Origin of the sequence: Klebsiella sp. (assembly GCF_027492335.1) — a bacterium.
Taxonomy (GTDB): Bacteria; Pseudomonadota; Gammaproteobacteria; order Enterobacterales; family Enterobacteriaceae; genus Klebsiella; species Klebsiella huaxiensis.
This window is the reverse complement of record NZ_JAPUEW010000034.1, coordinates 1-57671: the sequence shown is the minus strand read 5'-3', so window position 1 is coordinate 57671 and position 57671 is coordinate 1. Positions and strand designations below refer to the sequence as shown.

Annotated in this window: 53 protein-coding genes, 1 tRNA gene and 1 pseudogene (1 of these 55 running past the window's edge); 18 read left to right on the top strand and 37 right to left on the bottom strand. The window is 54.3% G+C overall.

The features are described 5' to 3' along the window. The 5 genes in view from lsrC to lsrG are tightly spaced (at most 11 nt apart) and all read left to right on the top strand, a layout consistent with a single transcriptional unit that may run on beyond the window. Positions 1-836: the 3' portion of an autoinducer 2 ABC transporter permease LsrC gene (gene lsrC / locus QVF11_RS10205; RefSeq protein ID WP_112213644.1), read on the top strand. Its footprint begins 199 nt before the window's first position; only the last 836 of its 1035 coding nucleotides appear in the window; its start codon lies beyond the left edge, outside the window; the stop codon is at positions 834-836. After that, a complete protein-coding gene (lsrD, locus tag QVF11_RS10200; RefSeq protein WP_142514339.1) occupies positions 837-1829 on the top strand; it encodes an autoinducer 2 ABC transporter permease LsrD in 993 nt (330 codons plus the stop codon). A 1-nt stretch (position 1830) separates the two neighbouring features. Further along, positions 1831-2832 (top strand): autoinducer 2 ABC transporter substrate-binding protein LsrB, encoded by a 1002-nt coding sequence (lsrB, locus tag QVF11_RS10195; protein WP_112213646.1) that lies wholly within the window; start codon positions 1831-1833, stop codon positions 2830-2832. 11 nt (positions 2833-2843) lie between these two features. Further along, positions 2844-3731 (top strand): 3-hydroxy-5-phosphonooxypentane-2,4-dione thiolase, encoded by an 888-nt coding sequence (gene lsrF / locus QVF11_RS10190; RefSeq protein WP_112213647.1) that lies wholly within the window; start codon positions 2844-2846, stop codon positions 3729-3731. Then, the gene (lsrG, locus tag QVF11_RS10185; protein WP_112213648.1) at positions 3728-4024 is read left to right on the top strand and encodes a (4S)-4-hydroxy-5-phosphonooxypentane-2,3-dione isomerase; all 297 of its coding nucleotides are present in this window, start codon (positions 3728-3730) and stop codon (positions 4022-4024) included. The genes lsrF and lsrG overlap by 4 nt, the downstream gene beginning before the upstream one ends. A 36-nt stretch (positions 4025-4060) precedes the next feature. Here the strand turns inward: lsrG and ygjK are convergent, their stop codons facing one another. The 7 genes from ygjK to ebgR form a co-directional block, all read right to left on the bottom strand. Then, positions 4061-6412: an alpha-glucosidase gene (ygjK, locus tag QVF11_RS10180; RefSeq protein WP_287856721.1), complete on the bottom strand. Its 2352-nt coding sequence runs from the start codon at positions 6410-6412 to the stop codon at positions 4061-4063. Positions 6413-6429: 17 nt separating this feature from the next. Beyond that, positions 6430-7488 (bottom strand): protein YgjJ, encoded by a 1059-nt coding sequence (ygjJ, locus tag QVF11_RS10175; RefSeq protein ID WP_287856719.1) that lies wholly within the window; start codon positions 7486-7488, stop codon positions 6430-6432. A gap of 47 nt (positions 7489-7535) precedes the next feature. After that, positions 7536-8969 (bottom strand): amino acid permease, encoded by a 1434-nt coding sequence (locus QVF11_RS10170; RefSeq protein ID WP_112213651.1) that lies wholly within the window; start codon positions 8967-8969, stop codon positions 7536-7538. Between the two features lie 224 nt (positions 8970-9193). Continuing rightward, on the bottom strand, positions 9194-10627 hold the full coding sequence (locus QVF11_RS10165) for an amino acid permease (protein WP_182235006.1): 1434 nt from the start codon (positions 10625-10627) through the stop codon (positions 9194-9196). Between the two features lie 93 nt (positions 10628-10720). After that, entirely contained in the window at positions 10721-11170 is a 450-nt protein-coding gene (locus tag QVF11_RS10160; RefSeq protein ID WP_287856715.1) for a beta-galactosidase subunit beta, read from the bottom strand. After that, complete coding sequence (gene ebgA, locus QVF11_RS10155) at positions 11167-14259, bottom strand: beta-galactosidase subunit alpha (RefSeq protein WP_287856713.1); 3093 nt, start codon at positions 14257-14259, stop codon at positions 11167-11169. Before ebgA ends, QVF11_RS10160 begins: the two co-directional genes overlap by 4 nt. 274 nt (positions 14260-14533) lie before the next feature. After that, positions 14534-15517 carry a transcriptional regulator EbgR gene (gene ebgR, locus QVF11_RS10150; protein WP_112213655.1) on the bottom strand — a complete coding sequence of 328 codons (984 nt, stop codon included), beginning with the start codon at positions 15515-15517 and terminating at the stop codon, positions 14534-14536. A gap of 219 nt (positions 15518-15736) precedes the next feature. Between ebgR and QVF11_RS10145 the strand changes: the two genes are divergently transcribed. Next, a complete protein-coding gene (locus tag QVF11_RS10145; protein ID WP_112213656.1) occupies positions 15737-16069 on the top strand; it encodes a tRNA-binding protein in 333 nt (110 codons plus the stop codon). Between the two features lie 77 nt (positions 16070-16146). Here the strand turns inward: QVF11_RS10145 and QVF11_RS10140 are convergent, their stop codons facing one another. The 7 genes from QVF11_RS10140 to QVF11_RS10110 all read right to left on the bottom strand — a co-directional run bounded on the left by QVF11_RS10140 (position 16147) and on the right by QVF11_RS10110 (position 24661). Next, positions 16147-17385 carry a fimbrial protein gene (locus tag QVF11_RS10140; RefSeq protein ID WP_287856710.1) on the bottom strand — a complete coding sequence of 413 codons (1239 nt, stop codon included), beginning with the start codon at positions 17383-17385 and terminating at the stop codon, positions 16147-16149. A gap of 17 nt (positions 17386-17402) precedes the next feature. Continuing rightward, positions 17403-19931 (bottom strand): fimbria/pilus outer membrane usher protein, encoded by a 2529-nt coding sequence (locus QVF11_RS10135; protein ID WP_287856708.1) that lies wholly within the window; start codon positions 19929-19931, stop codon positions 17403-17405. A gap of 64 nt (positions 19932-19995) precedes the next feature. Next, a complete protein-coding gene (locus QVF11_RS10130) occupies positions 19996-20691 on the bottom strand; it encodes a fimbrial biogenesis chaperone (protein ID WP_287856706.1) in 696 nt (231 codons plus the stop codon). Between the two features lie 73 nt (positions 20692-20764). After that, positions 20765-21325: a fimbrial protein gene (locus QVF11_RS10125; RefSeq protein WP_287856704.1), complete on the bottom strand. Its 561-nt coding sequence runs from the start codon at positions 21323-21325 to the stop codon at positions 20765-20767. 76 nt (positions 21326-21401) lie between these two features. Further along, the gene (locus QVF11_RS10120; protein WP_287856702.1) at positions 21402-21800 is read right to left on the bottom strand and encodes a winged helix-turn-helix domain-containing protein; all 399 of its coding nucleotides are present in this window, start codon (positions 21798-21800) and stop codon (positions 21402-21404) included. 680 nt (positions 21801-22480) lie between these two features. Further along, entirely contained in the window at positions 22481-23860 is a 1380-nt protein-coding gene (gene ygjG / locus QVF11_RS10115) for a putrescine aminotransferase (RefSeq protein WP_110272977.1), read from the bottom strand. A gap of 240 nt (positions 23861-24100) precedes the next feature. Next, on the bottom strand, positions 24101-24661 hold the full coding sequence (locus QVF11_RS10110; protein WP_110272978.1) for a PadR family transcriptional regulator: 561 nt from the start codon (positions 24659-24661) through the stop codon (positions 24101-24103). A gap of 241 nt (positions 24662-24902) precedes the next feature. On the opposite strand from QVF11_RS10110, the gene QVF11_RS10105 reads away from it, so the two are divergent. Then, entirely contained in the window at positions 24903-25676 is a 774-nt protein-coding gene (locus QVF11_RS10105) for a siderophore-interacting protein (RefSeq protein ID WP_287856699.1), read from the top strand. 364 nt (positions 25677-26040) lie between these two features. Here QVF11_RS10105 and QVF11_RS10100 read toward each other — a convergent pair whose 3' ends face one another. The 4 genes from QVF11_RS10100 to dhaK form a co-directional block, all read right to left on the bottom strand. Continuing rightward, positions 26041-27690, bottom strand: a complete 1650-nt coding sequence (locus tag QVF11_RS10100; RefSeq protein WP_142514349.1) for a glycerone kinase — start codon at positions 27688-27690, stop codon at positions 26041-26043. A 68-nt stretch (positions 27691-27758) separates the two neighbouring features. Next, positions 27759-29171: a dihydroxyacetone kinase phosphoryl donor subunit DhaM gene (gene dhaM / locus QVF11_RS10095; protein WP_287856697.1), complete on the bottom strand. Its 1413-nt coding sequence runs from the start codon at positions 29169-29171 to the stop codon at positions 27759-27761. A gap of 10 nt (positions 29172-29181) precedes the next feature. Then, positions 29182-29814, bottom strand: a complete 633-nt coding sequence (dhaL, locus tag QVF11_RS10090) for a dihydroxyacetone kinase subunit DhaL (protein ID WP_112213668.1) — start codon at positions 29812-29814, stop codon at positions 29182-29184. Between the two features lie 10 nt (positions 29815-29824). Beyond that, positions 29825-30895 (bottom strand): dihydroxyacetone kinase subunit DhaK, encoded by a 1071-nt coding sequence (gene dhaK / locus QVF11_RS10085; protein WP_142514351.1) that lies wholly within the window; start codon positions 30893-30895, stop codon positions 29825-29827. 597 nt (positions 30896-31492) lie between these two features. On the opposite strand from dhaK, the gene QVF11_RS10080 reads away from it, so the two are divergent. Both QVF11_RS10080 and dhaR read left to right on the top strand, forming a co-directional pair. Then, positions 31493-32590 (top strand): glycerol dehydrogenase, encoded by a 1098-nt coding sequence (locus tag QVF11_RS10080; protein WP_181484802.1) that lies wholly within the window; start codon positions 31493-31495, stop codon positions 32588-32590. Between the two features lie 89 nt (positions 32591-32679). Beyond that, positions 32680-34593 (top strand): dihydroxyacetone kinase operon transcriptional regulator DhaR, encoded by a 1914-nt coding sequence (dhaR, locus tag QVF11_RS10075; protein WP_287856692.1) that lies wholly within the window; start codon positions 32680-32682, stop codon positions 34591-34593. Here dhaR and QVF11_RS10070 read toward each other — a convergent pair. From QVF11_RS10070 to QVF11_RS10055, 4 genes are read right to left on the bottom strand one after another with little or no spacing between them, the layout of a single operon-like run. Beyond that, positions 34571-35101, bottom strand: a complete 531-nt coding sequence (locus tag QVF11_RS10070; RefSeq protein WP_287856690.1) for a cob(I)yrinic acid a,c-diamide adenosyltransferase — start codon at positions 35099-35101, stop codon at positions 34571-34573. The genes dhaR and QVF11_RS10070 overlap by 23 nt on opposite strands. Continuing rightward, on the bottom strand, positions 35102-35455 hold the full coding sequence (locus tag QVF11_RS10065) for a glycerol dehydratase reactivase beta/small subunit family protein (protein ID WP_287856688.1): 354 nt from the start codon (positions 35453-35455) through the stop codon (positions 35102-35104). 18 nt (positions 35456-35473) lie between these two features. Continuing rightward, complete coding sequence (gene dhaT / locus QVF11_RS10060; RefSeq protein ID WP_112213673.1) at positions 35474-36637, bottom strand: 1,3-propanediol dehydrogenase; 1164 nt, start codon at positions 36635-36637, stop codon at positions 35474-35476. 22 nt (positions 36638-36659) lie between these two features. Beyond that, positions 36660-37088 (bottom strand): GlcG/HbpS family heme-binding protein, encoded by a 429-nt coding sequence (locus QVF11_RS10055; protein ID WP_110272990.1) that lies wholly within the window; start codon positions 37086-37088, stop codon positions 36660-36662. Between the two features lie 395 nt (positions 37089-37483). On the opposite strand from QVF11_RS10055, the gene QVF11_RS10050 reads away from it, so the two are divergent. The 6 genes from QVF11_RS10050 to QVF11_RS10025 all read left to right on the top strand — a co-directional run bounded on the left by QVF11_RS10050 (position 37484) and on the right by QVF11_RS10025 (position 43319). Next, complete coding sequence (locus tag QVF11_RS10050; RefSeq protein ID WP_287856684.1) at positions 37484-39151, top strand: propanediol/glycerol family dehydratase large subunit; 1668 nt, start codon at positions 37484-37486, stop codon at positions 39149-39151. A gap of 11 nt (positions 39152-39162) precedes the next feature. Further along, complete coding sequence (locus QVF11_RS10045) at positions 39163-39747, top strand: propanediol/glycerol family dehydratase medium subunit (protein WP_112213675.1); 585 nt, start codon at positions 39163-39165, stop codon at positions 39745-39747. 2 nt (positions 39748-39749) lie between these two features. Further along, positions 39750-40178 carry a diol dehydratase small subunit gene (locus QVF11_RS10040; RefSeq protein WP_110272993.1) on the top strand — a complete coding sequence of 143 codons (429 nt, stop codon included), beginning with the start codon at positions 39750-39752 and terminating at the stop codon, positions 40176-40178. A 10-nt stretch (positions 40179-40188) separates the two neighbouring features. Continuing rightward, a complete protein-coding gene (locus tag QVF11_RS10035) occupies positions 40189-42000 on the top strand; it encodes a diol dehydratase reactivase subunit alpha (protein WP_287856681.1) in 1812 nt (603 codons plus the stop codon). A gap of 59 nt (positions 42001-42059) precedes the next feature. Continuing rightward, positions 42060-42857: an MIP/aquaporin family protein gene (locus tag QVF11_RS10030; RefSeq protein WP_287856679.1), complete on the top strand. Its 798-nt coding sequence runs from the start codon at positions 42060-42062 to the stop codon at positions 42855-42857. Positions 42858-43019: 162 nt separating this feature from the next. Further along, a complete protein-coding gene (locus QVF11_RS10025) occupies positions 43020-43319 on the top strand; it encodes a DUF1889 family protein (RefSeq protein ID WP_110272996.1) in 300 nt (99 codons plus the stop codon). A 181-nt stretch (positions 43320-43500) separates the two neighbouring features. On the opposite strand, the gene QVF11_RS10020 is transcribed toward QVF11_RS10025, so the two are convergent. Beyond that, positions 43501-43576 (bottom strand) — tRNA-Ile (locus tag QVF11_RS10020). A gap of 124 nt (positions 43577-43700) precedes the next feature. On the opposite strand from QVF11_RS10020, the gene mug reads away from it, so the two are divergent. After that, a complete protein-coding gene (mug, locus tag QVF11_RS10015) occupies positions 43701-44207 on the top strand; it encodes a G/U mismatch-specific DNA glycosylase (protein ID WP_112213678.1) in 507 nt (168 codons plus the stop codon). Here the strand turns inward: mug and QVF11_RS10010 are convergent. From QVF11_RS10010 to rpsU, 5 genes are all read right to left on the bottom strand, one after another. Next, positions 44204-45334, bottom strand: coding sequence for an Acg family FMN-binding oxidoreductase (locus QVF11_RS10010; protein WP_287856676.1), 1131 nt, complete (start codon positions 45332-45334; stop codon positions 44204-44206). The two genes, mug and QVF11_RS10010, sit on opposite strands and share 4 nt — an antisense overlap. Continuing rightward, positions 45331-45975, bottom strand: a complete 645-nt coding sequence (locus QVF11_RS10005) for a TetR/AcrR family transcriptional regulator (protein ID WP_142514358.1) — start codon at positions 45973-45975, stop codon at positions 45331-45333. The genes QVF11_RS10010 and QVF11_RS10005 overlap by 4 nt, the downstream gene beginning before the upstream one ends. A 235-nt stretch (positions 45976-46210) precedes the next feature. Then, complete coding sequence (gene rpoD / locus QVF11_RS10000; protein WP_112213681.1) at positions 46211-48055, bottom strand: RNA polymerase sigma factor RpoD; 1845 nt, start codon at positions 48053-48055, stop codon at positions 46211-46213. A 149-nt stretch (positions 48056-48204) separates the two neighbouring features. Continuing rightward, on the bottom strand, positions 48205-49950 hold the full coding sequence (gene dnaG / locus QVF11_RS09995) for a DNA primase (RefSeq protein ID WP_142515427.1): 1746 nt from the start codon (positions 49948-49950) through the stop codon (positions 48205-48207). A 237-nt stretch (positions 49951-50187) separates the two neighbouring features. After that, positions 50188-50403 carry a 30S ribosomal protein S21 gene (gene rpsU, locus QVF11_RS09990; RefSeq protein WP_001144069.1) on the bottom strand — a complete coding sequence of 72 codons (216 nt, stop codon included), beginning with the start codon at positions 50401-50403 and terminating at the stop codon, positions 50188-50190. 236 nt (positions 50404-50639) lie between these two features. Between rpsU and tsaD the strand changes: the two genes are divergently transcribed. Continuing rightward, positions 50640-51653, top strand: a complete 1014-nt coding sequence (tsaD, locus tag QVF11_RS09985) for a tRNA (adenosine(37)-N6)-threonylcarbamoyltransferase complex transferase subunit TsaD (RefSeq protein WP_112213683.1) — start codon at positions 50640-50642, stop codon at positions 51651-51653. Between the two features lie 57 nt (positions 51654-51710). Here the strand turns inward: tsaD and ureG are convergent, their stop codons facing one another. Genes ureG through QVF11_RS09950 form a run of 7 tightly spaced genes read right to left on the bottom strand, consistent with a single transcriptional unit; the run spans position 51711 to position 56652 of the window. Continuing rightward, on the bottom strand, positions 51711-52328 hold the full coding sequence (gene ureG / locus QVF11_RS09980; protein ID WP_112213684.1) for an urease accessory protein UreG: 618 nt from the start codon (positions 52326-52328) through the stop codon (positions 51711-51713). Positions 52329-52336: 8 nt separating this feature from the next. Next, on the bottom strand, positions 52337-53011 hold the full coding sequence (locus QVF11_RS09975) for an urease accessory protein UreF (protein WP_142514359.1): 675 nt from the start codon (positions 53009-53011) through the stop codon (positions 52337-52339). Then, on the bottom strand, positions 53012-53479 hold the full coding sequence (gene ureE / locus QVF11_RS09970; protein WP_287856655.1) for an urease accessory protein UreE: 468 nt from the start codon (positions 53477-53479) through the stop codon (positions 53012-53014). Positions 53480-53488: 9 nt separating this feature from the next. Beyond that, the gene (gene ureC, locus QVF11_RS09965) at positions 53489-55192 is read right to left on the bottom strand and encodes an urease subunit alpha (RefSeq protein ID WP_142514361.1); all 1704 of its coding nucleotides are present in this window, start codon (positions 55190-55192) and stop codon (positions 53489-53491) included. Further along, entirely contained in the window at positions 55185-55505 is a 321-nt protein-coding gene (locus QVF11_RS09960; protein ID WP_287856652.1) for an urease subunit beta, read from the bottom strand. The genes ureC and QVF11_RS09960 overlap by 8 nt, the downstream gene beginning before the upstream one ends. A 10-nt stretch (positions 55506-55515) precedes the next feature. Further along, on the bottom strand, positions 55516-55818 hold the full coding sequence (locus QVF11_RS09955) for an urease subunit gamma (RefSeq protein WP_110273008.1): 303 nt from the start codon (positions 55816-55818) through the stop codon (positions 55516-55518). Positions 55819-55827: 9 nt separating this feature from the next. Continuing rightward, entirely contained in the window at positions 55828-56652 is an 825-nt protein-coding gene (locus QVF11_RS09950) for an urease accessory protein UreD (protein WP_112213689.1), read from the bottom strand. On the opposite strand from QVF11_RS09950, the pseudogene QVF11_RS09945 reads away from it, so the two are divergent. Next, positions 56642-56725: pseudogene (locus QVF11_RS09945) on the top strand (short-chain dehydrogenase); the annotation flags it as partial. The gene QVF11_RS09950 and the pseudogene QVF11_RS09945 overlap by 11 nt on opposite strands. Positions 56726-56785: 60 nt before the next feature. Here the strand turns inward: QVF11_RS09945 and plsY are convergent. Together plsY and QVF11_RS09935 are read right to left on the bottom strand one after the other, a co-directional pair. Beyond that, positions 56786-57406 (bottom strand): glycerol-3-phosphate 1-O-acyltransferase PlsY, encoded by a 621-nt coding sequence (plsY, locus tag QVF11_RS09940; protein ID WP_142514362.1) that lies wholly within the window; start codon positions 57404-57406, stop codon positions 56786-56788. Next, a partial coding sequence (locus QVF11_RS09935; RefSeq protein WP_287856648.1) for a hypothetical protein occupies positions 57406-57671 on the bottom strand: 266 nt, incomplete at its 5' end. The genes plsY and QVF11_RS09935, both read right to left, overlap by 1 nt.

Sequence of the window (57671 nt, the reverse complement as noted above, 5' to 3'; positions counted from 1 at the left end):
GTTCCACCGTCGGCCTGAGCGCTATCGCGGTGGGCGTGGCGTTGAACAGTGGATATGGGCTGATGACGGCCATCGCCTTTGCGCTGGCGATCGGTGCGCTGGCCGGGGCGTTTAACGGCCTGCTGGTGGTGGGGCTGCGGATCCCGGCGATAGTCGCTACGCTCGGCACCCTCGGGCTTTATCGTGGGGTGATGCTGCTGTGGACCGGCGGCAAGTGGATTGAAGGCCTGCCAAACAGCCTGAAGGCGCTATCGGAACCGGCGTTTATCGGCATCTCGCCGCTGGGCTGGCTGGTGCTGGCGCTGCTGCTGGTGGGCGGCTGGGTACTTTCACGTACCGCCTTTGGCCGAGATTTTTACGCCGTCGGCGATAACCTTGCCGCCGCCCGCCAGCTCGGGGTGGCGGTAAACCGTACGCGGATGCTGGCTTTTACCCTTAACGGCATGCTGGCGGCCTGCGCCGGGATTGTTTTCGCCGCACAGATTGGTTTTGTGCCTAATCAGACCGGCAGCGGCCTGGAGATGAAGGCCATCGCCGCCTGTGTGCTCGGCGGTATCTCGCTGCTTGGCGGAACCGGTACGCTGCTCGGTGCTTTCCTCGGCGCGTTCTTCCTCACCCAAATCGACACCGTGCTGGTGCTGTTCCGCCTCCCGGCGTGGTGGAACGACTTTATCGCTGGTCTGGTGCTGCTTGGCGTGCTGGTGCTTGACGGACGACTGCGCCAGGCGCTGGCTCGCCATCAGCGGGCGCTGAAGTACAGCCGCTTTCAGCCCGGCAATAAAGGGGGCAAGCGCGTGGCCCCCTTTCCCGAACGCAAAAACAAAGAGGTAGCGTAAATGAAGCTCAACTGGGAAAGCGCGCTGCTGGCGTTACTGGTGCTGGAGATCCTGCTGTTCGGCGCGCTGAATCCGCGCATGCTGGATCTCAATATGCTGCTGTTCAGCACCAGCGATTTTATCTGCATTGGTATCGTGGCCCTGCCGCTGACGCTGGTGATTATCAGCGGCGGGATTGATATTTCGCTCGGTTCGACTATTGGCCTGTGCGCTATCGCGCTGGGGGTGATGATGCAGGCGGGCTGGCCGATGAGTCTGGCAATTCCGCTGACGCTGCTGCTTGGCCTGCTGTGCGGGCTGTTGAACGCGGCGCTGATCCACTATACCGGCATCAGCCCGCTGGTGATTACCCTCGGCACCCTGTACCTCTACGGCGGCGGTGCGCTGCTGCTTTCGGGCATGGCAGGGGCGACCGGCTACGAAGGTATCGGCGGATTCCCGGATAGCTTTACCGCCTTCGCCAACCTGACGCTGTTCGGCCTGCCGATCCCGCTGGTGCTGTTCGCCGTGATTACTTTTTTCTTCTGGCTGCTGGCCCATCGCGGGCGCTTTGGCCGCCATCTGTTTCTGCTCGGACAAAACCCGCGCGCCGCGCGCTATGCGGCGTTGTCCGTAAACGGCATGCCGTACGTGCTGTATGGCCTGGTCGGCGTGGCCTCGGCGATTGCCGCGCTGGTAATGGTTTCCTACTTCGGCTCGGCGCGCTCGGATTTAGGCCGCGACCTGCTGATGCCCGCGCTAACCGCCGCGGTGCTCGGGGGAGCCAATATCTACGGCGGTTCCGGCTCTATCATTGGCACCGCGCTGGCGGCGCTGCTGGTGGGCTATTTACAACAAGGTTTACAGATGGTCGGCATCCCCAACCAGGTGTCGAGCGCGCTGTCAGGGGCGCTGTTGGTTGTGGTGGTGATGGGGCGCTCGCTGAGCCTGCACCGTGAATGGGTGCGGATGACCTGGCGGCGTCTTTTCTCGCGTAAAACAATCGGAGCATAAAATGAAATTAAAACTGATGGTGCTGGCAGTGGCATTAAGTGTGGCAACCGCTCAGGCGGCAGACCGCATCGCCTTTATTCCCAAGCTGGTTGGCGTCGGCTTCTTTACCAGCGGCGGTAACGGCGCGAAAGAGGCGGGCAAAGCGCTCGGCGTGGACGTCACCTACGACGGCCCGACCGAACCGAGCGTCTCCGGCCAGGTGCAGCTGATCAACAACTTCGTCAACCAGGGCTATAACGCGATCATCGTCTCTGCCGTATCGCCGGACGGTCTGTGCCCGGCGCTGAAGCGGGCGATGCAGCGCGGGGTCAAGGTCCTGACCTGGGACTCCGACACTAAACCGGAGTGCCGCAGCATCTACATCAACCAGGGGACACCGCAGCAGCTCGGCGGCCTGCTGGTGGAGATGGCGGAAAAACAGGTGACGAAACCCACCGCCAAAGTGGCGTTTTTCTACTCCAGCCCAACGGTCACCGACCAGAACCAGTGGGTAAAAGAGGCGAAAGCCAAAATCGAAAAAGAGCATCCGCAGTGGGAAGTGGTGACCACCCAGTTTGGCTATAACGATGCCACGAAATCACTGCAAACCGCCGAGGGGATCTTAAAAGCGTATCCGGATCTCGACGCCATTATCGCCCCGGACGCCAACGCGCTCCCGGCGGCGGCGCAGGCGGCGGAGAACCTCAAGCGCCAGGGCGTGGCAATCGTCGGTTTTAGTACCCCGAACGTGATGCGCCCCTACGTCGAACGCGGCACGGTAAAAGCTTTTGGCCTGTGGGACGTGGTGCAGCAGGGCAAGATCGCCGTTAACGTCGCCGATCGTCTGCTGAAGAAGGGCGATCTTAACGTTGGCGACAGCGTCGATGTGAAAGATCTCGGCACCCTGAAAGTCGAGCCAAATAGCGTGCAGGGCTACCAGTATGAAGCGAAAGGTAACGGTATCGTGCTGCTGCCGGAGCGGGTGGTGTTCACCAAAGAGAATATCAATAACTACGATTTCTGATGGAGGATGAGATGGCTGATTTAGACGATATCAAAGAGGGAAAAAACTTCGGCTTAGACCGTCCGCAGCAGAACACGCTCTATACGCTGAAGGGCTGTGGTTCACTGGAGTGGGGGATGCAGTCGCGGCTGGCGCGTATCTTTAATCCGCAGAGCAACCGCACGGTGATGCTGGCGTTCGATCACGGCTATTTTCAGGGGCCGACCACCGGGCTGGAGCGTATTGACCTCTCTATCGCGCCGCTGTTTGAAGAAACTGACGTGCTGATGTGTACCCGCGGCGTGCTGCGCAGTCAGGTGCCTGCGGCGACGAATAAGCCGGTGGTGCTGCGCGCCTCAGGCGGTAACTCGATCCTCAGCGAGCTTTCCAACGAATGCGTGGCGGTGGCGATGGAGGACGCGCTGCGCCTGAACGTCTGCGCGGTGGCGGCGCAGGTTTATATCGGCAGCGAGCACGAGCATCAGTCGATTAACAACATCATCAAGCTGGTGGATGCCGGGAACCGCTACGGGATGCCGGTGCTGGCGGTGACCGGCGTGGGTAAAGAGATGACCCGCGACGCCCGATACTTCTCGCTAGCCAGCCGTATTGCCGCTGAGATGGGCGCGCAGTTCGTGAAGACCTATTTTGTTGAGGACGGTTTTGAAAAAGTCACCGCCAGCTGTCCGGTACCCATTGTGATCGCCGGGGGCAAAAAGCTGCCGGAGCTGGAAGCGCTGGAGATGTGCTGGCGGGCGATAGACCAGGGCGCATCCGGTGTGGATATGGGGCGCAATATCTTCCAGTCCAGCGCGCCGCGCGCGATGCTGAAGGCGGTGAAAAAAGTGGTGCATGAGAACCTGAGCGCTCGCGAGGCGTATCAGTTCTGGCAGGAGGAAAAACAGGGAGAGCTGAAATGAACGTGACGCTGGTGGAAATTAATATTAAACCGGAGCGGGTCGATGAGTTCCTTGAGGTGTTTCGCGCCAACCACGAGGGAGCATTGCTGGAGCCGGGCAATCTGCGCTTTGACGTATTGCAGGACCCGGAGGTGAAGACGCGCTTTTTTATCTATGAAGCCTATAAGGACGATGAGGCGGTGCTGGCGCACAAGAAGACCCCGCACTATCTGGCCTGCGTAGAGAAGCTGGAGGCGCTGATGTCGCAGCCGCGGCAGAAACGCAGCTTTATCGGCCTGCTGCCGCAGGTATAAAGCGAGCCCTCACCCCGCCGGGGTGAGGGAACATCGCTACGGCTGACGGAAAAACTCGTTATACAACATATACAAATGCGCAGCACTCCAGGAGAAGTTCGGTGCTCCCTGCTGCGCGCCGGTCAGCGGATTGTAGTTCTCCTGAATCGGGCCGTCGGAGGTTAACCCTTTGGCGTGCCTGAAGAAAGCGTCCGCCAGCTTCAGCGCCTCTTCGCGATGGCCATAGCGTTCCATCCCTTTCAGGCCGAACCAGAACTGATCCACCCACACGCGACCGCGCCAGTAAATATCCGCGCCAAACGCCGGATTGGTTAATGCGGCAGTGCCCAGCGGTACAAAGGTGTTGAACTCTTTATTATCCAACATCACCGAAATCACCTCGTCGGCATGCGCCTGAGTCGCCGCGCCGTTAAACAGCGGCGACCAGCCCTCCGGGCCTTTGCCGCGCTCGACGATCGGCTTACCGGCGCAGCCGTTCGCCAGCGGCTGCTCCTCAATACGGATGTCGTAATAGAATTTTGTCTGCGGGTCGAACATGCAGGTGTTGATGTAGTCGGCGAGCTTTTTCGCCAGCGCCTGATAGCGTTTTGCCTCTTCCGGCTTGCCGAGAAGGGTCGCCATCTCTGCCAGATAGTGGTTATCGCTGTACATATAGCTGGCCTGATCGACCGACTCCTGCAACAGCGAATAGCCGAGCAGGTTGCCGCTCTGATCCCGGTTTTCGGCAAATTTCACCGTCCAGTCGCTGCGCTGGCCGCCGTTGGCGATGTATCTATCCAACTGCTCTTTATCGATAAAGCCGAACACCGCCGCGTCATCGCGCCCGGACTCCCAGGAGGCAGCCACCTGCGCGGGGATCTCCAGGCTGTCGTAATCGCCCTTCGCCGTCACTTGCTCGTAGGTTTTGAGGCCAGAGAGCACCTCTTCTTTATCGCCCTTTTTCACGGTAAACAGCATCTCGCCGCTGGCAGTATTGTGCGCTTTGTCGCGGGTCGCACCGTACTCCGGCACGCCGTTGCCGTTGTGGTCGCGGTTGCGCAGCCACCAGTCATGATAGGCCACCAGTTTTGGATACATCTCCTCCAGCCAGGCTTTATCTTTGGTGACGTTATAGACCTCCATCACTGACCAGGCGGCCAGGCTCGGCTTGGTATTGCGTTCGTTCCAGTTGCTGCCGTCGCCGCCGCGCTCCGGGCTCAGGTTCCAGGCGATCAGATCCGGAACGAACCCGGCATCCTGCGGGCGCACCTTGTCATTGGCGGCGATCTGCCAGGAGAAGACGGCGCGAATATTCTCTTTGGCGATCTCCGGGTTGAAGTGGGCCATGGCGTAGGCCTGTTTCCAGGTATCCCACGGCCAGGTCTGGTTACCGGAGAACCAGCGTCCGGTCACCGACGGCGTGACGGTATTGTGCTGCACCGCACCGCCGGGTGCGCGCCAGTTGCCGTTCAGGGTTTCGATGGATTTCACCGCCACCCGGGTTTGTTCTGCGGTGGCATCAGGGTTGGTCAGCCCTTTTTGCAGATAGCCGTTCCAGCGCTGTTCGGAGGCGCTCAGGTAGTGGGCTGGGCGCGCCAGAATATCGCGGATTTGCGCCTTTTCAAGACGCACCTGTTCGGCGGTCAGCAAGTGCGAGTAGGTGGTGTAGATTGTTGTGGAGCCATTTATCTGCGCGCTGCTGGTGAAACGATGTCCGTCTACTTGGGTTGCCGTCGGCAGGGAGCGATGCACCTGATACTGCGATTCGCCGGAGGTCATTAAATCGGAGGCGGAACGGACCTTACCAAAGCTCACCGTCAGACCATCGTGAGTGGTGCTCAGGCGGCGCTGATAATCCGGGAAGGCTTCATCAATGGTTTTACCCGCCAGCGGTTTACCCTCTTTCGCGGCCAGTTTCTCCAGCAGTTCGCCGTCCCAGACCAGTTTGAGCGGCGTGTTACTGGTAATTTTGGTCTCCAGCAACGAGGTGTGCGCGCTGGCGAAGCGCAGCGTCATTTCAACCTGTACGCCGGGGGCCGAGAGCTTCTGTACCAGCGCGCCGGGCAGGCTCCAGGCCTGCATCGTGAAGGCGACCTTTTTGCCGTTCTGGTACACCGTCAGGCGGTCGAAATTAGTCGCCATAAAGTTGATGTACTCCTCGGTCAGTAGCGCAGGACCAGGAAAGCCGCCCATAGTGGCAGGGCCGTCCGGTAGCAGGTGTCCATGCCATGCGCCAAGATCGAAAAACGGGTTGAAGCGCTGGTGGTCATCGTAATCAAAATCCTGCATAGACTGCGGCGCACCGCTACGGTCGATGACGTTTTTAAACTCATCAGCGGTCAGCGCATGGGCGGAAAAACTGAGCAGCAGCGCGCAGGCCAGCGGAGTGAGAGTGGTGATTATTTTCATGGTATATCTGTCCCTTGTTACCAATAGAAATATTGCATCAGGAAAACCTGGTCGCTCGGATCGCCAGAGGCGTTTTTCATGTAGAACCGGCTGTCTGCAGCGGTAGCAAAACGCCCGCCGCCGTATTCGTACCAAATCCCGAACTGCATAAATGAGGTGGTTTCCTCGGCGGCGTTATCCGGGCGATGTTTGGCGTAGCTGTACGCGGTGGAGAGATAAACACCCTTGAGCGCCTCATACATGGCGCTGGCCATAAAGCCGGTTTCGGTCCCTGGGACGTTCCGCCCTTTGGCGCGACCGGTGTGGTGCCAGGCGCGGGCGGCGAGATTGGGCGAGAGAATACCGGTTAAAAACAGTTGTCCGGTGCCATCGGTCACTTCCAGACCGTTCATCCAGGTGACATCTTTGGCGATATCGTACTGAATGTAGCCGTTGACCATCGCCGGATAGGTATATTTATCGTCGTAGCGGTCATATTTGCCGAAATGCAGCCAGGCTTTGCTTTCATCGTGATGCCCGGCGGGCGTGGCGGTCACGCTATAGCGAAAGTCGCCCGCCAGGTTTTGCACCTTGAGCGCGTACATAATGTCGCGCGTGTTGGGGATCACGTAGCCGAGGTCGGGGGTGAAATCGCCCCACCATTGCAGGTCATCGAGCGATGAGTCCTGGCGCAGGCTGAGCATGATCTCGGTACTGTTATCGGTTTTATATCCACCATAGAAGCGGTTAATACCGCCTTCAAATCCGCCCCAGCTGTGGTCCGGTACCCAAGCGTTACCCTGGTTATCGGCCTGCACTGTCCAGCCTTCGCCATAAATTAAGCCGAACCAGTTGCCGTGCTTTATTTCCAGACCGCCTTCAATATAGGTGCCATCGCTATATTTGTGTTTATCATCGCCTTCTAAATCCATATATCCGCCGACGCCCAGCTCGCCGTAAAATCGATATGACGTGGTGCTGATGTCTGGCGTCTTCATATCATCATGTTCTGCTGGATGAGCAACGTCAGCAGCCATTGTCGGGGCGCAAAAAGCCAGGGCGGCAAGCGCCCCGTAAAAGTGGTTATTATTTTTCATAGAGTGATTAAGAGGTAGTGAGTTTTAATTTTTAAGAAAAAGTCTTATTAAGAAGCATCAGAGGCCGGTGCCGCTTCAATTCTTTTTTCTTCCTGAGTTAATCCCTTCACGTATTTGCTGTATTTCCACCATGCAAATCCGAGGAAGATAACGATCCCGCCGACGTTATAGAAAATAATCGTCAGAATATTGCCGCCGGTTGGGAACGTTGAAGCAACGAAGCCGATGGCGAAAATAACAATCAACATGGAAACCACCACGATGCCGGTCGTGCGCGAGCCCATCTTGAAATCGCGCGGCAAATGGTCGAGCTTGCGGCGCAGGTTGAGATACGCCAGCATAATAAACAGCGGTGGCAGCATCGAGGCGGCGGCGGTCATGTTGATGATAGTGTTCATTAAATCCTGCACCGTATTGGAGCCCATCATCGGGATAATCATCAGCGGAATAACAATCAGGAACTGAATCCACGCTGCGCGTGCCGGTACGCCATTCTGATTGAGCTCGACGGTCTTTTTGCCAAATATCCCGGCCGGGATTTCGGAGAAAAAGATTTTTACCGGGGTGGCGGTCCACATTAATAATGAACCGAACATAGCGGTGAAGGAGACCAGGCCGACAAAACGGTTAACCAGCAGTTCCGGTAGGCCAAAATATACCGCCATGCCGTGGAATACCTGTACCGAGCCGCCGGTGAACTTCAGCTCTTTGCTGCTGATAAACACGTTAATCAGCACCGAGGAAATCGAGTACAGCACCCCAATGACTATTCCCGCCATAATGATGACTTTAACGAATGACTTTGATCCGCCTTTGACGTCGTTAACATACACCGCGACGGATTCCGCGCCGCCTGCTGCCATAAAAATCCAGGTGGTAATGCCGAGAAATGCCCAGTTGAAGTTAGGGATCATCGCATCTACGGTAATGGGATCCGCAGGTTGAATACCGCCCACCAGCGCGCTACCGGAGAGCAGGATGTAGGAGAGCGTCAACAGCAGCATCAACGATGACGTGACCGAGGTAATCGGCCCCAGCATTTTTGCGCCGTTGGTGGAAACCCAGGTGGATAAAGCGAACAGCGCCATGCTCAGCACCGTGGTGGCGACAGGTGTCAGAATGTACTCGTAGCCGAGAAAAGCGTAAGAGGCGTAGGCAATCACGCGCGGCAGCAGCGAGGTGAAAAAGAACAGGTTCACAAACCAGTAGGTGTAGGCGGTAATAAACGCCCAGCGCCCGCCCAGCGAGCTTTTGACCCAGGCGTAAACGCCCGCCTCGGAGTTTTTATTCAGCGAAACGAATTCAGCAATAATCAGGCAGAAAGGGATGAAATAAAACAGGGTGGCGAGGAAAAACATCGGTGCCGATGCCAGCCCCAGCTCAATATTGTTATTGATAACGTTGTTAAAACTGAAGACGGCGGCGAAGGTCAGCGACAGCAGACCGAACTTGCCGATGGTATTACGTTTGGTATCAGACATAACACATCTCCACACATTATCCCTCAGAGAGTGGCCGAAGGGGATTGTGTTGTTTGTAGGGTAGAGGCAGTTAAGTATTACGGTTGATTTTAGTAAAAGTTTTAGTAAACAAAAGCGGTAAAACTGAATTGCTTTAACTCGATCACGAAAATGGTTGGCGGGACGTCATCTCAAAAGGTAAAAAATCCCGCCTGCTTATATGGTGCAGGCGGGAAGTCTGGTGCCTATTTCGCTGGATTTACTGCGCCTTTCAGCGCCGTCTGTTGGCTTTTCTGCTGTTTTTTCTCAAAGCGGGTTATCCACCACCACGCGAGACCGGAGAAGACTGCGGTCATAAAGACATTAATGAAGAAGGCGTTCACCAGGTCGACGCCCGGCGGGAAGGCGGAGGCGGTCATGCTGACCAGGAAAATCACCATCAGCATCGACACCACGCCCATCCCGACCTTTCTTGACCCCATGCGGAAGTCGCGCGGCGTGTCATCGTGTTTCCAGCGGAACACAAAGTAGGCAGCCATGATGAACAGCGGCGGCAGCATGGCGGTGCCTGCGGTCAGGTTGATGGCGGTATTCATCATCTGCTGGACGCTGGCGGAGCCGAAGCCATTGACGATAAGCATCAGCAGGACGAAGACAAACTGCCACCAGGCGGCGCGTACCGGCACGCCGTGAGCGTTCAGCTCGGTAGTTTTTTTGCCATAGATGCCCGCAGGAATTTCAGAGAAGTGAATTTTTACCGGTGCGGCGGTCCACATCATCATGCTGCCGAAGATGGCGATAAACAGAATGATGCCAACGAAGCGGCCCATCAGCGCTTCAGAAATATGGAAGTAAGCGCCAAGGCCGGTGAAGATTTCCACCATCCCCGCCGCGTAGGTCAGATCTTCGCGCGCCACAAAGACGTTTACCAGCAGTGAGCCCAGCGCATACATGCCGCCAATCAGCACTCCGGCGGTGATGATCACTTTAATAAACGATTTCTGCCCGCCTTTGGTGTCGTTCAGGTAGGCGGCAACGGTTTCAGCACCGCCCGCGGCCTGGAAAATCCAGCACATGATGCCCAGCGTTGCCCAGTTAATGGTTGGGGCCATGGCGTGCAGCGTAATCGGCTGCGCTGGTACGTGACCCGAACCCAGTGCAGTAAAGGCGCCGACGACGTAAATTGCAAACAGCGCGAAGACGCCATATGCCACGCATTCGGAAATTTTCCCCAGCCAGGTTGCGCCTTTGGTGGAGATATGGGTGGCCATGGCGAACAGGACGATAGAGATCAGTGAAGTGACCATCGGCGAGAAGGGAATGGCGTAACCCATAATCGCGTACGACGCGTAGGCCACCACGTTCGGCAGCAGCGACAGGAAAAAGAACAGGTTCACAAACCAGTACAGGAACGAACCCAGATAGGCCGCGCGGGTGCCTAAAGGTTGCTTCAGCCAGGCGTACATACCTGACTCGGAGTTTTTATTCGCTGAGACGAACTCGGCGATAATAAATACAAACGGGATAAAGTAAACCACCGTGGCGAACAAGAAGATAGGGGCGGAACTTAGTCCTAGCTCTATGTTGTTGTTAACGATATTGCGCACGTTAAATACGGCGGTAAACGCCATCGACAGCAAGGCGAATTTACCTATTTTGGCACGTATTGATTCGGACATAAGTCCTCCGAAAATTTGGCTGGCCCGGATTTGGGGCTGGAACCGGGACGGCCAGCGAGCGCACCCGCGGGCCTCTTGTTGCTTAACGCAGGCTTACTTATTCAGGAAGTAGCCATCTTCAATCGTTACTTTGAGCACTACTTTTTTGACCGGTGAATCGCAGATAAAACGGTAAGCTTCGTCGGTATCGCAAATCACCATTTGTCCTTCATGAACCTGAACGGTTTCACCAAGGCCTTTCATATATTCGCGGTCGGTTTCATCACGATAGCAGGCGACGGTCTGAAGCTTATCTTTGGCGGCAAACTCAATTTTTTGCTGGCCTTGCAAGTAGTAATGCACCTCGAAATAACGGCGATTACCGACAAACAGCGCATCGGTGGTGCTATTGCTTTCCACGCGATAGGAGAGCGAATCGCCGATCGAGTGAGCGACGCCGGGCCGAATATTGTCGATGTTATCGATGGCTTCCACGCAGCGCTGCCATTTACGTCCGCTGTGATAAACCTGCTTAAACTGTTCTAAATTATCGAGAATTCTCATTTTTCAGCCTCGCTGTGTGAATCGGAGGAAAAGAAACCGGCGTCAAAGCTATGATTCGCCAGCCTCTGCGAGGAAGCGCATCCGCCTTCCAGCGGCAGCAACGTGAAGCCATAGTTGAACGGTTTGAGCCAGACGCGCCAGCTATCCAGTACCTCGCTGCCCCAGGAGTTAGAGCCCAGTCCGAGCAGCTGGGCGTCGATATTCAGGGTGATGTCATCGCTGCGGCGCAGTTCGTTGCAGTGCTGCGCAGCATGCAAATTCTCAGCCGTATAGTGCCAGGCGCTGACGTTGAGCGGGTTACGCGGCACCACCATCAGGCCGCTGCCGTGGCGGTCGGTAAAAGAGGCCCAGCGCACATGCTGGCGGTTGCCATTGTTCTGCGGGAACGGGTAGCTCACGAACATGTCGTCGACGGTGGTGCGCCAGACGTCAATGATGTTGCTTTGCTGGCTGTCGGCGTAGTTTTCGCCCGGCCCGCGCCCATAATAATTGACCTGCTCAAACTGACCGTTAATGCCGAGCATAAAGCCGATGCACGGTACGATATGCGGGTAATCACCGTAGCGTTCGCCTTCAAGCTCAACGTTGATATGGCCCTGCGGAGTGACCTGCCAGCGATAGGTACAGCGCATGCCGAAATCGAAAACCGGCGGGGCGATGATGCTGCGGGTGGTAATAATCACCGTTTCACCGCGCTGCTCGGCGCTGAATTCACGCAGATGCTCCTGCATAATTTGCAGATGATTTGGCTGCCACAGCCCTTCGTATTCCTGCTTATGGTTATCAATCATCGGCTTGAAGAAGTTAATCTTCGGCTCGCGAGTCACCTGGTCGATGCCGTTCACCTGCCACTCGCTGAGCTTGCCGCTGACTTTCGAGAACACCACGCGGAAGTTGTGCCCGGTGATGCTGTAACTCAGGCGCTCATCGGCAATGTGCAGCGGGGTGGCGCTGGCGTTAATCAGCGGTGTTTTTGCTGCGGTCTGCTCTTTAAGCTGGAACTGGTAGACGGCGATTGGGTGGTTGGCTTCGCTGTACGGCGTACGGGAATCTTTGGTCACCATGATGTTGACGAAGGTTTCGCGATCGTCGAGTGCCGGCAGGTCGATTTTGATATCGCGACTGCTGTTTGCTGCAAGCCCCGGAACCTTAAGCTGTTGGGTTGCCAGCGTTGACCCTTCGGCACGCACTTCAATGCGCAGGGTGTAGTCATCCAGCGTGGAGAACCAGAGCTTATTATCGATGCGCAGCTCGCCCCGGGTGATGTCGGTCGCCTGGACTTTTACCGGTGCGATAACCTGTTTGTACTCTCTGAGCCCCGGCCCAGGGGTCTGATCGGAGAAAATCAGCCCGTCGAGACAGAAGTTGTAGTTATTAGGATAGTCGCCGTAGTCGCCGCCGAATTTGTACCACACCGCGCCGTTGTCATCGGTGGCCTGGATACCGTGATCGCACCACTCCCACACGTAGTGTCCCTGAATGCTGTCGTGCTGATAGAACACGTTCTGATATTCGCTCAGCCCGCCGGGGCCGTTGCCCATCGCATGGGCGTATTCGCAGATAATGCGTGGTTTTTCATGTGGATGCTCGCCAAATTCGTTCATCAGCGGCACGCGGGTATACATGGTGGAGATGATATCCACCACTTCGGCGTCGCGATCCTCTTCGTAGTGCACCAGACGCGTATCATCCAGCGCTTTGGTGGCGTGGTACATCGCGCGGATGTTGCAGCCATAGCCGGACTCGTTGCCCAGCGACCAGATGATGATGGACGGATGGTTTTTCTGCGCGTGAACGTGGCGCACGATACGCTCGACGTAAACGTGCTCCCATGCCGGGTCGTCGGTGATGGCGCTCAGGTTGCCGACGTTGGCGAAGCCGTGGGATTCGACATCAGTTTCCGCCATCACGAACAGGCCGTAAATGTCGCACATCTCATAGAAGCGCGGGTCGTTCGGGTAGTGGGCGGTACGCACCGAGTTAATATTGTGCTGCTTCATCAGCAGCAGATCTTTCTCCACGCGGTCCATTCCTACCGCACGGCCTTTCAGATGGTCGTTGTCGTGGCGGTTAACACCGTGCAACATCACGTAGCGGTTGTTGATATAGAACAGACCATTACGCACTTTGATATCGCGAAAACCAACGCGCTGCGGGATAACTTCGATAATGTCCCCGGCGGCATTTTTCAGCGTCATCACCAGGTGATAGAGGTACGGGTTTTCTGCTGACCACTGCTGCGGCGCTTTCACATCGATAGCAAAATCAACGTTCAGCTGTTGGTTGACGGTCAGGCGCTGGGTCGCGCCTTCATACAGCGCTTTTTCACCGTCGAACAGCGCATATTCCAGTGTGAGTTCACCCGCCTGGGCGGCGAGGTTTTCCAGTACCAGCTGGCAGGAGAGGGTGGCGTCAATATAGTCGTCGTTAAAGTCGGTACGCAGAGTGAAATCCTGCACATGCAGCGGATTTTTCCCTACAAGGTACAGGTCGCGGAAAATACCCGCTGACCACCACATATCCTGGTCTTCGATATAGGTGGAGTCGGCCCACTGCATAACGCGCACGCACAGCAGGTTGTCGCCGGTTGTCACCGCGTGACTGATATCGAACTCTGCCGTCAGGCGGCTGCCTTTACTAAAACCAATGTACTGACCGTTAACGTAGACTTCGAAATAGGTTTCGACGCCATCAAATTTAATAATGGTCTGCTGATCCTGCCAGCCGTCGCTAAGGGTAAAGATGCGCTGATAGGCACCAGTCGGGTTATCGGTCGGAACGTACGGTACGTCAATCGGGAAGGGAAAACCTTCATCGGTATATTGCAGCTGGCCGTGGCCTTCCATCTGCCACATTCCCGGCACGGTAATCGGCCCCCAGTCGCTGAGGTATTGCGAGGTGAACGCTTCCGGTACCAGCAGCGGGTTGGTGAAGAAGCGGAAGTTCCATTGTCCGCTGAGGGACAAAAAGCGGCTGCTGGCTTCACGGGCGAAGGTACGCGCCTGGGCCTGCGAATCGTAAGAGAAGAAATAGGCCCGCGGCGGCAGCCTGTTTTCATGAGTGAGTTGAAGATTTTCCCAGCGATTCATATCGCCTCCCTGAACGGACTAAATGGATATGGTTTATTTTAGTAAAACTTTTACTAAATAAAACCACCGAAGGCGATTTACTTTAACTCGATCACAAAATGAGCGTTACCGGGTGCCTGGGGTTGGCGTCGGGAAGGGGACATTCCCGGAGGCGATGCTGCGCATCTGTCCGGGCTACCGTTTTGCAGACGGCGGTGAACCCGTCGCCCGGGCAAGGCGCATGAAGCGCCGCCCCCGGGGGCCGGGCGCAGAGGATTTAGCGTCAGAAACGGGATTAACGGGTGGTGCCGCGTAGCTTAAGTACGCTGGGAACGAATACGTTTAGCGGTAGCGCACGACCGTCGCGGGCTTTTTCAACCAACAGGTTAACGCCCTGGCTACCCATCATTTCCGAGTGAATGCGCACCGTGGAGAGCGGTGGAAAGGTAAAGCGCGCGGTGGGAATATCGTTAACGCTGATAAGCGAAATATCTTGCGGAATAGACAGTCCACGCTCATGAATAGCGCGTAATACGCCGATGGCGATGGAGTCCGAGGCGACGAACAGCGCAGCGGGGAAATCCGCTTTCGCCAGCATCATTTTCGCCAGTTCATAGCCGGAGGAGCTGGAAAAGCCGCCGCGCCAGATATCATCTTCCGATACTACGCCCTTCAGACGACCGTACTCTACAAATGCCACTTCACGGATATCAGCCTTGCCGGGCTCATCCTGACCGCCAATAAACCCAATGCGCGATGCGCCCTGAGCGATAAAAAAGTCGATCACCTCTTTGGCAATACGCACCAGATCGATGTCCACGGCATCATAGCTGCTGCCAGGCTCATGGAAATCGATAAAGCAGATATTGTCGGTTAACGCGGTAGCGGCGTCACGAATTGCGCGCGAAGGCTGGCCGACAATCAATACGCCGGTCACTTTTTTTAGCTCGGGCAGGGCGTTATTGAAGTAGCAGTTAGTTAACTCAATACCAAGCTTTTCGCATTGCGTTTCAATACCATGGCGAATTGCCAGATAGTAAGGATCGTTAATTTCCAGATCCTGCTGATAGCTGTAGATCGCCAGGATATGGTGGTGCCCCACGGTATGAGTCTGAGTCTTACGCGAACTGGTACTTTTATATTCCAGCTTCTCCGCAATCTCCAGGATGCGGTGCTTGGTCTCTTCTTTTACGTTCAGGGTGGGGTCGTCGTTTAATACCCGTGAAACCGTCGCCAGCGAGACGCCCGCTTCGGTCGCGATATCTTTTAGTGTAGCCATTTTTTCCCTTATCTGACGTTGCCCCATCGACGCAAACCATTGTAAAGCAAGCGTGGGCTCCTGCATCTCTTTTCAGTAAATTTCCGCCGTATTATTCATCATCAGCACAGCGTTTTCTCTGATGTAAACCGTGATAGATCTAACACTCTTGTCAATATTATGCAGAATCGTTGACGATATTTGTTATCTTTTACTAAAATTTTACTTGAGAGGTAAAAGATGGAAACGGTGGTTTATGATGATTTTGCCAAACTGGAAATGCGCACCGGCAAGATAGTGGCAGTCCAACGTCATGCGAATGCCGACAAGCTGTACATTGCCCAGATTGATGTCGGTGAGAGCACGTTGCAGACGGTGACCAGCCTGGTGCCGTACTACAGCGAAGAAGAGCTGCTGGGGAAAACCGTGGTGGTGCTGTGTAATCTGGCGAAAGCGAAAATGCGTGGGGAAACATCGGAGTGCATGCTGCTCTGCGCGGAAACTGATGATGGCAGCGAAAGCGTGTTGCTCACACCTGAGAGGCTGATGCCCGCTGGCGTGCGGGTGGTATAACAATCTTCTGGGATTGCCCGGTGGCGCTTCGCTTGCACGGGCCGACAAAAGAATGCGCCACCGGACATTGGAGTATACTACTGATAGTTAATGGTAAATTCGACGGCGGCGTTGGCTTTTCCGCCAGTTAGCGCGCTCTCTGTATTGCGGGCATAGCGAGCCTTAAGCGGAATGGCGTAGCTGGCGGTGGTTTGCTGCAAGGCCAGATTCGCGTCGGTCAAAATATTTGCCTGGGAGTTGGTTAAGATGTTTTCGCTGGCGTTATTTTGAATCTCGATGCACATCCCCTTCGCGGTGTCGCTATCGCTGGTCAATGCCGCACAGCTGCCGCCCGCCGCCAGAGTTTGATAGCCGCTGACCGGGTTCAGGCGGAAGCTGATATCGTTCGGCGTATCGGGCTTGCCTATCGATTTAACAATCTCGCCGCTGCTATTTGCTGTGTTATCGACCCAGGAAATCATCGCCGTTGAATAGGTGTCCGGCGACTTGCGGTTATAGCGGCCGTACATCGGCGGGCAGTTGTTAAGCTGCAGATTGAAGTTCACCCATTCGGTGGTTTGCGTTTGTCGATTGATAGAGTGAGTACCCATTGGTACGTTGATGTCCGGCGTCTGGCAGGTGCCGGCTACCACGTTAACCGATCCGCTAATGGTTAAGCGGTAGCCATAATCGGTAAAGGGAGCCTGCGTCGGCGGATTGAGCAAATTGGCTTCATACTTCACATAGTAAACAATCGGCGGATAATTAATTGGTACGTTCCAGGTACCAGCGGCGATATTACCGGTTTTGACCAACAGAACTTCAAGGCCGTCGCTACCTATCATTCGAGTGCTTGCTGCCATAGCATTTCCTTCCCCAACTGTTGTATAAAAATTATTACGAAAAGGAAGCGTATTAAGAAGAGCATTTTTGTTTGACCCTACGGTCATTCCGATGCCAGGAACGCCAGTTTCATAAACATTGCCACCGTTATACTGTCCACTTACCGCGGGCAGTGCGCCGTCCGGCTCCCAGTAGGCGCTGTAGTATATCTTCTCCGTTTCCAGGTCCGGAGAGGATAGGGTACAATTTCGAACACCGGAACTCATATTTACCGGTTGGATATACTGGCGAAAGAGCACCGATCCAATAGGCAGATCGCGCAGCGCGGAGATGGTCACTCCCGTAGACAAGATCTGCGCGCTGGTGTGGATATAGTCGGTTCGCCTGGAATAAGTGCTCTCGCAGGTGGGAACCGCCAGAGCCTGTACTGGCCATAATGCGGCAAGCAGTAATACTTTGCCGAATGTACTAAATAGCATTTTTTTCCCTGCCATGAGTAAACCTCCCTGTTTTACTGGCGCCGACACTGGGCGCTGATATTAACCATTTCCGTTGCCTTGCCGGTTGAGGGCAGTGCGTAGTTCAGTAGGCAGCTTTCGTCTGCCGCTTTCCCCCATCGAATGCGTAGTTGCCCTGAGGTCTGCGCCAGACGGGCAAAAATACGCTGCCCCTGGCCTACCACGCCGACCACCTTCTGTTCCGCGTCCAGAACATCGGCGCCAAACGGAATCGCCGGGTTTCTGGGCAAATTAATCATCACTGCCTGTCCCTGTACGGTATCGAAGCGCAGTTTGACCACTGCACCGCTATAAGGCGCAATTTTTTGGCTGGTATTCTCCAGCTCAACGTTTTCGGGAATACCTTTTGGGTCGATCTCTATCTGATTGATCTGATAAGCGTTCAGATAAGGAACAATCGCGTAGCCAAAACGGTCGACGGCGACGCCGGGATAACCGCTAACCTTGGCTCCCTGCGCGCCTTTAGCTTCGACCAGCGCCATGGTATCAGCGGTGTAAGGTGTCAACGTCACGCCGCCGCTATGCGCAATCGCGCCGCCGCTCATGCCAAAAGAGTAGTTGTTGTAATGTTTACCGGTCCCTGCCTGCGCCTGAAGCATCGCCTGCGAGCTGCGCAGCGACGTATTTATCGTGCCGCTGGTGGAGCCCCCTCTGTTACTGTTCGACGCTGACATACCGTAGCTCCACGAACTGTCTTCCAGTGCCGAACCGCTCAGCGACAGTTGTTCACTCACGGTACCGCCCGGATCGTGGTTCAGGTTCATCGACATCTGGCTAAATGGCGTTGTATTGCCGAGCGGAATACTTAGCGTCAGTTGGTAGTGATTTTCATAATCACCATCGCTATTGCGGTTGCGGTTGATGCTCAGGCCGTAGCTCACTCGTCCCAAGCTGTTGTTATAACCAAACTGGTACTGGCGATCGGTTCCCTGATTGCTGTCCCAGTAATTCTGCTGCCAGACGTTGAGGTAAAAATTTCCCCATCCTACCGGCAGATTCTGGCTGGCGCTGATGCTGAGGCGGCTTTTGGGACGATGAATATCCCAGGTATCATCGCCATACTTCTGTGCGTCGCGGATCTGCATTGCGGTCATAAAGTCGAGATATTCTTTGGTCGAATAACGATACGCCGCAACGTTAAAATTACTGCCCGTCGACATGACAAACTGGCTATATTTTAGCTGATAGCTTTGCCCGGACATGCGCTTACCGTAGTCCTGCAGGGGCTTATCCAACTGAGTTTGCGCCTGGGTGGCATCCAGAGAAAATGTTCCTATGGGCGTCCCCAGTGCGAGTCCCAAAATGCCCGCCTGATAGTCATCATTACCCTGAAGACCAGCATAGCCGGTAAAAAAGTTGTTCAGGCCGCGACGCCATGTCAATTCGCCAAGCACCGGCTCGCTTTCAACCTGATCTTTGCGCAGCTTGCCCAGCGTGAGGCTATAGTGGTTCGTGCCCGAACGCAGCAAATTACTGGTCGCTGCATAGGGAATTATCTGTTGTTGCTCGGAGCCATCAGCTTCTTTTATCACCAGTTGCAGGTCACCGCCGTAGCCGGTGGGATAAAGATCGTTAATTTCAAACGGACCGGGTGAAACGGTGGTTTCGTACAGCTGTCGCCCCTGCTGGAAAATTTGCACTTTTGCTGACGTACGGGCAGTACCACGAACAATAGGTGCGTAGCCGCGCTGGGAATCGGGCAACATCTGCTCCTCATTCGCCAGCTGAATGCCGCGAAACGCGAGAGTATCAAACAGCTCGCCTCGGGTATTGCGGTCACCTAGCGATAAGCGTCCTTTTATCGCCGGAATATCGCGTTGAACGTAGGAGTTCAATGCCTGGTAGTGGCTACCCACGTCATCTTGCCAGCTCCAGTTGCCATTATGGCGAAAGTACCAGCTCCCCAGGTTAAAACCCGCCGTTATCCCTGAATAGGCGCTGTCATTAGAGGTGCTCCGGTTTTGCTGGTGGTAATAGCTGGCGTTGTAGGTCAGTAGCCCGGCCATCACGCCTTTCTCCCATAATGCCGGATTTACGTATCCGCGAGGATTATGAACCAAATAGAGTGCGGGGATCTCTAAATCCAGCATTTGGTTGCCGGTGTCAAATTTGGCTTTTACCTGAGGAATAACCTCTGTGACCGCAAGGCAAGCGTCATCACGACTATCAGACAGGAGAGATTGTACATCGTCGCTAAGCTTCTCAATATTGAGCGGTAGCGTATGCCACGCTTCAGTTGCCAGGCAAATGGCACCTGTTTTGGCAGGCGGCGTGCTGTCGCTGAGCGTAATATCCTGGAACCCCTGATACTGGTTATTGATTCGCAGCTCCACGCGATATTTTCCTGGTACGGCCTGATCGCGCTCATAGTGAGTCAAATCGATTTTTTTCTGGCTGCCCTGGCTCATAAAATTGCTATTAAACTGCACTTCATCGGCGTCCTGCGCGATGGAAAATGGACTAAAGCCAAGCGTAATCGCCACTGCCAACGGCGTCGGTTTAAAATAACAGGTACGAATCATTAATAACCCCGTTCTATTCCATGACTGTTTACAGGCCGGTGCCAACAATAAAGACCGAATTCATTTATTTTTTATTTGGATCGACAGGGCGCAGGGCTCCGTAGTCGTTGATAATCATGGGATACCAGCGGGTAGATACGCGGTCCAGCGTCCAGGTGTGCGTTTCGCCGGGGGTTAACATGCCGCCTGCGCCAAGGTTTTTCTCCCCCTTTTCATCTTCTGAAAAGTAGGCAACCGTTACGTGGTATGGCGTGGCATTATTTGCCGTCACCTTGTTGCCCTGACGCTTCCAGACAACGTTTTCTGGCGCTTCACTCGCATTTTTAATTAAATTCTGTGGACGATAAAAAAGCTTCAGGCGAGAACGAAAGGCCATTGAAAGCAGATTCTTTTCTGCTAACTCACCTTTGACCGTGGGGGGTATTTCCAGAACGTTAAGATAAAAAACAGACTCTTTATCCTGCGGTAATGTTTCGCCTGTAAAACGAATCCGCAACGTTTGCCCTTTCCCGGCATTAACACGGTTAATCGGCGGAGTTAGTAAAAAGGGGGCAGTGGCCGTATCCGGGGTTGAAGTAGGATCGCCATTATCCACCCAGGACTGAATTAATACCGGTGAGCTACCCTTATTTTCCATTTTTACCGTCACTTCACGTTCGGTTGCCGGGTATATGACGCGCGTTCCGGTAATAACGACCGAGGCGCAGGCAGGAAAGACAGTGATCATGGCGAGTAGCATGGCAATAATGTTTTTTTTCATTATGGGATCCTTCCTGTTAACCGATGGAGTTTCTTCCATCGGTGGTTTCATATGTCATCCAATGACGATGAATTTACTGATAGTTAATGCTGAAATTGACGTTACTTGTGACAACACCCGGCGTCGTGGTGCCCAGCGCGTAATACTGAACGGCATAAGGTAGCATTGTGGTGCCGATACTTGCCCCGGCGGTATTCGGAATAACCACCTGAGTGTTGCTTGAGGTTTGTGAGCTACGGCCGATCTCAATGGTGTTATTGCTCTGAATATCAATCAGCTGTAGCTGTACGTTACCCGCGCCGCCGGTAGTCGTGTTCACCAGATTGTTGGTGGTGGTGTCAACGGTTGAACCATTTTCAAAGTAAGCTGCTGCCGTAGAAGTGGATACCAGACCGGTACAGCCAGAAAGCTCAATATTAAACTGGGTGCGTCCAGCGATATCACCGGTAGCGGCTAAAAGCTGAGTTGAGAGTGTCGGTAAAACGACCGTTGCCGGAGAAGATGAGCCGTCAATCGTAATCTGGCAGGTGGCATCAGTTAACTTTCCCTGGAAATTGATTGTTCCATCCGATGCCTGAGATGCGGATGCGATCAGTACGGAAGCAATAGCGGTAGATAATAATACACGTTTCATATAAAACTCCATGTTAAAAACTCTTTTAAAAGAGGTGGTGAGGAAATGGTATATAAGTATTAGAAGTAATGCTGAGTTATATTTTCTGTCTTAATACTTCAATATCCGGTAATTTATAAAGCGTTTTTATATTGCTAGAGGTTATCCGGTAACCTTTCCCGGATACTCTTTCAATAAAATCATGTTTTACGCCAACAAGCATCAGGGTGTACTTGAGCCTGGATATCACCTGAATAAGCCGGGATTGCGAAGAACGTAACCCTTTATTATCCCAGACCTGGTGCAGAATATCACTTTCCAGAATAACGTTCTGCTGACGGTTAATCAGCAAGAAGTATAATAAATTCGACATGGTATCCCGTAGGATCAAGGGATTTGACAGCGGCGGTGTCTCTGTAATATTGACAACTTTCAGCGGGTGGCTGAAACATAATACAGCGTCGTCAATTAAAAACCCGAAAATCGTGAGCGACATCCATGTCTCCGGTCTATCTATTAGATTAGTAGTAGTCGTAGTAGTTTGTATGAATTTATATATCCATCATTCTGTCAGTTACATCGATGATACTTTCCTGAAACTTAAGTTGTTTATGATGAATTAGTCTTTGTGAATTAAATTATTTATGAAATAGATTCTAATGTCTGTTCATATTTGATGGCAAGAGCTTCCTTTGATAGGTTTTTCATTGTGTAGATTTGCTTATTAGTAGAGTAAAAAACCATTTAATGCGTCCTTTGGCGTTCTTTATTCCATTATGGGCCTCTTTAATATTGAAAAAGGTTAATAAAGCATCAGATAATGAAAAAAGAATTAAAGGCTGTATTTGTGGTATTGCTTGGTTTAATAAACTACTTTATTGATTATTGTTCATTAAATTCATGTGGTTAAGAGTATTTAAAATATGTCCGGACATTCCTGATTTTATTGAGATTCAGGTAATTCATAAAAATAAATATTTAATATTTATATTGTTTTATGTGAATACATATTTTTAAATAATTAAATGAGTGTTTTTTGTTCTTTACAGACAATGAGCTGCGTTTTTTCAGCAACAATGGCGTGAGGAGCGATAACCCCTGGCGTAAGCACTCTGGTTAACAGAGGCTGTGTTGCCAGGGGATTTTGAGGATGACCTTTGGCGGCGAGTGAGAAAACTACGCCTCTTCCACCGAAACCCGCAGCGCTGCTAGCGCGAGGCGGGCCGCTTTTAACACCTGCTCACACTGTTCCAGCGTCAACGTCAGCGGCGGCTCGATGCGAATTGTCCTGGCGTTATTCAGCGTTCCGGCCACCAGCACCCGCTGGCGGAACATCTCGCTGGCAAAGTCATAGCCGATTTCGTTATCAACAAACTCAATCGCCATCAGCATGCCTTTACCGCGCACTTCATTCACCAGATCCGGATACTCGCGGGCCAGCTGACGGAAGCCGTCCAGCAACATATCGCCTTTTTGCTCTGCCTGCGCGGGCAGGTTTTGCGTCAGCAGTACGTTGATGGTCGCCAGCGCTGCCGCGCAGGCCAGCGGATTACCGCCAAAGGTGGTGGTGTGCAGGAACGGATTGTCGAACAGCACCGAGAACACCTCTTCGGTGGCGACCGTTGCGCCAATTGGCATCACGCCGCCGCCCAGCGCTTTGGCAAGGCACAGAATATCCGGCTGGACGTTTTCATGTTCACAGGCAAACATCTTGCCTGTGCGGCCCATCCCGGTCTGCACTTCATCGAGGATCAGCAGTGCACCAAACTCGTCGCACAGTTTTCGCACTGCGGGCAGATAGCCCGGAGGTGGCAAAATGACACCGCCTTCGCCCTGAATCGGCTCAAGGATCACCGCCGCAACGTCATCGCCGGTTTTCTTACACTCGCTAAGCAGCGTACGCATGGCGTTAATATCGCCAAACGGCACATGGCGAAATCCTGGCAGCAGCGGCATAAAAGGTTTGCGGAAAGTGGATTTGGCGGTAGCCGAGAGTGCGCCCAGCGATTTGCCGTGAAACGCGCCGCTGGTGGCAACGAAGGTAAATTTGCCGCGCGGGGACTGGTAAGCTTTCGCTAGCTTTAGCGCCGCTTCGACCGACTCAGTGCCGCTATTGCTAAAGAAGCTGTATTTCAGTTTGCCAGGCGTTAAGGCCGCCAGCGTTTTTGCCAGCATGGCCCGCAGCGGGTCCAGCAGTTCCTGACTATGAAGAGGTTGTTTAGCGAGCTGATTCTCGACGGCGGAAACGACAACTGGATTACGGTGCCCTACATTAAAAATCCCAAATCCACCCAGGCAGTCAATAAACTCCTGTCCCTGAGTGTCGACAAGCGTATTCAACCCTCCCGCTTGCCACTCTACGGCCCCGTAATCCCCGCCAGCAGTGACTGATTTTCGATACGCTAAAAACCCTGGATTCACATGCTCTTTAAAGTATTCCCTGACCTCCTGATTAAGTGATTTCATCTCCTCATGATCGAGCGTTCGCTTTTCAATGAGATTCAGTGCGTGTGCGCTGCAGGCCAGAGCCGATGCGCTGGAAGGTAACCTGTTCAAAATGAGCTCCTGGACGGGGCGTATCACATGATACTGAATTAAGTATTGCAGGGATTACGCCACTTCGGCTCGGGCCAGGAAAATCGGGATAAACGCAACGTGAAATCGGGATTGTGCAAAATTTAATCTCACGGCGATATTATTGGCATGTTTTACTCCTGAAGGCGCAAAACGATGCAGGAAAGGGTTTCCGCCGCATGCTTTGCGGCGGTGCAGGCTGCCCTGCGATGGGGCAGACGGTTAGTCGAGCTGGGAAATCTCCATTGCCGCGCGGTCAATCACGCCGATAATTTGCTTCAATTGCGCTTCGGTGATCTCCTGCTGATTGACTCTTAAATCCAGTACTGCTTTGAAGTTTTCCAGCGCGCGCTTCATCTGCGGGTTTTTACGCAGTTCACAGCCCACCATGCGGGCCTGTAGCCTGGCCTGGATGTGCTCCAGATGTTCCTGGTTTTCAGCATGCAGCTGGCTGCCCTCGGCGGTAATAGCGATTTTTTTGCGGCCGTTTTCGTCAGCGACGCTGATTAATCCCTGATCCTGGAGAAGGTCGAGCGTCGGGTAGATAACGCCGGGACTTGGGCTGTAGTTGCCCTGGGTCAGGGTTTCAATCTCTTTGATTAGCTCGTAACCGTGGCTGGCGTTGCGGGTGAGGATATCCAGAATAACCAGACGCAGCTCGCCGTGACCAAAGAAGCGCTGACGGCGTCCGCCACCTCCGCCTCTGCGGCCATGTTCGCCATGTTCGCTATGTTCACCGTGGCGTCCACGTGGCCCACGTCCTTCTTCGTGATGATGTTTCATGTTTTTGTTCCTGTGTTGTTTTGATATATCTAATTTATATCTAAAAAATATTTTATGACAACCCTGAAATTCATTTATTTTTTATAATATTGATTATTAAAGATTTATTTTGATTTTTTGACTTTTGTGGCGTTTTGTTGTGCTTATATCAAAAAATGCTTGCATTCTTTTTTAATGGCAATCATTATCATTTGCAAGATTTTTAGATATATCTATTTACTGTTCACGAAGGCGACTGAAAATGACAACGACAAATCAACCTAAATATCCGCAACGCGTTCGTAACGAGCTGCGTTTCCGTGAGTTAACCGTGCTGCGCGTTGAGCGCATTGGTCGCGCTTTCCAGCGTGTCGTGCTGGGTGGAGAGGCGCTGAATGGTTTTGTTTCCCAAGGTTTTGACGACCATACCAAGCTCTTTTTCCCCGAAGCGGGATCTGCGTTTACTCCGCCAGAGGTGACGGATGAAGGCATTAACTGGGGCGAGGGTGCGCGTCCGGCGACCCGCGACTATACGCCGCTGTACGATGCTGAACGCCATGAGCTGGCGTACGACTTCTTTATTCACGATGGCGGTATTGCCAGCCGCTGGGCGCTGGCGGCGAAAATCGGCGATAAGCTGGTGATCGGCGGTCCGCGTGGTTCGCTGGTGGTGCCGGAGGATTACGCCTGGCAGCTGTACGTCACCGATGAGTCCGGAATGCCCGCGCTGCGTCGCCGTCTGTTAGGTTTACAGCTGCTCCCGACGCGCCCGCAGGTGACGGCGATTGTGACCATTGGCGATGAGTCTTACAAAGATTATCTGGTGGATCTCAATGGCTTTAATATTGAGTGGGTGGTGGGGCATAACTCATCTGCCGTGGCTGAGCGCCTGGCGCAGGTGGTGGTTCCGGCGGAAGACTATTTTATCTGGGTGACCGGCGAAGGGGCGGTGGTGAAATCGCTGCTGGCGCGCTTTGAAGGTGAAGAGATTGACCCGCAACTGGTGCGTTCTCAGGCCTACTGGCACAGTAAGTAAGCTTGGAGAAAACCCGGGTTGCGGCTGACGCCTTACCCGGGCTACGAAAGAGAATTGCGCGGTGGTTTTCCCGGAGGCGATGCTGCGCATCTGTCCGGGCTACCGCCCCGCAGACGCCGGTGAACCTGTAGCCCGGGCAAGCGCTTTGCGCCGCCCCCGAGAGCAAAGTGCAGAGAGACAGAATTTCCCGGAGGCGATGCTGTGCATCTGTCCGGGCTACCGTCCCGCAGACGCCGGTGAACCTGTAGCCCGGGCAGGCGATTTGCGCTGCCCCAGGAGCAGAGTGCAGAGAGACAGAATTTCCCGGAAGCGATGCTGCGCATCTGTCCGGACTACCGCCCCGCAGGGAGTTCTGTTAGCTGCGTTATTTCTGCGCCAGCGCTTTAAATACCATCGCCACCGCGTGGGCGCCGGGGTCCATATTGCCGCGCAGGCTATCGCTGTTCAGATACGATGCGCGTCCAGCGTTGGCTTTGCTGGCATGAAGCGTACGGTCTGCGCCCGCCTGCGCTGCGGTGAACGCCGCCTGCAGATTTTCCGGTTCCGCCAGCAGCGCCGCCAATGCCGGTTGCAGGGCGTCAATCATGGTCCGATCGCCTTCATCCGCACCACCGTAAAACTTCATCTGCGCCAGACCGGCGTTCAGCGCTTCGGCGACGCTTGCCCTTTGTTCCAGCTTCTGCCCGGCAGCGGTAAAGAAAATTGACATCAGCACACCGCTGGAGCCACCCATCACGACGGTCAGACGCTCGCCAATCAGGGCGAACAGCGTAGCGAGGTTATCCAGCGGCAGCTGGCGGCGCTGTAATAAACCGGCGATTTCTCGTGCCCCTGCGGCGAAGGTGGAGCCGGTATCGCCGTCGCCAACTTTAGCGTCCAGCGCATTGAGGTCTGCTTCCAGATCGGACAGCGTGCTGGTGACCTGCTTAACATAGCCCGCCACCACGCTATTCTCTGAAGGCTCAAACTCTACACGGGTGCTGCGCAGCGCTGATGGCATTACGCTGATTTCGCGTGGCTGCACCGGTGTCTGCCAGCCTGCGGTTTCTACCGCAGAAAGCAGCGCTTTCTCGATGCTCTCCTCCAGTACGATGGCGGTGAGGGAGAAGCCTTTCATATCCAGCGCGGTCACCAGCGAGGCCGGGCCAATCAGCCAGTCGATACGCTGGCGCAGCGGAGTATTCGCCAGCTCACGGGTCAGAATCGCCATTTCGGCAATCGACACGCCGCCGAGGTTGTTGATCATCACCGCCAGGCGGCCGGTTTCAGGCAGGGCTGCGGTGAGTTTCTCAACCATCAGGCCTACGATTTCCGCGCTGTTCTGGGTAGCGATAACCGAAGCGCCCGGTTCGCCGTGGATCCCCATCCCCAGTTCGGCCTGGTCGGGATGATGGCGCGGCGTCGATTCCGCATCCTGCGGCAGATGGCAGCTGGAGAGCGCCAGGCCAAGGCTGACGGTATGGTTAGCGGCATACTGCGCCTCACGCAGTACGGTTGCCAGATTATGACCGCGCTCGGCAAAGTAGCCCGCTACTTTATGTACCAGGATTGTCCCGGCGATGCCGCGCGGATGTTTGTTATCCGGCAGCGAAATATCATCACCGACGATCAGCATTTCAACGTTATAGCCCAGGCGACGCGCTTTCTCCGCCGCAAGGCCGAAGTTCAGGCGATCGCCGGTATAGTTCTTCACGATCAGCAGGCAGCCCGCTTCGCCGGTCACCGCCTGAATGGCGGTCAGTACCGCATCAACGCTTGGCGAGGCAAATAGATCGCCGCAGACGGCGGCGGTCAGCATCCCTTTACCGACAAACCCCGCGTGCGCCGGTTCGTGACCGGAACCGCCGCCGGAGATTACCGCGACGTTATTTTTGTCGAGATCGCGGCGCACCACCACGCGAATGGCGGGATCGCTCTCCAGACGAGCCAGATTGTTCCACGGGCTGGCGATAATGGTCCCTTCAATCACTTCGTTGACGAGGTTGGCGCGCTGATTAAAAAAGAATTGAGACATAACGGATCCTGGATATTGAGCAAAAAACCGGAGGACTGGCCCCCGGCAGCGAAAAGGTGGGTGGCAAGCTACCCGCGAATAATACGTTTGCCGGGAATATCGAGCGTGACGGTATCGCCGTTTTGCAACGTGTTCAGCGCTTCACCCTGCTGGCAAAGCATGGCGATGCCGGCCTGACGGGCGATAATCGCGCCGTGAGAAAGTTCGCTGCCCGCCTGCAGGCAGATGCCCTTGACCTGCCGGGCGTCGAGTTGCAGCACGGTAGAGGGGAAGATATCGTCGGCAACGAGAATTGTTGGCCCGCTAAATTGCGGCAACGGCTCACTGCGGCCCTGAAGGTGGCGCAGCGTGCGATGCAAAATATCTTCAATATCAATATAGCGCGCTTGCAGGTAGGCATCGTCGAGATGGCGATATTGCTGGCTTAAATCGACCAGCACCTGATACCACGCCCACTCAGCGCAACACTGTTCATCGCGCACAATATCGCAGGCGGCTTCGAATAAATCAGGGTCGTCGAGCAGGGTATGATGCCCGGAGAAGATTGCCGCGATATCGGCGCAATACTTCTCTTCCGCCAGCGTGGTCAGCGCGCTAAGGTCTTCCAGCGTCTGGTCGATGGCTCGTTTCAGGCGCAGTTGCTGCTGGCCAGTATCGCCGCAATTTTCCCGCTCTACCGTAGCATGCGGCTGTGGATACCGCGCTACGCGGCCCTGTACGCGAGCGGCTGTGGCGGGTTGAACCGAAAGCGATGCGTCCGTTTGCTCGCCGAAGTTGTCTGCCGCCAGTGCCTGAAATGCCGCCAGCGCGGCGTCGGCGTCCGGGCCGCGGGCCAGAAGCCGTAAGGTATCGTTGCAGCGAACCTGGAGCAGGGCGATTTGGTTGAGGCTATCCGGGGTCACGCATTTCCCCTCTTTCTCCAGCACCAACTCGGCATTGAATCTGGTTAGCGCGGCGACCAGCTTTGATGCCGGGCGGACGTGCAGGCCGTTGTGGTTTTTAATGACCACCGAAACGGAGCGCGCATCGGTCAGCGCGGCGACGGTGGAAGAGGATTGCGGTTGCGATGGTAATCCCAGTTGTACGCGCTTTGCCTCCAGAGCATTCATGGCGTCTTCGATCACCTTATCGATATTGGCTCCGGCAGCGGCGCTGACCGTCGCTGCCAGGGTGCCTTCGACCAGTGGTGCGGCACACAGCCGAACCTTCGCGGCAATCGCCGGATCGAGCAGATCCAGCGCGGTTTCGGCGCTGAGGAGGGCGCTGCCGATATCCATCATCACCAGCACATGATCGGTGTCGGCAACGGATTCAATCGCTTCCATGACCTTAATCGGATCGGTGCCGATTGGGCTTGTAGGATCGTCAATCCCGGCGGCGATCGCCAGCTTACAGCCGTCGTTCATTAACATCTGCCGGGCCAGTTCTCCGACACCTTCGCCCAACTGGGCGCTATGAGAAACAATAACCAGGTTTACCATCGCGTTTTCCTTACTCTTTTGCGGCCGCTGCCAGCATCTGAACCATAAACATCACCGAGGTTGCTCCCGGATCCTGATGTCCAATGCTGCGCTCGCCGAGGTAGCTGGCGCGGCCTTTGCGGGCTTGCATGGTGATCGTGGCGTGGACGGCGGCTTGTGCCTGTTCGCAGGCGGCATCCAGCGCGCTTTGTATCGACAGGTGTTGCTCGCTCGACTGGCGCAATGATTCCGCCACTGGCAGCCAGACGTCGCACATCGTTTTATCCCCCGGCTCCGCTTTGCCGCGATTGACCACGCCGTCCGCACCTTCGCGGATCATTTGATAAAGCTCATCCAGGGTCAGGCTTTGATGGGCCTGGGTCACCTGGGCGGCGCGAATAAAGAAGGTGCCGAATAGCGGGCCGCTGGCTCCACCGACGTTGGAGAGCAGCGTCATGCCGGTGTTCTTCAGAATGAAGCCAATGTCTTTGTCGGCAATTGACGGCAGCTTTTCTACCACCTTGCTAAAACCACGATGCATATTCAGGCCGTGGTCGGCATCGCCAATTTCTCTGTCCAGGCCGGTTAAAAAATCACTCTCTTTAGTGAAGATTTCGCCGCAGCGATAGAGCCAGTCTACGATTTGCGTTCTGCTTAATGACATGTCGTGCTCCTTATTTTCCCCAGTTTAGCGCCGGGGTGTGAACCGGGGCGTCCCATAATGCCAGCGTCTCGTCATCGGCTTTGAGCAGGGTGATGGAAAAGCCCACCATGTCCAGAGAGGTACAGTAGCTGCCGATAAGATTGCGTTCGATAACGATGCCGGTTTCCTCGCAGCGCTGCGCCAGGCGGCTGTAGACGCCGTACAGTTCTGATAGCGGCGTCGCGCCGAGGTTGTTGACCAGGGCGATGACGCGATCGCCTTTTTGCAGTGCTTTTTTCGCCTGCGGTACGTCCTGCCATGCGCCTTTGACGTTATCCCACTGGCGCAGCGTGCGGCTGTAGGTGCCGTTCTCCAGCAGGGTTTCGAACATTTCATCGACGGTGCGATCGAGGGAAGTGAAGCGGCGGCGATCGATGCCCGGTTCGCCGTGAATACCAACGCCGAACTCCATTTCGTCATCCTGTAATTCGAATGAGGGCTGCCCGGCGGCCGGGACGGTACAGGCGCCGAGCGCGATACCGATGGAGTGACCGAGGTTGTTGAGATTACGTCCCAGTTCGGCACAGGCTGCCAGTGAATCGCCGCGTTCAGCCGCCGCGCCAACCAGCTTCTCAATCAGCACGGTATTGGCAACCCCGCGACGCCCGGCGGTGTACAGGCTGTCTTTTACCGCCACATCGTCATCGATCACGACGGTGGTAACCTTCACGCCGCTTTCATGCAGTAGTTCGGTGGCGGTTTCGAAGTTAAGAATGTCGCCAGTATAGTTTTTGATAATCAGCAGTACGCCTTCGCCGCCGTCGATGTTCATGGCGCATTCGAACATTTTATCCGGCGTAGGGGAGGTAAAAATCTCACCGGGGCAGGCACCGGAGAGCATCCCCTGGCCGATATAGCCGCAGTGCATCGGCTCATGGCCGCTGCCGCCGCCGGAGAGCAGCGCCACTTTTCCCGCGACCGGGGCATCGGCACGGGTCACGTAGACCGGGTCCTGGTGAAGCGTGAGTTCAGGGTGCGCTTTCGCCAGGCCAGCTAATTGTTCACTCAGTACATCTTCGACACGGTTAATCAGTTTTTTCATTGCTTATTCTCCGTCGGAGGTTGCCGATGCGGCCTCTCTGCTGACGGAGGCGGTCATCGTGTAGGGGTACCGCCTGACGATATGCGATATCCGGCGATGTATTGATTCTGGCTGAGTTAGCGGAAAAAAAAATCGTCATAAAACGGGTTTCATTACGGAACGCGATTGTTATTTTATGTTCCTTAATGAAACGTTTTTAATCGGGGAAATGGAAAAATGCGACGCAAAGCTATTTTTCTACCTTGCTTTACATACCCGGAAGGCGCTGGCAAAGAAATATTTTTTGCTGCTATTGCTGCCTGTAGTGGTGGAAAACACGACCAGTCATCCGGTTTCAGACCTGTTTTTATGCCAAACGAGCGGATCGGGATCGCAATCCCAGCGTTTCATGTGAATTTACGTTCCAATATGAAACGATAATTTTTGTTATCCGTTTCATATCGGGACAAAAATGCGAAACATTTTTTTGCCCGCCGCTCGCCCTACAGTGATGGCATCGCTCAGGTAGCGCTTTCGTTCCCGCTCTTAATACGAGGCTGGAAGAAGAAATGCCGGGGCTCATCATGTAAAACATGCACTTATTTGAGGGTGAACGGAATGCTAAAAGTTATTCAATCTCCAGCCAAATATCTCCAGGGTCCAGATGCCTCCACGCTGTTTGGTCAGTACGCTAAAAACCTGGCGGACAGCTTTTTCGTGATTGCCGATGACTTCGTGATGAAGCTGGCGGGAGATAAAGTGTTGAATGGCCTGAACAGCCACAATATCAGCTGCCATGCTGAGCGCTTTAACGGTGAGTGCAGCCATGTTGAAATCAATCGCCTGATTGCCATTCTGAAACAGCACGGCTGTCGCGGCGTAGTGGGTATTGGCGGCGGGAAAACGCTCGATACGGCAAAAGCGATTGGTTATTACCAGAAGCTGCCGGTGGTGGTGATCCCAACGATTGCCTCCACCGATGCGCCAACCAGCGCGCTGTCGGTTATCTACACCGAAGCCGGTGAGTTTGAAGAGTACCTGATTTACCCGAAAAACCCGGATATGGTGGTGATGGATACGGCAATTATCGCTAAAGCGCCGGTACGTCTGCTGGTGGCCGGGATGGGTGATGCGCTTTCAACCTGGTTTGAAGCGAAGGCCTGCTATGACTCCAGAGCCACCAGTATGGCGGGCGGTCAGTCTACGGCGGCGGCCTTGAGCCTGGCGCGCCTGTGCTATGATACGCTGCTGGCGGAAGGGGAAAAAGCCCGTCTCGCCGCTCAGGCCGGGGTCGTTACCGATGCGCTGGAGCGTATTGTTGAAGCGAATACCTATCTCAGCGGTATCGGCTTTGAAAGCAGCGGTCTGGCCGCGGCGCACGCCATTCACAACGGTTTCACCATCCTCGAAGAGTGCCATCATTTGTACCACGGCGAAAAAGTTGCTTTTGGCACCTTGGCACAGCTGGTGCTGCAAAACAGTCCAATGGAAGAGATCGAAACCGTGCTGAACTTCTGCCAGAAAGTTGGCCTGCCGGTGACTTTGGCGCAGATGGGCGTGAAAGAGGGTATCGACGAGAAAATTCAGGCGGTAGCGAAAGCGACCTGCGCTGAAGGCGAAACCATCCACAATATGCCGTTCCCGGTCAGCGCCCAGAGCGTGCATGCGGCGATTCTGACCGCTGACCTGCTTGGGCAGCAGTGGCTGGCGCGTTAATTTATCGTCGGCCTGCCCGGCCAGGCTAAAATATCCCTTCGGCGGTTTCCGTCGAAGGGTTTGTCGTTTTTAACACAGCGGAAATGGATATGACGGCGCAGACTCAACGCTTTCCTTCGGTGATAACTCAGTCATGGCATCGTTGCAGCAAGTTTATGCAGCGGGAAACCTGGCAGGCGCCGCATCAGGCGCAGGGACTGACTTTTGAATCGATTTGCCGGCGCAAGACTGCGCTGCTGACGATTGGTCAGGCGGCGCTGGAAGATGCCTGGGAGTTTATGGATAGCCGTCCCTGCGCGTTATTTATTCTCGATGAGTCCGCCTGTATTCTCAGCCGCTGCGGCGATCCGCAGACTATCGCCCAACTGGCGGAACTGGGGTTTCTCGACGGCAGCTACTGTGCAGAAAGCATTATCGGCAGCTGTGCGCTCTCGCTGGCCTCAATGCTCGGACAGCCGGTGAAAACCTCTGGCGATCAGCATTTTAAGCAGGTTCTGCATGGTTGGTCGTTCAGCTCTACGCCGGTGTTTGATAACCACGGACGCCTGTTTGGCTCCATTTCGCTGTGTTGCCTGATTGAAGAGCAGGCCACGTCGGATTTGTCCCTGACCCTCGCCATCGCACGGGAAGTCGGCAACTCTCTGCTCACCGATAGCCTGCTGGCTGAGTCGAACCGCCATCTTAATCAGATGTACGGCCTACTGGAGAGCATGGATGATGGGGTGATGGCGTGGAACGAGCAGGGCGTTTTGCAGTTTCTTAACGTGCAGGCCGCAACGCTGTTGCACCTCGATGCGCAGGCCAGTCAGGGGAAAAATATCAATGACCTGGTGACGCTTCCAGCCCTGCTGCGTCGGGCGATTAAGCATGCGCGCGGGCTGAATCACGTTGAAGTCACCTTTGAGAGCCAGCATCAGTTTATTGATGCGGTAATCACCCTCAAACCGATTGTTGAAGAGCAGGGCAACAGCTTTATTTTGCTGCTGCATCCCGTTGAGCAGATGCGCCAACTGATGACCAGCCAGCTTGGCAAAGTGAGCCATACCTTTGAACAGATGTCGGCGGACGATCCGGAAACGCGGCGGCTGATTCACTTTGGCCGCCAGGCGGCGCGCGGCGCTTTTCCTGTGCTGCTGTGTGGTGAAGAAGGTGTGGGTAAAGAGCTGCTCAGCCAGGCGATTCATAATGAGAGCGAGCGGGGCGGTGGACCGTATATCGCGGTTAACTGCCAGCTGTATGCCGACAGCGTACTGGGTCAGGATTTTATGGGTAGCGCGCCGACGGACGATGAGAACGGGCGTCTTAGCCGCCTTGAGCTGGCCAACGGCGGGACGCTGTTTCTGGAAAAAATCGAATATCTGGCACCGGAGCTGCAATCCGCGCTGTTGCAGGTTATCAAGCAGGGCGTGTTAACCCGCCTGGATGCCCGTCGGCTGATCCCGGTTGACGTTAAAGTCATTGCCACCACCACCGTTGACCTTGCCAATCTGGTAGAGCAAAACCGCTTTAGCCGCCAGCTTTACTACGCGCTGCATTCGTTTGAGATTGTCATTCCACCGCTGCGGGCAAGGCGCAACAGTATTCCATCGTTAGTGCATAATCGTCTGAAGAGCCTGGAAAAACGGTTTTCATCGCGCCTGAAGGTGGATGACGATGCTCTGGCGCAGCTGGTAGCCTACTCCTGGCCGGGCAATGATTTTGAACTGAACAGCATTATCGAGAACATCGCTATCAGCAGCGAAAACGGCCATATCCGCCTGAGCAATCTGCCGGAGTATCTGTTTGCCGAGCGCCACGGCACCGATGTCAGTTCGTCGCTACTACCCGCCAGCCTGACCTTTAGCGCTATCGAGAAAGAGGCGATTATCCATGCCGCTCGCGTAACCAGCGGGCGGGTGCAGGAGATGTCGCAGCTACTGAATATTGGCCGCACCACGCTATGGCGCAAGATGAAACAGTACGATATTGATGCCAGCCAGTTTAAGCGCAAGCATCTGGAGTAATTTCTTCGATTCTGGCCATCGAGAAGAGCGCATCGGACAAGCGGTTGATGTAGCGCTTGAGCTCATCGCGCACGGTAAGCGTTCTGCCCGCCGCCGTCAGAATACGCTCCAGCCGACGCGCCAGCGTTCGCGCGACGTGCAGCTGCGCGGACGCCAGGTTTTTCCCTGGGATGACAAACTCTTTAAGCGGTCCGCATTGCGCCATATTGTGGTCAATTATTTGCTCAAGAGACTGAATATCCTCGGTATTAATTGTCTGCGTTAAGCGAGCGAGACCTTTCTCATCGCTGGCGAGTTCCGCGCCCAGCACAAACAGCATTTTCTGCATGGCGTGCAGATCCTGGCGTAATTCTACCTGGTGCGTGCTGGCATAGCAGACGCCAAGTTGTGAAATCAGTTCATCCACCGTGCCGTAGGCGTTAACGCGAATGTCGTCTTTGTCGATACGGCTGCCGCCAAACAGTGCGGTGGTACCTTTATCGCCGGTTCGGGTATAGATGCGGTACATTTATTTTATCTCGCTGAAGGGAAGTACTTTGACCAGTTGACCGGCATTGACGCCGAGCGTGCGGATTTGCCCGATCCCGGCGGCAATATGTCCGCGGACCAGCGCCCGTCTCTCGGGCAACTGGGCATGCGTTAAGGCAATATCACCCGTTGCGTTGAGGCCGAGACCAACGCGCAGCGTCGAACTTTTGGCCGCCAGTTTACTTAACGTCAGCGCGCAATCATTCCCGTCGTGACAGATAGTCCGGCACGGGACGCCTTGTTCCTCCAGCCCCCAGCATAGCTCATCAAGCTCACGGGTATCCTGCCAGCATGAGTGATAAAACAGATGTACGCTCGGTGATGAAAGTGACATTGCGTCCCCCTTTATTTATCAGAAAGCCTGGCGGAAGATTTCGGCGATCTCTTTCTCATTACCCTTGCGCGGGTTCGAGAACGCATTGCCGTCTTTCAGCGCCATTTCCGCCATGTAAGGGAAATCGGCCTCTTTCACGCCCAGTTCTTTCAGATGCTGCGGAATACCGATATCGGCAGAGAGGCGGGCGATGGCGCGAATGGCCTGTTCGGCAGCGTCCATCGTTGACAGTCCGTCAGTGTTTTCCCCCATAAATCCGGCGATATCAGCAAATTTTTCCGGGTTGGCAATCAGGTTATAGCGCGCCACGTGGGGTAGCAGAACGGCATTCGCTACCCCATGTGGCATGTCGTACAGGCCGCCGAGCTGGTGTGCCATGGCGTGAACATAGCCGAGGTTAGCGTTGTTGAAGGCCATACCCGCCAGTAGAGAGGCGTAGGCCATGTTCTCGCGGGCTTTCAGATTGCTGCCCAGCGCCACCGCCTGGCGTAAGTTACGGGCGATTAGGCGGATCGCCTGGATTGCTGCGGCATCGGTCACCGGGTTGGCATCTTTGGAAATATAGGCTTCCACGGCATGGGTCAGAGCATCCATTCCGGTAGCGGCAGTCAGTGGTGCTGGTTTGCCGAGCATTAGCAGCGGGTCATTAATGGAGACCGACGGCAGGTTACGCCAGCTGACAATAACGAATTTCACTTTTGTTTTGGTATTAGTCAATACGCAGTGGCGGGTGACTTCGCTGGCGGTACCAGCGGTGGTATTCACCGCCACGATCGGCGGCAGCGGGTTGGTCAGGGTTTCAATACCTGCGTAGCTGTAAAGATCGCCTTCGTGAGTAGCCGCGATGCCAATCCCTTTACCACAGTCATGCGGGCTGCCGCCACCGACGGTGACGATAATATCGCACTGCTCTCTACGAAAGACCTCCAGACCATCGCGCACGTTGGTATCTTTTGGATTTGGCTCGACGCCATCAAAAATCACCACTTCAATACCCGCTTCACGCAGATGTTTGAGCGTTTTATCTACCGCACCGTCTTTAATTGACCGCAGGCCTTTATCGGTCACCAGCAGCGCTTTTTTCCCGCCCAGCAGTTTGCAGCGCTCGCCAACCACGGAAATGGCATTGGGGCCAAAAAAATTCACGTTTGGCACCAGGTAATCAAACATACGATAGCTCATAATATACCTTCTTAGATTTGAGTTATAATTCAGAGAAACAATTCAGCGCGGTTTCAGCTAATAGCCTGTCCTGTTCAACGGTACCACCGCTTACGCCAACAGCACCGATTAATTTACCATTAAATATGACGGGCAAACCGCCGCCAAAAATAACAATTCGCTGTTGGTTAGTGAGCTGTAAACCATAGAGTGAAGCACCGGGTTGTACCGCATCAGTAATTTCATGAGTGCCCTGTCGCAGGCAACAGGCGGTATAAGCTTTATTAAGCGAAATATCACAGCTGGTGACAAACGCGTCGTCCATGCGTTGCATCAGCAGCGTGTTTCCGCCGTGATCCACCACGGAAAAGACCACCGGGACGTTGATTTCAAGCGCTTTAGCCTCGACGGTTAGCGCCATTTTCTTCGCTGCCGCTAGCGTGATAGTGGCGATTTGTTGACTCTTATTCACAATATCTCCTGTCAAGGTATAGGTCTGAGGTCGCGAAACATATCGCGCTTCAGACATTATTTTATCGTTGATTTTTCTTTATTCTCGCGCTGTAGGTTATTAAGTCAATAGTGCGAAAAAATGTCAGGAATCAGTTTATTCCTGGTATCAGATGTTTATTGATAATGATCATTTAACCTGGTCACATTTCGTTGTGATTGCTCTAAATTTACGTTTCATAATGAAACTCTCAAGTTTTATTTTGTATCAGATTGGAACGTAATTAATTTTATTTTTTTATTATTCTGCTCATTTAAAGTTCCGCTATTGCTGATTCACACTATCTCAGGAGGAGTTTAATACCTCCTGCGGTACTGCTCGGCGTTCCTATTATTTATCTTTTGAGTCAACGAGCTATGAGAAGATCAAAACGATTCGAAGTCCTTGCCCAGCGAGCAGTCAATCAGGATGGGCTTATTGGTGAATGGCCGGAAGAGGGGCTGATCGCCATGGAAAGTCCATACGATCCGGCGTCGTCGGTGAAGGTAAAAAACGGTCGGATTGTTGAGCTGGACGGCAAAAGCCGCGAACAGTTTGACATGATTGACCGCTTTATTGCCGACTACGCGATTAACGTTGCGGAAACCGAACGCGCCATGCAGCTCGACGCGCTGGAAATCGCCCGAATGCTGGTGGATATCCACGTTAGACGGGAAGAGATTATTGCCATTACCACCGCCATCACCCCGGCGAAAGCGGTGGAGGTGATGGCGAAAATGAACGTGGTGGAAATGATGATGGCGCTGCAAAAAATGCGCGCCAGACGTACTCCTTCCAACCAGTGTCACGTCACTAATCTGAAAGATAACCCGGTGCAGATTGCTGCGGATGCCGCCGAAGCCGGGATCCGCGGATTTTCTGAGCAGGAAACCACTGTAGGTATCGCCCGCTATGCGCCGTTTAACGCTCTGGCGCTGCTGGTCGGCTCCCAGTGCGGCCGCCCAGGTGTGCTCACGCAATGTTCCGTCGAAGAAGCCACCGAGCTGGAACTGGGAATGCGTGGATTAACCAGCTATGCCGAAACGGTGTCGGTATACGGTACGGAGTCGGTGTTTACCGATGGCGATGATACGCCGTGGTCGAAAGCCTTTCTCGCCTCGGCCTATGCTTCCCGCGGGCTGAAAATGCGCTACACCTCTGGCACTGGCTCGGAGGCGCTGATGGGCTATTCAGAAAGTAAATCGATGCTGTACCTGGAGTCGCGCTGCATCTTTATCACCAAAGGCGCGGGGGTGCAGGGGCTGCAAAACGGTGCGGTCAGCTGTATCGGGATGACCGGCGCGGTGCCGTCGGGGATCCGTGCGGTACTGGCGGAAAACCTGATAGCCTCGATGCTCGACCTCGAAGTGGCATCAGCCAATGATCAAACCTTCTCGCATTCCGATATTCGCCGGACCGCCCGCACGCTGATGCAGATGCTGCCCGGCACCGACTTTATCTTCTCCGGCTATAGCGCCGTGCCGAACTACGACAACATGTTTGCCGGGTCGAACTTCGATGCCGAAGACTTCGATGATTACAACATTTTGCAACGCGATCTGATGGTCGACGGTGGCCTGCGTCCGGTAACTGAAGAGGAAACCATCGCTATCCGCAATAAGGCTGCGCGCGCCATTCAGGTGGTGTTCCGCGAACTGGGCCTGCCGCTGATTAGCGATGAGGAAGTAGACGCCGCCACCTATGCCCACGGCAGCAAAGATATGCCCGCGCGCAATGTAGTGGAGGATCTGGCCGCCGTGGAAGAGATGATGAAGCGCAATATCACCGGGCTGGATATCGTCAGCGCATTAAGTAGTAGCGGCTTCGAAGATATCGCCAGCAACATTCTTAACATGCTAAGGCAGCGTGTGACCGGCGATTACCTGCAAACCTCCGCCATTCTGGATCGCCAGTTTGAAGTGGTCAGCGCCGTCAATGATATCAATGATTATCAGGGACCCGGCACCGGCTATCGCATCTCTGCCGAACGTTGGGAGGAAATTAAAAATATCGCGGGCGTGGTACAACCAGGCTCGATTGAATAAGGCGGTACACAGTGGAATGTTCAACTGAACGTAAACCTGTTTTCACTTTGCAGGTTAGCGAAGGAGAGACGGCAAAAGCAGACGATCGCGCGGATGAAGTGGTGATCGGTGTCGGTCCGGCTTTTGATAAGTATCAGCATAAAACGCTGATTGATATGCCGCATGAAGCGATCCTGAAAGAACTGGTCGCCGGGATTGAAGAGGAGGGGCTGCATGCGCGAGTGGTGAGAATTCTGCGCACCTCGGATGTCTCCTTTATGGCCTGGGATGCGGCGAACCTTAGCGGTTCCGGTATTGGCATTGGTATTCAGTCGAAAGGAACTACGGTTATTCATCAGCGTGATTTACTGCCGCTGAGCAACCTTGAGTTGTTCTCTCAGGCCCCGCTGCTGACGCTGGAAATCTATCGGCAGATTGGTAAGAACGCTGCGCGTTACGCACGTAAAGAGTCGCCCTCGCCGGTACCGGTGGTGAATGACCAGATGGTGCGGCCGAAATTTATGGCTAAGGCGGCGCTGTTTCATATTAAAGAAACCAAACACGTGGTGCAGGATGCCGCGCCTGTCACGCTGCACATTGCATTAGTAAGGGAATAAGGATGAACGACAACATTATGACCGCTCAGGATTACCCGTTAGCGACCCGCTGCCCGGAGAAAATCCAGACCCCAACCGGAAAGCCGTTAACCGATATTACCCTTGAAAATGTGCTAGCGGGACGCGTGGGACCGCAGGATGTACGTATTTCTCAGCAAACGCTGGAGTATCAGGCGCAGATAGCTGAGCAGATGCAGCGCCATGCTGTGGCACGTAATTTCCGGCGCGCGGCGGAGCTGATTGCTATTCCGGATGCCCGTATTCTGGAGATCTACAATGCGTTGCGTCCGTTCCGTTCTTCTGTTGCAGAACTACTGGCCATTGCTGATGAACTGGAGCACACCTGGCACGCCATGGTTAATGCCGGGTTTGTTCGCGAGTCGGCAGAGGTGTATCAGCAGAGAAATAAGCTGCGTAAAGGCAGCCAATGACGGAGGGAGTATGCCGTTAATTGCAGGGATTGATATCGGCAACGCCACCACGGAAGTGGCGTTGGCGCAGCATGGCCGGTTTATCGCCAGCGGGATTGTCGCCACCACGGGCATGAAAGGCACGCGGGACAATATTGCCGGGGTGATAGCCTCCCTGCAGCAGGCGCTGGATAAAACGACCTGGTCGCTTAAGGACGTGGTGAAAATCTGCATCAATGAAGCTGCGCCAGTGATTGGCGATGTTGCCATGGAAACAATCACTGAAACCATCATTACTGAATCGACAATGATTGGTCACAACCCGCAAACGCCAGGCGGTATTGGTGTCGGAGTGGGAACCACGATCGCCATAGATAAACTGGCGTCGTTGAGCAGCGATCGGTTTACGCAGGGCTGGATCCCGCTGATTGGCGAAGAGATGGATTTTCTTGAAGCGGTCTGGTTGTTGAATGAGGCGCTGGATCGCGGCGTCAACGTGGTAGCGGCAATCCTGAAAAAGGACGATGGCGTGCTGGTCAATAATCGTCTGCGCAGAACGTTGCCGGTGATCGATGAAGTGACGTTGCTGGAGAAGGTTCCGGAGGGCGTACAGGCGGCGGTGGAAGTTGCGGCCCCGGGGCAGGTTGTTCGGGTGCTGTCGAATCCCTATGGCATCGCCACCTTCTTTGCCTTGACGCCGGAGGAAACCCAGACGATCGTCCCGATCGCAAGAGCGCTGATCGGCAACCGCTCTGCCGTGGTACTCAAAACCCCGCAGGGCGATGTGCAATCGAGAACGATCCCTGCGGGAAGGATCTTTATCAGCGGAGAAAAGCGCAGTGGTGAAGCCGATGTGGCGAAAGGGGCGCAGGCCATTATGCAGGTGATGAACACCTGTGCGCCTGTTCGCGATATTCGCGGTGAAGCCGGTACCCACGCGGGCGGTATGCTGGAGCGTGTACGTAAGGTGATGGCCTCACTGAGTGGGCACAACATGAGCACAATACATATCCAGGATCTGCTAGCTGTCGATACCTTTATTCCTCGCAAAGTGCTGGGCGGTATCGCCGGGGAATATTCGATGGAAAACGCCGTCGGTATTGCGGCGATGGTGAAATCCGATCGACTACAGATGCAAGCGATCGCCAGTGAACTGAGCATGCGGCTGAATACAGCTGTTGAAGTGGGTGGTGTGGAAGCCAACATGGCAGTGACTGGGGCGCTGACTACGCCAGGTTGCGCTGCACCGCTGGCGATCCTTGATTTAGGCGCAGGTTCTACAGATGCCGCCATTATCAATAGCGAAGGAACGGTGAAAGCTATTCATCTGGCCGGGGCGGGGAATATGGTCAGCCTGCTGATTAAAACGGAGCTAGGTCTGAGCGATCCGTTTCTGGCAGAAGAGATTAAAAAATATCCGCTGGCAAAAGTGGAGAGCCTGTTCAGTATTCGTCATGAAAACGGTGCGGTGGAGTTCTTTCGCGAACCGCTGAGCCCGTCGGTATTTGCCAAAGTTGTGTATCTCAAAGATGGCGAACCGATCCCTATCGATAACCAGACTTCGCTGGAGAAAATTCGCCTGGTGCGTCGGCAGGCAAAGGAGAAGGTCTTTGTGACGAACTGCCTGCGTGCGTTGCGTCAGGTCTCGCCTGGTGGTTCCATTCGCGATATTGCCTTTGTGGTGCTGGTCGGTGGTTCATCGCTGGATTTTGAAATTCCACAGATGATCACTGAAGCGTTGGCGCATTACGGCGTTGTTGCCGGGCAGGGCAATATTCGTGGGACGGAAGGGCCGCGTAATGCCGTAGCGACCGGGCTGGTGTTATCCGGGGAAGCGGGTTAGTTATTCAAAATGGTAGGTAACATACTAATTATTTTATCTTTTTTATTCAGGATCCGACTATGAGCCAGACATCAACCTTACGCGGGCAGTGCATTGCGGAGTTTCTCGGTACCGGTTTACTTCTCTTCTTTGGCGCAGGCTGCGTTGCCGGGCTGCGAGTGGCGGGGGCCAGTTTCGGTCAGTGGGAGATCAGTATTATCTGGGGACTTGGCGTGGCGATGGCTATCTATCTGACCGCAGGCGTTTCCGGAGCGCATCTGAATCCGGCGGTTACCATTGCGCTGTGGCTGTTCGCCTGTTTTGAACGGCGCAGGGTTGTACCGTTTATTATGGCGCAGATGGCTGGGGCGTTCTGTGCGGCAGCGTTGGTCTACGGATTGTATCAAAACCTCTTTCTTGATACTGAGCTGGCGCAGCATGTTGTACGCGGTAGTGTGGAGAGCCTTAATCTGGCAGGCGTATTTTCGACCTACCCGAATCCACATATTACCTTCGCGCAGGCTTTTGCCATTGAAACCACTATTGCTGCGATCTTGATGGCGGTGATTATGGCATTAACGGATGACGGTAACGGCATCCCGCGAGGCCCACTGGCACCGCTGCTGATTGGCTTATTGATTGCGGTAATTGGCGCGTCGATGGGGCCACTGACCGGCTTTGCCCTTAATCCTGCTCGTGATTTTGGCCCGAAGATTTTTGCCTGGTTGGCAGGTTGGGGTGAGATTGCGTTTACTGGTGGGCGAACGATACCTTATTTTCTGGTGCCGCTGTTGGCGCCGGTGGTAGGAGCGATCATCGGGGCTTTTTTATACCGTAAGCTGATTGGTGGTCACTTGCCGTGTGAATGTAATTCGTAACCTGAGGATGAATTACACATCATTATTAGCGCATAAAAGCACCACGCAAGCGTTTGACTGAGGTCTGAATCAAATAAAGGCAACGTTCCCTTTGATATCCCGGCTGACTTGGGGTCATATTAGAAAGGTGTCTTTTACGCGGTTAATTTTAAGGATAAGAGCATGCCAACAGTCATTGATAAAGCATTAGATTTCATTGGTGGTATGAACACATCGGCATCAGTGCCGCATTCAATGGATGAAAGTACGGCGAAGGGAATTTTAAAGTATTTGAATGAGTTGGGGACTCCGGCGAGCGCAGCTGACGTGATGGCGCGCGGCGAAAAGGAGGGGTGGAATACCGAGTTTACGAATAAAGTGGCCGGATGGGCAGAAAAAATCGCATCTGGTAACCGTATCGTTATTAAAAATCCTGAGTACTTCTCTTCTTATATGCGCGAGCAGCTCCAGGAACTTGTGTAAGCTAGCCGGTCAAAAAATTCTAACCCGACGCTTTCACCCTTGAGGTGAAGGCGTCAATCAGCGTTGCCATTTTTTCCTTTCACGATCCAATCTCTCCTGAATACTGGCGCATACCGGGCGACGACATCCTGGATGTTACCCATAAAAAAGGACTCGCGATTTCTCGCAAGTCCTTGATATTTGGTGGCCCCTGCTGGACTTGAACCAGCGACCAAGCGATTATGAGTCGCCTGCTCTAACCACTGAGCTAAGGGGCCGTGGCGAGGGATTATAAAGTAACTGATGCCCGCAATCCAGCCTAAAACGCACGGCTGCTGTTTTTATAAACAATGCATTTTCAATCCTTTATAATTAGCTTTTAGTTATTGAGCTGGGGAAAACATGATTAACGATATTTTGGCGCCGGACCTGCGGGTGGTCTTTTGTGGCATCAATCCTGGGAAGTCTTCTGCCCATACCGGTTTCCACTTTGCTCATCCAGGCAATCGCTTCTGGAAGGTGATTCATCAGGCCGGGTTTACTGACCGCCTTCTGAAGCCTGAGGAGGAACTACAGCTGCTGGATACCCGCTGCGGGATCACCATGTTAGTTGAGCGCCCGACGGTGCAGGCCAGTGAGGTTGAGCTGCTGGAGCTGCGCAGCGGTGGGCGAGAGCTGGTCACAAAAATGGAAGAGTATCAGCCGCGCGCGCTGGCGATTCTCGGCAAACAGGCCTTTGAGAAAGCGTTTCAGGCCCGCGGCGCACGCTGGGGCAAGCAGCAGGTGACTATCGGCGCGACGGAGGTATGGGTGTTGCCAAATCCCAGCGGCCTCAACCGCGCGACGCTGGATAAACTGGTTGAAGCCTACCGGGAGCTTGATGATGCGCTGGCGACGCGAGGGCTTTAATGTACTTCGGGTAGTGATTCCAGATGAGTAAATTCGCTGATATTGCGGCGAATTTTATTATTTTCGCCATAGTCGTCAACGTAGCCTGCGCGGAGGATCAGTTGCGGTGGCTGGCTTAAGCCCAATGTCTGCGCTAGCCGTTGGCGAAAGGCATCCTCTTCCAGCATCTGGCTTACCGGTTGGATGGAGATACCGTACTGGACGGCGTCCAGCCAGAAGGACTCCAGATTCATTCCGCTGCGAATCGTTGCTGCAAATGTCTCTTCACCGCTAATGACAAAAAAACCGGCGCTCTGCGCCACGCTATTTTCTGTCTTCTTGATATTTTCGGTGGCGAAGGCTTCGCTTTTAGCTTTTTCGCGATCGAATAATGAGTAATAGAGCAACTTTTTAATTCCCGTTAACCCCAGCTGCTCTGCAGGTAGTCCGTCTTTAAGTTGGCTGGCCTCCTCATTGGAAAAACGCAACCATAGCGCAAATTCATCTCTTTTATGCTTATCAAGAGCGTGAGCTTTTGCCGCTTCCACGGCGTAACCTGCCAGTTTATTAAACTCAGCGGTGCTGCGTGGGTAATAGGTTAAATACGGCTGGTGCTGCTCGAGCAGGGCCGTGAGGTTTTTGGGCGCAATAGCAATATTCTGGTAGGGCCGCTTATCGGTGTGTCGCCGCTCGATTAATTTCAGCGCGGTGGGTTGTTTGAGAGGAGATCGCTTATTGTCGGAACGTAGCGTAATGTGGGCAACATTACCGTTGTTTGTGATAATCGGTAAAATATCTATCTCCGCCTTCATTCCATAATTGGCCGTAGCCTGACGGAAGTTCTCCAGAAACGCCCCCAGAGAAATCCAGGCTTCGCGCCTGGCAGGGTCGATATGAGGAAGGGCCTTGCTGCTGTCGAAAGCCAGCGTGAAGCGTTGTTCGTTTTTATTATAGGTCAGGCGCCACGGCTGAACGTTGTGCGCATTAGGGGCCAGCGAAGCGTAATACAGGATCTCGCGTTGTTCGCTTTCAAGAGGAAAAGGCAGTGAAGTATCTTTAGTTAGATGCAGGGGCTTCGCGTTATGATAAGAATAGACAAAGATAACCACGGTGCATATCAGTAGGCTGAGTAATATTTTCTTTATCATTTACTCGTTCCTTTTTCTATCATTACTAATAAAGATTCAAAAGCGAACTCAAGAAAGTATTTCCGGTCTTTCTCAAGATGACGTAAAAGATAGTCTTCTTTGCTTGATGACTTTTCCACTAATCCGGTCAGACATAACCAGAACAACATCATGACCTCTACAATGGGAGCATTTAGCTTGATCTCTTTTTTTTCTACAGCTCTGGATATTTGTGCAGCGATAATCTGATTGATTTCTTCTCCGAGCATATAAATATTCATCAGTACTTTATTGTTTTTCATCTCTTTATCAGAACAGCCTATTTTCCCTGTAATACCGGGGAAATAGACGATGCCGGAGTCGTGGATAGCAATCAGCGCTTGGCAGAATTCATGATAAAATTCGCGGAATGGATTTTTCCGACTGGCTATTTTCACGACTTCATGATGAAAGCGCTCCATACCATCGAGGATAAGATGATCCAGGATATCCTGCTTGTTTTCAAAATAGGTATAAAGTGTTGTTTTACTAAATCCCGCGTCATGTGCGATTTCATCCATGGTTGTGCCTTCTATTCCACGGCTAAGAAATAATGTATTGGAAGTGGCTAAAATAACCATTCGATTAAAATCAGCTAGCTGAATTTTACGCTTATTTTTCATTTGATTTCCATATAATTGATTTCCGTTTTATGCATTAAATGCGATCCATGGACTAATAGTACAAATGTAAAACCATGAGTCCAGTCATTTATCTTTATGGGAATAGATAATAAGAATATGACCTGTATATATTTCTATTTTTTATTGAATGTAGGTCTTGGTATTTATTGGGGCATTTTTTAGCTATAAAAAAAGCCAGTCATTTGACTGGCTTTTTTGCAGTACGCGGCGAGAATTAATCGTCGAGGAAGCTACGCAGCACTTCAGAGCGACTTGGATGACGCAGCTTACGCAGCGCCTTTGCTTCGATCTGACGGATACGTTCACGGGTAACGTCAAACTGTTTACCCACTTCTTCCAGCGTGTGGTCGGTATTCATATCAATACCAAAACGCATACGCAGAACCTTGGCTTCACGGGCGGTGAGGCCAGCCAGAACATCGTGAGTGGCGGCTCGCAAGCTCTCAGTGGTGGCAGAGTCCAGCGGCAGCTCGAGGGTGTTATCCTCGATGAAATCGCCCAGATGCGAATCTTCATCGTCGCCAATCGGCGTTTCCATGGAGATAGGCTCTTTGGCAATTTTGAGCACTTTACGAATTTTATCTTCTGGCATCAGCATGCGCTCGGCCAGCTCTTCTGGCGTTGGCTCGCGACCCATCTCTTGCAGCATCTGGCGTGAAATACGGTTGAGTTTGTTGATAGTCTCAATCATATGCACCGGAATACGGATGGTGCGTGCCTGGTCCGCGATAGAGCGGGTGATTGCCTGACGGATCCACCAGGTTGCATAGGTGGAGAACTTGTAACCGCGACGGTATTCAAACTTATCGACCGCTTTCATCAGGCCAATATTACCTTCCTGAATCAGATCGAGGAACTGCAGACCACGGTTGGTGTATTTCTTGGCGATGGAGATAACCAGACGCAAGTTCGCTTCAACCATCTCTTTCTTCGCACGGCGGGCTTTCGCTTCACCGATAGACATACGACGGTTGATGTCTTTGACTTGCTCAATGGTCAGGCCAGTTTCTTGTTCGATCTGCTGCAGTTTCATCAGGCTACGCTGAACGTCGTCTTTAACGTCAAGCAGCTTCTCTGACCACGGTTTGTTCATGGCGATGGCCGCGTTGAACCAGGTTTCGCTGGTTTCGTTGCCAGTGAACAGAGTGATGAAGTTTTTCTTCGGCATTTTGCACTGTTCAACGCACAGTTTCATGATGATGCGTTCTTGTGTACGAACGCGGTCCATCATGCTACGCATGCTGCCGACCAGGTAATCAAATTGCTTCGGTACCAGACGGAACTGCTTGAAGACTTCTGACAGTTTGAGAATTTCTTCCTGTGCCGCTGCGTGGCTACGACCTTTCGCTTTGATGGTATCGCGGGTCAGTTCGTACTGTGTACGCAGCTCACCGAATTTCGCGCGTGCCAACTCAGGGTCGATGCTGTTGTCGTCATCACTGCTGTCGTCGTCGTCTTCTTCATCTTCGTCTTCGTCGTCATCCCTTTCTTCTTGAGAGAGTTCAGAACCGACGTGCGTCGCCGTTGGCGCCATCTCTTCTTCGGCGTTCGGATCGACGAATCCGGTGATGAGATCGGACAGACGTGCTTCTTCTGCTTCAACGCGATCGTACTGTTCCAGCAGATAGGTAATTGCTTCCGGGTATTCAGCAACGGAGCACTGAACCTGGTTAATCCCATCTTCGATACGTTTGGCGATGTCGATTTCGCCTTCACGCGTCAGCAGTTCGACGGTACCCATCTCGCGCATGTACATGCGCACCGGGTCAGTTGTACGGCCGATTTCAGATTCCACGCTGGAGAGAACCTGTGCAGCAGCCTCTTCCGCATCTTCGTCGGTATTGTTGCTATTTTCAGCAAGCAGCAGATCATCGGCATCCGGTGCTTCTTCCATCACCTGAATGCCCATATCGTTGATCATTTGGATGATGTCTTCGATCTGGTCGGAGTCGACGATATCTTCCGGCAGATGGTCATTGACCTCGGCATAGGTCAGATAGCCTTGCTCCTTACCACGTTGGACAAGAAGCTTCAGCTGTGACTGCGGGTTTTGCTCCATAAGACGGTATCCACACTTAATTCGTTTGATTGGTGTAAGCAGACGAGCTGCCAACATTTAAAGCGAGGGCGTACTTATATTATTGCCGCTGCGCCTCGAGCGGCTGTCGGGGTCTTCCCGAACGGTATTCGGCAGTTAAGCCGTTAAATTCATTTTTTTGCCAGTTCCTGACTGATAGTCCAGAGTTCCCGGCGTTCCTCACTGCTTAAACCATGTGTGCGATCGCGAGCTATCAGCTCTTCCTGTCGCAGCTCAAGCAGTGAATCAAACATATGGTTGAGCGAGTCGGTGAAGGTTTTTTCAGCGATATCTTTATCTGCTATATCGTCCCACATCGACAGTTTTTCAAGGGTCACGGCTTCATTTTTGCCGCGATACTGCTCTAAAAGTTGCCCGGTGGTCAGTCCTGGCTGAGATAAACACGTTTTGACCAGTTCGTTAAATAAACCAAGTCCGGGCATTTTACTTGGGTCCAGCCCTTCTAACGGTGGCACTCGCGGGGCCAGATCCGGGTTTTGCACCAGCAACCCTATAAGTATACGCATGGTCGTGCGTTTTAGCTGCGGAGCAGGGCGTTGTGGGCCATTTTCGGACTGTTTTGGCATTAAACGTTCAAGCTGCGCATCATCTAAAATCCCCAGCTTGTTACCTAACTCCTGGCGCAGATAAATGCGCAGCGTTTCACCCGGTACCTGGGTTATCAGCGGCAGCGCTAAAGTGCTCAGCTGTGCGCGCCCGTCCGGAGTGCTCAAGTCTACCTGCGGCAACAGGCTGTTGAACAAAAACGTGGAGAGCGGCTGGGCCTGCTCCATCCGCGCTTCAAATGCGGCTTTTCCCTCTTTACGCACCAGCGTATCCGGGTCTTCACCATCCGGCAGAAACATAAAACGCAGCTGGCGTCCGTCGGTCATATACGGCAGCGCCGTTTCCAGCGCTCGCCAGGCGGCATCGCGGCCTGCCCGGTCACCGTCGTAACAGCAAACGACCTGATTGGTAACCCGGAACAACAGCTGAATATGGTCAGCGGTCGTCGACGTACCTAACGACGCGACAGCGTAGTTAATATCGAACTGCGCCAGCGCAACCACGTCCATATAACCTTCGACCACCAGCAGACGAGGCGGTTCAGCGTTATCCTGCTGCGCTTCATAAAGGCCGTACAGCTGGCGGCCTTTATGGAAAATATCAGTTTCCGGGGAGTTCAGGTACTTCGGCAAGGCATCGCCCAGCACGCGACCACCAAAACCAATCACCCGGCCTCGCTTATCGCGGATGGGGAACATCACCCGTTCGCGGAAGCGGTCGTAGCTGCGTCCCTTATCGTTGGTGACCAGCATGCCTGCATCAATGAGCGACTGACGATTTTCTTGATTGCCGCCAAAACGTTTTAAGACGTTGTCCCAACCGGGAGGGGCATAACCAATCGCAAAGCGCGTAATCACCTCGCTGCTTAAGCCACGTTGTGCCAGATACTGGCGCGCGGGGTCAGCGGTGGGTTGCATCAGAGACTGTTGATAAAACGTGTTCAGACCATCCATCAACTGATAAAGATTCTGCCGCTGATGGCGCTCAATTTGGCTGGGCCCATTACCTGCTTCATACGGCACTTCGAGATTGTGCATGGCGGCAAGCTCTTCGACCGTTTCCACGAACTCGAGCTTGTCGTAGTTCATCAGGAAGTCGACAGCGTTGCCGTGCGCACCGCAGCCAAAGCAGTGATAAAACTGTTTTTCACCGTTGACGGTGAAAGAGGGGGTTTTTTCGTTATGGAACGGACAGCACGCGTGATAATTCTTGCCCTGCTTTTTCAGCTTTACCCGTGCGTCGATCAGATCGACGATATCGGTTCTTGCCAGCAGGTCATTAATGAATACACGTGGAATTCGTCCAGCCATATGCCCCTGTTTTTTTGATGGCTCATATACACAAAATCATTCAGGATGCATCAAGGCGGCAAGGGAGCGAATCCTCAGGAGCGTACATCAGTACGAGACTGGGGTGAGCGATTGCAGCCAACACAGAGGCAGCTTGAATGATGACGTGTATAAACGAAAATAAGCCGCGCATTCCTTCCGGAAGCACGGCCTTACAACTACAACTCGGTCTGAATTGAGAGCAGAGCCCTCAATAGATTAGTACAGACGAGTGCGGCGTGCGTTTTCGCGAGCCAGTTTCTTCGCGTGACGTTTCACAGCAGAAGCTTTAGCGCGTTTACGTTCGGTAGTCGGTTTTTCATAGAACTCACGACGACGAACTTCCGCCAGAACACCTGCTTTTTCGCATGAACGTTTGAAGCGACGCAGTGCTACGTCGAACGGCTCGTTTTCACGTACTTTAATTACCGGCATGTAACTCTCACCTTTAATAAATTCGGTTTGCCGCTGGCATCAACGCCAGCTTATTTCAAAATGGTGCGGAATTTTACTGCAATTGCTGCTGCTTTGTAAAGCACCGATGCGATTTTGAAAGGGACTTTTATAAGGACAGGGAGTATACACGAAGTGAACGCCAGGGGTGAGGAAAGTTTTACATCAACCGGCATTGGTCCTACACTGCGCGGTATTGAAATGAGGTAAAACAAGTCATGCGTGTACTGGGTATTGAAACATCCTGCGATGAAACCGGCATCGCCATTTACGACGACGAAAAAGGTCTGTTAGCCAACCAACTGTATAGTCAGGTGAAATTACATGCTGATTACGGTGGAGTTGTGCCCGAACTGGCTTCCCGCGATCACGTGCGTAAAACCGTGCCGCTGATCCAGGCGGCGCTAAAAGAAGCGAGGCTGACGGCAAAAGATATTGATGCCGTCGCGTATACCGCAGGCCCTGGTCTGGTTGGCGCACTGCTGGTAGGCGCAACCGTTGGACGTTCGCTGGCGTTTGCGTGGAACGTCCCGGCGATCCCGGTGCATCATATGGAAGGGCATCTGCTGGCGCCGATGCTGGAAGATAATCCGCCGCAATATCCGTTTGTTGCGCTGCTTGTCTCCGGCGGCCACACGCAGCTGATTAGCGTTACCGGCATCGGTCAATATGAACTACTGGGCGAGTCGATTGACGATGCGGCGGGTGAAGCTTTCGATAAGACCGCTAAACTGCTGGGGCTCGATTATCCTGGCGGCCCGATGCTGTCGAAGATGGCCTCGCAGGGTACCGAAGGTCGTTTTGTCTTTCCTCGCCCAATGACCGACCGTCCGGGACTGGATTTTAGCTTCTCTGGCCTGAAAACCTTTGCCGCGAACACCATTCGCAGCAACGACAATGATGATCAAACCCGCGCTGACATTGCCCGTGCTTTTGAAGATGCAGTGGTGGATACATTGATGATCAAATGCCGTCGTGCGTTGGATCAAACCGGTTTTAAGCGTCTGGTGATGGCGGGGGGCGTCAGCGCTAACCGTACGCTGCGCGCGAAGCTGGCGGAGATGATGAAAAAACGCGGGGGGGAAGTGTTCTACGCTCGCCCTGAGTTCTGCACCGATAACGGTGCGATGATTGCCTACGCGGGTATGGTTCGTCTGCACTCCGGTGCGAAAGCCGAGCTCGGCGTGACCGTTCGTCCTCGCTGGCCGCTGGCGGAGTTACCGGCAGCGTAATTTTGTCGGGCCTACGGTTTTGTAGGCCCGGCAAACGAAGTGCCAGCGGGCAATAAACTACACCCGCAACATCCCTTTCTCTTCCAGAAAAGCAATGATCTTTGCCAGGCCGTCACCTGCTTTTAAATTGGTAAACGTCCACGGACGCTCGCCGCGCATGCGCATGGTATCGCGCTCCATCACTTCCAGAGAGGCGCCCACATAAGGTGCGAGATCGGTTTTATTGATCACCAGAAAGTCAGATTTAGTGATCCCCGGCCCGCCTTTGCGCGGGATCTTCTCTCCTTCCGCCACGTCGATCACGTAGATGGTAAGATCCGCTAGCTCCGGGCTGAAGGTGGCGCTCAGGTTATCGCCGCCGCTTTCCACGAAGATAAGATCGAGGTTGCCGAATTTTTCGCTCAGGGCTTCCACTGCGGCGAGATTCATTGATGCATCTTCACGAATAGCAGTGTGCGGGCAGCCGCCGGTTTCAACGCCGACAATCCGCTCTGGCTCCAGGGCTCCGGCTTCGGTGAGGATCCGTTGATCCTCTTTGGTATAGATGTCGTTGGTCACCACCGCTAGCTGATAAGTGTCGCGCATTGCTTTGCACAGCGCTTCCAGTAGCGCGGTTTTTCCGGAGCCAACCGGGCCGCCGACGCCAACGCGCAGCGGTTGCTTAATCGTGTTCATACCTTCTCCTAAGAACGGAATAGTCGGGAATATTGGGTTTCATGCCGGGCGGAGGCGATGGCTGCGAGCGGCGTGGCCGAGCCGATAGCGCTGTCTGGCGCGGCCAGGGCACTGTCCATATCCGCCGCGTAGCGGTCGCATAGGCGCAGAATCAGCTGCTGGGCGGCTTGCTGGCCAAAAGGCACTAGCTTGACGCCTGCCATCACCGCGCTCTCAATCCAGCTGTAGCCGAGGCTAAGAGCCAGGTCGGGGATGGCGATTTGCCAGCGCACGCCAAGCCATGCCATGCCGGTAAGTTGGCTTTGCTGACACAGTTTGCGCCATTCGGGCGGGCAGTCCGGTTGCCAGTCGGCGAGCAGGCGGGTAAAAGCTGCGCCGCGATTACGCTCTTCGTCACGCAGCTCGCGGGTTTCCCGGCAGGCGAGCAGATAAGCCGTCCAGCGTTGCGCTGCAGCCAGATCGTTCGCTTCGCAGGCATGATAAAGCCGGGCGAACAGCGGCAGGTCGACGGTAAAAAAGCTTTGTTCCATCTGCCGCAGCTGCCAGCGCTCAAAGGCGGCAGTATCCGGCACCCAGCCTGCTTCCACCGCCCACTCCAGCCCTTGAGACCAACTATAGCCGCCGACCGGTAGACTGCTGCTGGCAAGCTGCATTAGCCGCAGACGTTTTTCCGGCGTCGGCATTTAGTGGCTGTGCCCATGATCGTGATGATGATGGCCGTGCGACTCGCTGGCGTAGGCACCAGCTTCCGGTTCAAACGGCAGGTGCGCGAAATCAACGGCCAGACCAAACTGGCGCAGCATATCGTCCAGTACGTGGTCGTGATGGTAGCGTAGCTCGCCGGGCATGATTTGCAGCGGCACGTGGCGGTTACCCAGGTGATAGCAGGCTTTTGCCAGTACAAAGGGGTCATCGCAGCGCACCACTGAAACGGCTTCATCGGCGGCGATCACCTTGATAAATTCGCTGCCGTTTTCGTTGCTAAGAATATCGCCGCCGCGCAGCAGCAGGCCGCGCGGCAACAACAGGCCCGCCTGGCGGCCATCATTAAGCGTGACTTTAATACGGCTTTTCACCCGCACATCAATCGGCAGGGTGACGCTGGCAGTGGCCTGTGCCGGAGCGTCCACGCGTTGGGTCAAATAAAGCATTTTCACTCCTTAAAACAGGAAATAACGTTGCGCCATTGGTAACACGTCCGCCGGTTCGCTGGTGATCAGTTCGCCGTCGATACGCACCTCGTAGGTTTGCGAATCAACGGTAATATTGGGCAGTAGTCCGTTGTGGCGCATATCGGTTTTTTGTACTGTGCGGCAGCCTTTCGCTACTGCCGTCATGCTGTGCAGGTTCAGCTTTTCAGCGACGCTGTTTTCCGCCGCCGCCTGCGACAGGAAGGTCAAACGGCAGTGGTGACGAGCGCTACCCAGCGTGCCGAACATCGGGCGGTAGTGCACCGGCTGCGGCGTCGGGATGGACGCGTTGATATCGCCCATCGGCGCCATAGCGATCATGCCGCCTTTGACCACCGTCGCTGGTTTTACGCCGAAGAACGCCGGGGACCACAGCACCAGATCCGCCAGTTTGCCCGCTTCAATCGAACCGACTTCATGGGCGATGCCGTGGGTCAGCGCCGGGTTAATGGTGTACTTGGCGATATAGCGCTTTACGCGGTAGTTATCGTTATCCCCGTTCTCTTCCACTAACGGGCCGCGCTGGACTTTCATGCGGTGCGCCACCTGCCAGGTACGCAAAATCACTTCGCCGACGCGGCCCATGGCCTGTGAATCAGACGAGGTGAGCGAGAACGCGCCGAGGTCGTGCAGGACGTCTTCTGCGGCGATGGTTTCCCGACGAATACGTGATTCGGCAAACGCCACGTCCTCGGCGATATCCGGGTCGAGGTGATGGCAAACCATCAACATGTCCAGGTGCTCGTCAATGGTGTTGACGGTATAGGGCAGTGTCGGATTGGTCGACGACGGCAGAATATTGGGATGCGCGCAGGCGGTAATAATATCCGGCGCATGGCCGCCACCCGCGCCTTCGGTATGGAAAGTGTGGATAGTGCGCCCGCCAATAGCCGCCAGTGTATCTTCCACGAAGCCGGACTCATTGAGAGTGTCGCTGTGCAGTGCGACCTGAACATCCATCTCGTCGGCTACGGTCAGCGCGCAGTTGATTGCCGCTGGCGTCGCGCCCCAGTCTTCGTGAATTTTCAGGCCAATAACCCCCGCGGCAACCTGCTCACGCAGCGCATCCGGATTCGAGCCGTTGCCTTTGCCCAGCAGGCCGATATTGACCGGCAGACTGTCTGCCGCCTGCAGCATTCGTGAAATGTACCACGGCCCCGGCGTACAGGTTGTGGCGTTAGTTCCCGCCGCCGGACCGGTACCGCCGCCGATCATCGTGGTTACGCCGGAGACCAGGGCCTCTTCCGCCTGCTGCGGGCAGATCCAGTGAATATGGGTGTCGACGCCGCCTGCGGTGACGATCTTACCTTCCGCAGCAATAATTTCCGTCGCCGCGCCGATAGGGATCGTGACGTTAGGTTGAATATCCGGATTTCCCGCTTTACCGACAGCGAAGATCCGTCCGTCTTTGACGCCGATATCGGCTTTGATGATCCCCCAGTGATCGATAATCAGCGCGTTGGTCAGCACCAGATCTACGCATTCGGCGGCAAGCATCTGCCCCTGGCCCATACCGTCGCGGATCACTTTGCCGCCGCCAAATTTGACCTCTTCGCCGTAGGTAGTGAGATCGTCTTCAACCTCGATCCACAGCTCGGTGTCCGCCAGGCGCACTTTGTCGCCGATGGTGGGGCCGAACATATCGGCCCAGGCCTGACGCGAAATCTCACTCATCGTTTGCCTCCAGATTGCCCATGACCTCGCCGCGAAAACCATACACCGCGCGGGTTCCGGCAAGTGCCACCAGCTCCACCTCGCGTTTTTGCCCCGGTTCGAAGCGCACCGCGGTTCCGGCGGCGATATTCAGACGATAACCGGTGGCCTGTTGACGATCGAACTTCAGCGCTGGGTTAACCTCGGCGAAGTGGTAATGCGATCCCACCTGAATCGGTCGGTCGCCATGATTCTCAACGGTAATGCTGCAGGTCGCGCGGCCAACGTTAATGGCTATCTGACCGGGCTTTACCTGATACTCTCCTGGGATCATCGTGGCTGCCTCAGATTATCGGGTTATGGACGGTGACCAGCTTCGAGCCGTCCGGAAAGGTGGCCTCAACCTGGATGTCGGGGATCATTTCCGGCACGCCTTCCATGACCTGATCGCGGCTCAGGACGTGGCGTCCGTCTTCCATTAGCGCCGCGACGCTTTGACCATCGCGCGCGCCTTCCATAATAAAGGCGCTGATCAGGGCCACGGATTCGGGGTAGTTGAGCTTCAGACCGCGGGCCAGACGGCGCTCTGCCACCAGCGCGGCGGTAAACAGCAACAGCTTGTCTTTTTCTCTGGGTGTTAGTTCCATAACATTCTCTTAGGTCAGCCAGATTCGGGGAAGTAGCGGAGATTTACCGGTCAGATGCGGGCGCATAAATTGCCAGATATCGCGCATTGCCCGCTGGCAAAGCAGATTATCGTCACTTAAAAAGCGGACCGTCATCAGGCCATCGATAAGCGTGGCTCCGGCGTAATTAGCCAGTTGAATTAGCTTTTCACGCACGCCGTCCAGCAGCGTTTCGTTCGCCGGGTAGAACAGCAGAGTTCCGACCCACGGCTGCTCAGCGACGCTTGCCAGCTGTCCGTCGGCCAGACTCAGGCGTTCAATCAGCAGCGGGGAGTCGTCGACCCACACTTCCAGCCGATTGGCGAGCGCACCGTGGCTAAAAGCTTCGCCGATGACCGGGCGACCAAGACACAGCAAATCCCAGGCCAGTAGGGTGCTGGAGGAGGTGAGGTGAAACGCGGTGTGCAGAGATGCGATGGCACCGGGAAAGATGATCGCATCCTGCGGCAGCCATTCGAGCGTTGCGTTTTCGGCCAGCGCCAGGGTTTGCTCAAGCCGTGCCTGGGCGCCGCTGCTGCGATAAAACTTACTGGCGCCGGGCATGGTGATCAACGTATGGCAACCAGGCTCAATGGTGACGCTAATGGTCAGTTCATCGCCGCCGACGATACCGCCGGGGGGATGGAGTAAATAGAGGTGGCAGGTCTCTTCTTCAGGATAAAAAGGGCGCTGAACGGTAAGGGGACCGACATGACGACGGGAGGCGAGCGTTGTTTTCCCGCCGAGGTAATGAAAGTGCAGGTCCAGCGTGGCCTGCCAGCCTTTTTTGGTCTGTGGTAACACGGTGCCGTGCAATGTCGCGCCCCTGCAAAATCAAGATAAAACAGCAGGGATGAGTATTGATCGGGGGATAAGCATCACGGTCATATGAAAAGCTTATGCCCGTCATACTTCAAGCTGTGGCCGCGTTGGCTACCTGATGCAAAGGTTATTTCTGCTCTGGTGTTTTCTTCTTCTTTTTGAGGCGGGACCAGATTCGGGTCTCCTGGCGACGCCACAGGCGCTGAATGTTGTCATGATGACGTAGCAGAATCAGGCACGAAAGCATCGACACCGGGAAGGTGTATTGCGGTTTAAACCACCATACGTAGAACGGCGCGATAAGCGCGCTGACGATGGCGCCGAGGGAAGAGTAGCCGCTGAGCAGAATGGTGAGCAGCCAGGTCCCCGCCATCACGCCAGTGAGATCCCAGCCGATAGGGGCAATAGCACCGAAAGCAGTAGCAACACCTTTGCCGCCGCGAAAATTAAAGAATACCGGCCAGATGTGACCCACGCAGGCGGCAATCGCTACCAGGCCAAGCCAGAACGGGCTCAGGCCCAATGCCCACGCGCCCCAGACCGGAAGCATGCCTTTCAGCACGTCAAAAATAAGCACCGCTACGGCTGCTCCCTTGCCGCCTATTCGCAGGACGTTGGTCGCCCCGGGATTGCCGGAGCCGTTATCGCGAGGATCGGGCAGGCCAGCGAGGCGGCACACCAGAATGGCGCTGGAGATTGAGCCGCAGAGGTAGGCGAGGATAACCAGTCCAGGCGCGATTGCACTCATCAGCTGTTCCATTTTGAAAGTGTCGGTTTATCCCCGTCACCTTTCGCGCCGTCGGCGCGTCGGTTTGCCTGGACGCATAGTGGCGCTATGCTCCCGAAGGCTTGCTGCATCGCTGCTTTCCGGCAACGCAAATTATTTAGGGGATGTCTTTGCATCTGTGGATAATACGCATAATTCGCCGGAAGTGGTATCCGGTTTAGCCAAAAAGCAGGCAGGTCGTGATGGATATTGTATTTATAGAGCAACTTTCGGTAATCACCACTAT

What these genes read in the sequence shown, in the direction of transcription:
- QVF11_RS10040 (WP_110272993.1), top strand. Translation starts at nt 39,750, where the DNA reads ATGAACGACAACATTATGACCGCTCAGGATTACCCGTTAGCGACCCGC.
- QVF11_RS10135 (WP_287856708.1), bottom strand. Translation starts at nt 19,931, where the DNA reads ATGATTCGTACCTGTTATTTTAAACCGACGCCGTTGGCAGTGGCGATT.
- QVF11_RS10100 (WP_142514349.1), bottom strand. Translation starts at nt 27,690, where the DNA reads ATGTCTCAATTCTTTTTTAATCAGCGCGCCAACCTCGTCAACGAAGTG.
- QVF11_RS10025 (WP_110272996.1), top strand. Translation starts at nt 43,020, where the DNA reads ATGCCAACAGTCATTGATAAAGCATTAGATTTCATTGGTGGTATGAAC.
- QVF11_RS09975 (WP_142514359.1), bottom strand. Translation starts at nt 53,011, where the DNA reads ATGCCGACGCCGGAAAAACGTCTGCGGCTAATGCAGCTTGCCAGCAGC.
- QVF11_RS10035 (WP_287856681.1), top strand. Translation starts at nt 40,189, where the DNA reads ATGCCGTTAATTGCAGGGATTGATATCGGCAACGCCACCACGGAAGTG.
- rpsU (WP_001144069.1), bottom strand. Translation starts at nt 50,403, where the DNA reads ATGCCGGTAATTAAAGTACGTGAAAACGAGCCGTTCGACGTAGCACTG.
- dhaR (WP_287856692.1), top strand. Translation starts at nt 32,680, where the DNA reads ATGACGGCGCAGACTCAACGCTTTCCTTCGGTGATAACTCAGTCATGG.
- ebgA (WP_287856713.1), bottom strand. Translation starts at nt 14,259, where the DNA reads ATGAATCGCTGGGAAAATCTTCAACTCACTCATGAAAACAGGCTGCCG.
- QVF11_RS10170 (WP_112213651.1), bottom strand. Translation starts at nt 8,969, where the DNA reads ATGTCTGATACCAAACGTAATACCATCGGCAAGTTCGGTCTGCTGTCG.
- dhaM (WP_287856697.1), bottom strand. Translation starts at nt 29,171, where the DNA reads ATGGTAAACCTGGTTATTGTTTCTCATAGCGCCCAGTTGGGCGAAGGT.
- QVF11_RS10125 (WP_287856704.1), bottom strand. Translation starts at nt 21,325, where the DNA reads ATGAAACGTGTATTATTATCTACCGCTATTGCTTCCGTACTGATCGCA.
- QVF11_RS10140 (WP_287856710.1), bottom strand. Translation starts at nt 17,385, where the DNA reads ATGGCAGGGAAAAAAATGCTATTTAGTACATTCGGCAAAGTATTACTG.
- QVF11_RS10160 (WP_287856715.1), bottom strand. Translation starts at nt 11,170, where the DNA reads ATGAGAATTCTCGATAATTTAGAACAGTTTAAGCAGGTTTATCACAGC.
- dhaL (WP_112213668.1), bottom strand. Translation starts at nt 29,814, where the DNA reads ATGTCATTAAGCAGAACGCAAATCGTAGACTGGCTCTATCGCTGCGGC.
- QVF11_RS10120 (WP_287856702.1), bottom strand. Translation starts at nt 21,800, where the DNA reads ATGTCGCTCACGATTTTCGGGTTTTTAATTGACGACGCTGTATTATGT.
- QVF11_RS10110 (WP_110272978.1), bottom strand. Translation starts at nt 24,661, where the DNA reads ATGAAACATCATCACGAAGAAGGACGTGGGCCACGTGGACGCCACGGT.
- mug (WP_112213678.1), top strand. Translation starts at nt 43,701, where the DNA reads ATGATTAACGATATTTTGGCGCCGGACCTGCGGGTGGTCTTTTGTGGC.
- ygjK (WP_287856721.1), bottom strand. Translation starts at nt 6,412, where the DNA reads ATGAAAATAATCACCACTCTCACTCCGCTGGCCTGCGCGCTGCTGCTC.
- QVF11_RS09955 (WP_110273008.1), bottom strand. Translation starts at nt 55,818, where the DNA reads ATGGAACTAACACCCAGAGAAAAAGACAAGCTGTTGCTGTTTACCGCC.
- dhaK (WP_142514351.1), bottom strand. Translation starts at nt 30,895, where the DNA reads ATGAAAAAACTGATTAACCGTGTCGAAGATGTACTGAGTGAACAATTA.
- ureG (WP_112213684.1), bottom strand. Translation starts at nt 52,328, where the DNA reads ATGAACACGATTAAGCAACCGCTGCGCGTTGGCGTCGGCGGCCCGGTT.
- QVF11_RS10105 (WP_287856699.1), top strand. Translation starts at nt 24,903, where the DNA reads ATGACAACGACAAATCAACCTAAATATCCGCAACGCGTTCGTAACGAG.
- ureE (WP_287856655.1), bottom strand. Translation starts at nt 53,479, where the DNA reads ATGCTTTATTTGACCCAACGCGTGGACGCTCCGGCACAGGCCACTGCC.
- QVF11_RS10065 (WP_287856688.1), bottom strand. Translation starts at nt 35,455, where the DNA reads ATGTCACTTTCATCACCGAGCGTACATCTGTTTTATCACTCATGCTGG.
- QVF11_RS10145 (WP_112213656.1), top strand. Translation starts at nt 15,737, where the DNA reads ATGGAAACGGTGGTTTATGATGATTTTGCCAAACTGGAAATGCGCACC.
- ygjJ (WP_287856719.1), bottom strand. Translation starts at nt 7,488, where the DNA reads ATGAAAAATAATAACCACTTTTACGGGGCGCTTGCCGCCCTGGCTTTT.
- QVF11_RS10070 (WP_287856690.1), bottom strand. Translation starts at nt 35,101, where the DNA reads ATGTACCGCATCTATACCCGAACCGGCGATAAAGGTACCACCGCACTG.
- rpoD (WP_112213681.1), bottom strand. Translation starts at nt 48,055, where the DNA reads ATGGAGCAAAACCCGCAGTCACAGCTGAAGCTTCTTGTCCAACGTGGT.
- lsrG (WP_112213648.1), top strand. Translation starts at nt 3,728, where the DNA reads ATGAACGTGACGCTGGTGGAAATTAATATTAAACCGGAGCGGGTCGAT.
- dnaG (WP_142515427.1), bottom strand. Translation starts at nt 49,950, where the DNA reads ATGGCTGGACGAATTCCACGTGTATTCATTAATGACCTGCTGGCAAGA.
- QVF11_RS10050 (WP_287856684.1), top strand. Translation starts at nt 37,484, where the DNA reads ATGAGAAGATCAAAACGATTCGAAGTCCTTGCCCAGCGAGCAGTCAAT.
- dhaT (WP_112213673.1), bottom strand. Translation starts at nt 36,637, where the DNA reads ATGAGCTATCGTATGTTTGATTACCTGGTGCCAAACGTGAATTTTTTT.
- QVF11_RS10130 (WP_287856706.1), bottom strand. Translation starts at nt 20,691, where the DNA reads ATGAAAAAAAACATTATTGCCATGCTACTCGCCATGATCACTGTCTTT.
- lsrF (WP_112213647.1), top strand. Translation starts at nt 2,844, where the DNA reads ATGGCTGATTTAGACGATATCAAAGAGGGAAAAAACTTCGGCTTAGAC.
- ureC (WP_142514361.1), bottom strand. Translation starts at nt 55,192, where the DNA reads ATGAGTGAGATTTCGCGTCAGGCCTGGGCCGATATGTTCGGCCCCACC.
- lsrD (WP_142514339.1), top strand. Translation starts at nt 837, where the DNA reads ATGAAGCTCAACTGGGAAAGCGCGCTGCTGGCGTTACTGGTGCTGGAG.
- QVF11_RS10080 (WP_181484802.1), top strand. Translation starts at nt 31,493, where the DNA reads ATGCTAAAAGTTATTCAATCTCCAGCCAAATATCTCCAGGGTCCAGAT.
- tsaD (WP_112213683.1), top strand. Translation starts at nt 50,640, where the DNA reads ATGCGTGTACTGGGTATTGAAACATCCTGCGATGAAACCGGCATCGCC.
- lsrB (WP_112213646.1), top strand. Translation starts at nt 1,831, where the DNA reads ATGAAATTAAAACTGATGGTGCTGGCAGTGGCATTAAGTGTGGCAACC.
- QVF11_RS10010 (WP_287856676.1), bottom strand. Translation starts at nt 45,334, where the DNA reads ATGATAAAGAAAATATTACTCAGCCTACTGATATGCACCGTGGTTATC.
- plsY (WP_142514362.1), bottom strand. Translation starts at nt 57,406, where the DNA reads ATGAGTGCAATCGCGCCTGGACTGGTTATCCTCGCCTACCTCTGCGGC.
- QVF11_RS10005 (WP_142514358.1), bottom strand. Translation starts at nt 45,975, where the DNA reads ATGAAAAATAAGCGTAAAATTCAGCTAGCTGATTTTAATCGAATGGTT.
- QVF11_RS09960 (WP_287856652.1), bottom strand. Translation starts at nt 55,505, where the DNA reads ATGATCCCAGGAGAGTATCAGGTAAAGCCCGGTCAGATAGCCATTAAC.
- QVF11_RS10165 (WP_182235006.1), bottom strand. Translation starts at nt 10,627, where the DNA reads ATGTCCGAATCAATACGTGCCAAAATAGGTAAATTCGCCTTGCTGTCG.
- QVF11_RS10030 (WP_287856679.1), top strand. Translation starts at nt 42,060, where the DNA reads ATGAGCCAGACATCAACCTTACGCGGGCAGTGCATTGCGGAGTTTCTC.
- ebgR (WP_112213655.1), bottom strand. Translation starts at nt 15,517, where the DNA reads ATGGCTACACTAAAAGATATCGCGACCGAAGCGGGCGTCTCGCTGGCG.